56 protein-coding genes and 1 tRNA gene (1 of these 57 only partly in view) are annotated in these 54,537 nt (G+C 68.4%); 23 read left to right on the top strand and 34 right to left on the bottom strand.

Translation table 11 applies throughout. From position 1 onward, the window contains the following. The 3 genes from Q0L89_RS03930 to Q0L89_RS03920 all read left to right on the top strand — a co-directional run. Positions 1-639 carry the 3' portion of an ATP-binding protein gene (locus Q0L89_RS03930; RefSeq protein WP_296762702.1) on the top strand. The gene continues 198 nt to the left of window position 1, outside the view, so the window shows 639 of its 837 coding nt (coding positions 199-837); the start codon falls outside the window, past its left edge; its stop codon occupies positions 637-639. Positions 640-726: 87 nt separating this feature from the next. Next, positions 727-2,502, top strand: coding sequence for an SLC13 family permease (locus tag Q0L89_RS03925; RefSeq protein ID WP_296762700.1), 1,776 nt, complete (start codon positions 727-729; stop codon positions 2,500-2,502). A 189-nt stretch (positions 2,503-2,691) separates the two neighbouring features. Further along, complete coding sequence (locus tag Q0L89_RS03920; RefSeq protein ID WP_296762699.1) at positions 2,692-4,038, top strand: dicarboxylate/amino acid:cation symporter; 1,347 nt, start codon at positions 2,692-2,694, stop codon at positions 4,036-4,038. Between the two features lie 128 nt (positions 4,039-4,166). Here the strand turns inward: Q0L89_RS03920 and Q0L89_RS03915 are convergent, their stop codons facing one another. Genes Q0L89_RS03915 through Q0L89_RS03905 form a run of 3 tightly spaced genes read right to left on the bottom strand, consistent with a single transcriptional unit; the run spans position 4,167 to position 5,541 of the window. Next, positions 4,167-4,670: an Hsp20/alpha crystallin family protein gene (locus tag Q0L89_RS03915; RefSeq protein ID WP_296762697.1), complete on the bottom strand. Its 504-nt coding sequence runs from the start codon at positions 4,668-4,670 to the stop codon at positions 4,167-4,169. 16 nt (positions 4,671-4,686) lie between these two features. Next, entirely contained in the window at positions 4,687-5,094 is a 408-nt protein-coding gene (locus Q0L89_RS03910; RefSeq protein WP_296762695.1) for an Hsp20/alpha crystallin family protein, read from the bottom strand. 24 nt (positions 5,095-5,118) lie between these two features. Beyond that, entirely contained in the window at positions 5,119-5,541 is a 423-nt protein-coding gene (locus Q0L89_RS03905; RefSeq protein WP_296762694.1) for an Hsp20/alpha crystallin family protein, read from the bottom strand. 386 nt (positions 5,542-5,927) lie between these two features. Here Q0L89_RS03905 and Q0L89_RS03900 point away from each other — a divergent pair, with 386 nt between their 5' ends. Then, positions 5,928-6,305 carry a hypothetical protein gene (locus tag Q0L89_RS03900; protein ID WP_296762692.1) on the top strand — a complete coding sequence of 126 codons (378 nt, stop codon included), beginning with the start codon at positions 5,928-5,930 and terminating at the stop codon, positions 6,303-6,305. Positions 6,306-6,332: 27 nt separating this feature from the next. On the opposite strand, the gene modC is transcribed toward Q0L89_RS03900, so the two are convergent. The 4 genes from modC to Q0L89_RS03880 form a co-directional block, all read right to left on the bottom strand. After that, entirely contained in the window at positions 6,333-7,445 is a 1,113-nt protein-coding gene (gene modC, locus Q0L89_RS03895; RefSeq protein ID WP_296762690.1) for a molybdenum ABC transporter ATP-binding protein, read from the bottom strand. Then, a complete protein-coding gene (gene modB, locus Q0L89_RS03890) occupies positions 7,432-8,115 on the bottom strand; it encodes a molybdate ABC transporter permease subunit (RefSeq protein WP_296762689.1) in 684 nt (227 codons plus the stop codon). The genes modC and modB overlap by 14 nt, the downstream gene beginning before the upstream one ends. Further along, entirely contained in the window at positions 8,112-8,912 is an 801-nt protein-coding gene (modA, locus tag Q0L89_RS03885) for a molybdate ABC transporter substrate-binding protein (RefSeq protein ID WP_296762687.1), read from the bottom strand. The genes modB and modA overlap by 4 nt, the downstream gene beginning before the upstream one ends. 102 nt (positions 8,913-9,014) lie before the next feature. Beyond that, positions 9,015-9,518, bottom strand: a complete 504-nt coding sequence (locus Q0L89_RS03880) for an SH3 domain-containing protein (RefSeq protein ID WP_296762685.1) — start codon at positions 9,516-9,518, stop codon at positions 9,015-9,017. A gap of 115 nt (positions 9,519-9,633) precedes the next feature. Here Q0L89_RS03880 and Q0L89_RS03875 point away from each other — a divergent pair, with 115 nt between their 5' ends. From Q0L89_RS03875 to Q0L89_RS03860, 4 genes are all read left to right on the top strand, one after another. Further along, entirely contained in the window at positions 9,634-10,620 is a 987-nt protein-coding gene (locus Q0L89_RS03875) for a D-glycerate dehydrogenase (protein WP_296762684.1), read from the top strand. Between the two features lie 170 nt (positions 10,621-10,790). Further along, positions 10,791-12,587 (top strand): gamma-glutamyltransferase, encoded by a 1,797-nt coding sequence (ggt, locus tag Q0L89_RS03870; RefSeq protein WP_296762683.1) that lies wholly within the window; start codon positions 10,791-10,793, stop codon positions 12,585-12,587. Positions 12,588-12,731: 144 nt separating this feature from the next. Further along, positions 12,732-16,187, top strand: a complete 3,456-nt coding sequence (smc, locus tag Q0L89_RS03865; protein WP_296762682.1) for a chromosome segregation protein SMC — start codon at positions 12,732-12,734, stop codon at positions 16,185-16,187. A gap of 195 nt (positions 16,188-16,382) precedes the next feature. Next, complete coding sequence (locus Q0L89_RS03860; protein WP_296762681.1) at positions 16,383-16,736, top strand: hypothetical protein; 354 nt, start codon at positions 16,383-16,385, stop codon at positions 16,734-16,736. A 9-nt stretch (positions 16,737-16,745) separates the two neighbouring features. On the opposite strand, the gene Q0L89_RS03855 is transcribed toward Q0L89_RS03860, so the two are convergent. The 3 genes from Q0L89_RS03855 to cobD are packed head-to-tail and all read right to left on the bottom strand — an operon-like array spanning position 16,746 to position 19,842. After that, positions 16,746-17,924: a lytic murein transglycosylase gene (locus Q0L89_RS03855; protein ID WP_296762680.1), complete on the bottom strand. Its 1,179-nt coding sequence runs from the start codon at positions 17,922-17,924 to the stop codon at positions 16,746-16,748. A 56-nt stretch (positions 17,925-17,980) separates the two neighbouring features. Further along, the gene (cbiB, locus tag Q0L89_RS03850) at positions 17,981-18,877 is read right to left on the bottom strand and encodes an adenosylcobinamide-phosphate synthase CbiB (protein WP_296762679.1); all 897 of its coding nucleotides are present in this window, start codon (positions 18,875-18,877) and stop codon (positions 17,981-17,983) included. Then, complete coding sequence (gene cobD / locus Q0L89_RS03845; RefSeq protein WP_296762678.1) at positions 18,874-19,842, bottom strand: threonine-phosphate decarboxylase CobD; 969 nt, start codon at positions 19,840-19,842, stop codon at positions 18,874-18,876. Before cobD ends, cbiB begins: the two co-directional genes overlap by 4 nt. Before the next feature lie 162 nt (positions 19,843-20,004). On the opposite strand from cobD, the gene Q0L89_RS03840 reads away from it, so the two are divergent. Further along, entirely contained in the window at positions 20,005-20,400 is a 396-nt protein-coding gene (locus tag Q0L89_RS03840) for a response regulator (RefSeq protein ID WP_296762677.1), read from the top strand. Positions 20,401-20,428: 28 nt separating this feature from the next. On the opposite strand, the gene Q0L89_RS03835 is transcribed toward Q0L89_RS03840, so the two are convergent. Continuing rightward, entirely contained in the window at positions 20,429-21,007 is a 579-nt protein-coding gene (locus Q0L89_RS03835) for a histidine phosphatase family protein (RefSeq protein ID WP_296762676.1), read from the bottom strand. Continuing rightward, positions 21,004-21,552: a bifunctional adenosylcobinamide kinase/adenosylcobinamide-phosphate guanylyltransferase gene (cobU, locus tag Q0L89_RS03830; protein ID WP_296762675.1), complete on the bottom strand. Its 549-nt coding sequence runs from the start codon at positions 21,550-21,552 to the stop codon at positions 21,004-21,006. The genes Q0L89_RS03835 and cobU overlap by 4 nt, the downstream gene beginning before the upstream one ends. Positions 21,553-21,661: 109 nt before the next feature. Here cobU and Q0L89_RS03825 point away from each other — a divergent pair, with 109 nt between their 5' ends. The 5 genes from Q0L89_RS03825 to Q0L89_RS03805 all read left to right on the top strand — a co-directional run bounded on the left by Q0L89_RS03825 (position 21,662) and on the right by Q0L89_RS03805 (position 26,237). After that, on the top strand, positions 21,662-22,540 hold the full coding sequence (locus tag Q0L89_RS03825) for an RNA polymerase factor sigma-32 (protein WP_296762674.1): 879 nt from the start codon (positions 21,662-21,664) through the stop codon (positions 22,538-22,540). 23 nt (positions 22,541-22,563) lie between these two features. Then, positions 22,564-23,337 carry a ChaN family lipoprotein gene (locus Q0L89_RS03820; RefSeq protein WP_296762737.1) on the top strand — a complete coding sequence of 258 codons (774 nt, stop codon included), beginning with the start codon at positions 22,564-22,566 and terminating at the stop codon, positions 23,335-23,337. 120 nt (positions 23,338-23,457) lie between these two features. Then, positions 23,458-24,651 carry a bifunctional phosphopantothenoylcysteine decarboxylase/phosphopantothenate--cysteine ligase CoaBC gene (coaBC, locus tag Q0L89_RS03815; protein ID WP_296762736.1) on the top strand — a complete coding sequence of 398 codons (1,194 nt, stop codon included), beginning with the start codon at positions 23,458-23,460 and terminating at the stop codon, positions 24,649-24,651. A gap of 42 nt (positions 24,652-24,693) precedes the next feature. After that, on the top strand, positions 24,694-25,149 hold the full coding sequence (gene dut, locus Q0L89_RS03810; protein WP_296762673.1) for a dUTP diphosphatase: 456 nt from the start codon (positions 24,694-24,696) through the stop codon (positions 25,147-25,149). Continuing rightward, on the top strand, positions 25,149-26,237 hold the full coding sequence (locus Q0L89_RS03805; protein WP_296762672.1) for a HesA/MoeB/ThiF family protein: 1,089 nt from the start codon (positions 25,149-25,151) through the stop codon (positions 26,235-26,237). The genes dut and Q0L89_RS03805 overlap by 1 nt, the downstream gene beginning before the upstream one ends. A gap of 61 nt (positions 26,238-26,298) precedes the next feature. Here Q0L89_RS03805 and Q0L89_RS03800 read toward each other — a convergent pair whose 3' ends face one another. Next, positions 26,299-26,973, bottom strand: coding sequence for a response regulator transcription factor (locus tag Q0L89_RS03800; protein WP_296762671.1), 675 nt, complete (start codon positions 26,971-26,973; stop codon positions 26,299-26,301). A 166-nt stretch (positions 26,974-27,139) separates the two neighbouring features. Between Q0L89_RS03800 and Q0L89_RS03795 the strand changes: the two genes are divergently transcribed. From Q0L89_RS03795 to Q0L89_RS03785, 3 genes are all read left to right on the top strand, one after another. After that, positions 27,140-27,541 carry a hypothetical protein gene (locus Q0L89_RS03795; RefSeq protein WP_296762670.1) on the top strand — a complete coding sequence of 134 codons (402 nt, stop codon included), beginning with the start codon at positions 27,140-27,142 and terminating at the stop codon, positions 27,539-27,541. Further along, positions 27,538-27,663: a hypothetical protein gene (locus Q0L89_RS03790; RefSeq protein WP_296762669.1), complete on the top strand. Its 126-nt coding sequence runs from the start codon at positions 27,538-27,540 to the stop codon at positions 27,661-27,663. Before Q0L89_RS03795 ends, Q0L89_RS03790 begins: the two co-directional genes overlap by 4 nt. A gap of 74 nt (positions 27,664-27,737) precedes the next feature. Further along, entirely contained in the window at positions 27,738-30,263 is a 2,526-nt protein-coding gene (locus tag Q0L89_RS03785; RefSeq protein WP_296762668.1) for an ATP-binding protein, read from the top strand. A 92-nt stretch (positions 30,264-30,355) separates the two neighbouring features. On the opposite strand, the gene Q0L89_RS03780 is transcribed toward Q0L89_RS03785, so the two are convergent. The 3 genes from Q0L89_RS03780 to Q0L89_RS03770 are packed head-to-tail and all read right to left on the bottom strand — an operon-like array spanning position 30,356 to position 32,772. Further along, positions 30,356-31,246, bottom strand: coding sequence for a U32 family peptidase (locus Q0L89_RS03780; protein ID WP_296762667.1), 891 nt, complete (start codon positions 31,244-31,246; stop codon positions 30,356-30,358). Between the two features lie 4 nt (positions 31,247-31,250). Further along, the gene (locus Q0L89_RS03775) at positions 31,251-32,231 is read right to left on the bottom strand and encodes a peptidase U32 family protein (protein ID WP_296762666.1); all 981 of its coding nucleotides are present in this window, start codon (positions 32,229-32,231) and stop codon (positions 31,251-31,253) included. A gap of 4 nt (positions 32,232-32,235) precedes the next feature. Then, the gene (locus Q0L89_RS03770) at positions 32,236-32,772 is read right to left on the bottom strand and encodes an SCP2 sterol-binding domain-containing protein (protein WP_296762665.1); all 537 of its coding nucleotides are present in this window, start codon (positions 32,770-32,772) and stop codon (positions 32,236-32,238) included. Between the two features lie 146 nt (positions 32,773-32,918). On the opposite strand from Q0L89_RS03770, the gene Q0L89_RS03765 reads away from it, so the two are divergent. From Q0L89_RS03765 to Q0L89_RS03755, 3 genes are all read left to right on the top strand, one after another. Then, a complete protein-coding gene (locus Q0L89_RS03765) occupies positions 32,919-34,412 on the top strand; it encodes a UbiD family decarboxylase (protein WP_296762664.1) in 1,494 nt (497 codons plus the stop codon). Further along, positions 34,409-34,996 carry a UbiX family flavin prenyltransferase gene (locus Q0L89_RS03760; protein ID WP_296762663.1) on the top strand — a complete coding sequence of 196 codons (588 nt, stop codon included), beginning with the start codon at positions 34,409-34,411 and terminating at the stop codon, positions 34,994-34,996. Before Q0L89_RS03765 ends, Q0L89_RS03760 begins: the two co-directional genes overlap by 4 nt. Before the next feature lie 118 nt (positions 34,997-35,114). Next, the gene (locus Q0L89_RS03755) at positions 35,115-36,473 is read left to right on the top strand and encodes a cytochrome P450 (RefSeq protein WP_296762662.1); all 1,359 of its coding nucleotides are present in this window, start codon (positions 35,115-35,117) and stop codon (positions 36,471-36,473) included. Between the two features lie 55 nt (positions 36,474-36,528). Here the strand turns inward: Q0L89_RS03755 and Q0L89_RS03750 are convergent, their stop codons facing one another. From Q0L89_RS03750 to Q0L89_RS03715, 8 genes are read right to left on the bottom strand one after another with little or no spacing between them, the layout of a single operon-like run. Next, positions 36,529-37,455 carry an FAD:protein FMN transferase gene (locus Q0L89_RS03750; RefSeq protein ID WP_296762661.1) on the bottom strand — a complete coding sequence of 309 codons (927 nt, stop codon included), beginning with the start codon at positions 37,453-37,455 and terminating at the stop codon, positions 36,529-36,531. Further along, positions 37,452-38,057: a nitrous oxide reductase accessory protein NosL gene (locus tag Q0L89_RS03745; RefSeq protein ID WP_296762660.1), complete on the bottom strand. Its 606-nt coding sequence runs from the start codon at positions 38,055-38,057 to the stop codon at positions 37,452-37,454. The genes Q0L89_RS03750 and Q0L89_RS03745 overlap by 4 nt, the downstream gene beginning before the upstream one ends. Continuing rightward, positions 38,054-38,875: an ABC transporter permease subunit gene (locus Q0L89_RS03740; RefSeq protein WP_296762659.1), complete on the bottom strand. Its 822-nt coding sequence runs from the start codon at positions 38,873-38,875 to the stop codon at positions 38,054-38,056. The genes Q0L89_RS03745 and Q0L89_RS03740 overlap by 4 nt, the downstream gene beginning before the upstream one ends. After that, positions 38,872-39,768, bottom strand: coding sequence for an ABC transporter ATP-binding protein (locus Q0L89_RS03735; RefSeq protein ID WP_296762658.1), 897 nt, complete (start codon positions 39,766-39,768; stop codon positions 38,872-38,874). Before Q0L89_RS03735 ends, Q0L89_RS03740 begins: the two co-directional genes overlap by 4 nt. Continuing rightward, positions 39,752-41,068, bottom strand: coding sequence for a nitrous oxide reductase family maturation protein NosD (locus tag Q0L89_RS03730; protein ID WP_296762657.1), 1,317 nt, complete (start codon positions 41,066-41,068; stop codon positions 39,752-39,754). The genes Q0L89_RS03735 and Q0L89_RS03730 overlap by 17 nt, the downstream gene beginning before the upstream one ends. Before the next feature lie 3 nt (positions 41,069-41,071). Beyond that, positions 41,072-43,018: a TAT-dependent nitrous-oxide reductase gene (nosZ, locus tag Q0L89_RS03725; protein ID WP_296762656.1), complete on the bottom strand. Its 1,947-nt coding sequence runs from the start codon at positions 43,016-43,018 to the stop codon at positions 41,072-41,074. Beyond that, positions 43,011-45,278, bottom strand: a complete 2,268-nt coding sequence (locus Q0L89_RS03720; RefSeq protein WP_296762655.1) for a NosR/NirI family protein — start codon at positions 45,276-45,278, stop codon at positions 43,011-43,013. The genes nosZ and Q0L89_RS03720 overlap by 8 nt, the downstream gene beginning before the upstream one ends. Positions 45,279-45,281: 3 nt before the next feature. After that, the gene (locus tag Q0L89_RS03715) at positions 45,282-45,647 is read right to left on the bottom strand and encodes a hypothetical protein (protein ID WP_296762654.1); all 366 of its coding nucleotides are present in this window, start codon (positions 45,645-45,647) and stop codon (positions 45,282-45,284) included. 175 nt (positions 45,648-45,822) lie between these two features. Here Q0L89_RS03715 and Q0L89_RS03710 point away from each other — a divergent pair, with 175 nt between their 5' ends. Beyond that, entirely contained in the window at positions 45,823-46,266 is a 444-nt protein-coding gene (locus Q0L89_RS03710; RefSeq protein ID WP_296762653.1) for an Rrf2 family transcriptional regulator, read from the top strand. A gap of 22 nt (positions 46,267-46,288) precedes the next feature. Here Q0L89_RS03710 and Q0L89_RS03705 read toward each other — a convergent pair whose 3' ends face one another. Next, complete coding sequence (locus Q0L89_RS03705) at positions 46,289-46,756, bottom strand: disulfide bond formation protein B (RefSeq protein ID WP_296762652.1); 468 nt, start codon at positions 46,754-46,756, stop codon at positions 46,289-46,291. 2 nt (positions 46,757-46,758) lie between these two features. Further along, positions 46,759-47,337, bottom strand: coding sequence for a YqaA family protein (locus tag Q0L89_RS03700; protein ID WP_296762651.1), 579 nt, complete (start codon positions 47,335-47,337; stop codon positions 46,759-46,761). 143 nt (positions 47,338-47,480) lie between these two features. Here Q0L89_RS03700 and Q0L89_RS03695 point away from each other — a divergent pair. Next, positions 47,481-47,566: transfer RNA gene (locus Q0L89_RS03695), tRNA-Leu, on the top strand. 497 nt (positions 47,567-48,063) lie between these two features. Beyond that, positions 48,064-48,756: a hypothetical protein gene (locus Q0L89_RS03690; RefSeq protein WP_296762649.1), complete on the top strand. Its 693-nt coding sequence runs from the start codon at positions 48,064-48,066 to the stop codon at positions 48,754-48,756. 171 nt (positions 48,757-48,927) lie between these two features. Here Q0L89_RS03690 and Q0L89_RS03685 read toward each other — a convergent pair whose 3' ends face one another. The 8 genes from Q0L89_RS03685 to Q0L89_RS03650 all read right to left on the bottom strand — a co-directional run. Beyond that, a complete protein-coding gene (locus Q0L89_RS03685) occupies positions 48,928-49,635 on the bottom strand; it encodes a hypothetical protein (protein ID WP_296762647.1) in 708 nt (235 codons plus the stop codon). A 22-nt stretch (positions 49,636-49,657) separates the two neighbouring features. Next, positions 49,658-51,046: a hypothetical protein gene (locus tag Q0L89_RS03680; RefSeq protein WP_296762645.1), complete on the bottom strand. Its 1,389-nt coding sequence runs from the start codon at positions 51,044-51,046 to the stop codon at positions 49,658-49,660. Next, a complete protein-coding gene (locus Q0L89_RS03675; RefSeq protein ID WP_296762643.1) occupies positions 51,043-51,198 on the bottom strand; it encodes a hypothetical protein in 156 nt (51 codons plus the stop codon). The genes Q0L89_RS03680 and Q0L89_RS03675 overlap by 4 nt, the downstream gene beginning before the upstream one ends. Then, positions 51,191-51,556, bottom strand: a complete 366-nt coding sequence (locus Q0L89_RS03670) for a hypothetical protein (RefSeq protein ID WP_296762641.1) — start codon at positions 51,554-51,556, stop codon at positions 51,191-51,193. The genes Q0L89_RS03675 and Q0L89_RS03670 overlap by 8 nt, the downstream gene beginning before the upstream one ends. 203 nt (positions 51,557-51,759) lie before the next feature. After that, positions 51,760-53,271, bottom strand: coding sequence for a DUF3631 domain-containing protein (locus Q0L89_RS03665; protein ID WP_296762639.1), 1,512 nt, complete (start codon positions 53,269-53,271; stop codon positions 51,760-51,762). Further along, positions 53,268-53,654, bottom strand: coding sequence for a hypothetical protein (locus Q0L89_RS03660; RefSeq protein WP_296762637.1), 387 nt, complete (start codon positions 53,652-53,654; stop codon positions 53,268-53,270). The genes Q0L89_RS03665 and Q0L89_RS03660 overlap by 4 nt, the downstream gene beginning before the upstream one ends. Further along, positions 53,654-54,199 (bottom strand): DUF3102 domain-containing protein, encoded by a 546-nt coding sequence (locus tag Q0L89_RS03655; RefSeq protein ID WP_296762635.1) that lies wholly within the window; start codon positions 54,197-54,199, stop codon positions 53,654-53,656. Before Q0L89_RS03655 ends, Q0L89_RS03660 begins: the two co-directional genes overlap by 1 nt. Positions 54,200-54,312: 113 nt before the next feature. Further along, positions 54,313-54,537: hypothetical protein (locus tag Q0L89_RS03650; RefSeq protein WP_296762633.1), on the bottom strand; the 225-nt coding region annotated here is incomplete at its 5' end.

Genomic DNA, 54,537 nt, shown 5'->3' with positions numbered 1-54,537 from the left:
AACACCTTGCGTTTCGCGCGCGGCCTGCCGGCCAACAACGCGCTGCTGTGGGGCGCGCGGGGGATGGGCAAGTCGAGCCTGGTCAAGGCGGTGCACGGCGCGGTGCGCGCCGAGGGGCTGCCGCTGAAGCTGGTCGAGCTTCAGCGTGAAGACCTGCCCAGCGTCGGGCGGCTGCTGGCGCTCTTGCGTGACAGCCGCGCGCGGTTCGTGCTGTTCTGCGACGACCTGTCGTTTTCCGGCGACGACCAGCATTACAAGAGCCTCAAGGCGGTGCTGGATGGCGGCATCGAGGGGCGGCCGGAAAACGTGCTGTTCTACGCCACCTCGAACCGCCGCCACCTGATGCCGCGCGACATGATCGAGAACGAACGCTCCAGCGCCATCAACCCGTCCGAGGCGGTCGAGGAAAAGGTCTCGCTGTCGGACCGTTTCGGTCTTTGGCTGGGCTTCCACCCCTGCGGGCAGGATGAATACCTGGCCATGATCCGGGGCTATTGCGCCGCCCACGGCATCGAGATCGACGACGACACACTGCGCGCCGAGGCGATAGAATGGGCCGCCACGCGCGGGGCGCGCTCGGGCCGGGTGGCGTGGCAGTACTTCACCGATCTGGCCGGGCGCCGTGGCGTTGGCATCTGAACCGCTGGCGACGCCGCGCCGGGCTTGCAATGGGCGTTCCGATCTGCGGTACTGCGGTGGGTTGGTCATTTCACCGGGGCGTGCTGCATGAGCCTGGAACAGATCATCGTGCTGATCCTCCTGGGCGTCGTTTTCGTCAGCTTCTTCCGGGAAATTTACCCGCCCGAAGTGACGGCGATGGGCGCCTCGGCGTTTCTTCTGGCCAGCGGCATCATCGAAACGGAGGCGTTTCTCGGGGTCTTCGCCTCGCCCGCGCCGATCACCATCGCGATGATGTTCATCATCTCATCGGCGCTGGAGCGCACCGGGGTTCTGCAGATACTGGGCGAGTTCCTGCGCCGGCGCGCGCGCGGCTCGTACCTGCGCACGATGCTGATGATGATGTTCGGCGCCATGCTGGCCTCGGCCTTCATGAACAACACGCCGGTGGTCATCCTGATGACGCCGGTGATGATCTCGCTGGCCTCGGGCGTCGGGGTGGCGCCGTCCAAGCTTCTGATCCCGCTGTCGTTTTCTGCCATCTTCGGCGGTGCGCTGACGCTGGTGGGTACGTCGACCAACATCCTGATGAGCGGCGTCGCGATCGAGGCCGACCTGGCCCCGATCACCATGTTCGAGATGACGCTGCCGGGGCTGGTCTTTGCCACGGTGGGGATGCTCTACATGGTCTTCGCGGGGCGCTTCCTGTTGCCCGAACGCAGTTCGATGTCCACCCTTCTGGGCCAGGGCGGCAAGCGGCAGTTCATGGCCCGGCTGCTGATTCCGGCGGGGTCAAAATATGTTGGCCAGCCCCTCAGCGACCTGCCTTTCGGGTCCGGCAAGGCGCGGGTCCTCGACGTGATCCGGGGTGAAACGTCGCTCCGCCGGGAGCTGCGCGAACTGGTGCTGCGCGCCGGCGACCGGGTGGTGATCAAGACCAACACCGGCGAGATCCTGGGGCTGAAGGAAAACGGGCAGGTGGAGTTCCGCGACGTTTCGGGCCAGGGGTTCGAGCCGGTGGCCGCCGACCAGACGGTGCTGATGGAGGCCAGCGTCGGCCCCAATTCGCACCTGCGCGGCCGGGCGCTGGGCGATCTGCGGCTCAGGCGCAAGTACGGCATCTACGTGATGGCGGTGCACCGCAACGACCGCAACATTTCCGACCGAATCGACGATGTCAGCCTGCAATTCGCGGACACGTTGTTGCTGGAAGGGCCGGCCGAGGGCATCCGGCGGCTGATGGAGGACGGCGGCGTCATCAACCTGTCGGCGCCCACCGAACGCCCGGTGCGGCGCGAAAAGGCGCCGATCGCCATCGCCACCATCCTGGGCGTGATGGCGCTGGCGGCGCTGGGGATATTGCCGATAGCCGGGCTGGCGGTGATCGGGGCCGTGGTGGTGATGTTGACGCGCTGCGTGGATCCCGAAGAGGCATTCGACGCCATCGACTGGCACATCCTGTTCTTGATTTTCGGAATGCTGGGGCTCAGCATCGGGTTGGACGTGACCGGCACCGCCGCGCTGATCGTCGACACGATGGTGGGCGTCGTCGGCGGGTTGGGGCCGCTGGCGGTGCTGGCGGCGGTCTACATCCTGACCAGCGCGATGACCGAGATGGTCAGCAACAACGCGGTGGCGGTGCTGATCGGGCCGATCGCCGTGGCACTGGCCATCGAGCTGGGCTTTGATCCGCGCCCCTTCCTGATGGCGGTGATGTTCGCGGCAAGCTTCAGCTTCGCCACCCCCATCGGCTACCAGACCAACACCTTCGTCTACAGCGCCGGCGGCTACAAGTTCCGCGATTTCATCAAGGTGGGCCTGCCGCTGAACCTGATCTTCGTCGTGGTGGCGGTGCTGGTGATCCCGCTGTTCTTTCCGTTCTGATCTGACCGTGTCACGATCCGGCGCCATCGCCGACCCAGCGTGTCTTGGCACCTGGCTGGTCAGCCTGCGGCGGCTCTGCGATTGCGCCACCAACGCGACACACCGGTGCGCCATTGACGCCGTCACCCCGACCAGTACCCTTCCCGCGACCGTACCGCACGGGGTTGTCAGGCAGGAGGCACCGCAGACATGACCGAGGATTCCGCGACCCCGCAGATGGACATTGGGCGCCAGCGCTTCAAGCTGCGTGTCTGGATCACCTCGCGGCTATGGGCGCAGGTGATGGCGGGGATGGTTCTGGGGTTCGGGCTGGGGCTGCTGATGGGCGAGGGCGCGGGGCTTGTCGCGCCCGGCACCGCCGATTCCATCGGGATGTGGCTGGCGCTGCCGGGGCGTATATTCCTGGCGCTGATCGCGATGGTGCTGGTGCCGCTGATCTTTTCCTCGATCGTGGGCGGGCTCAACGGAGCCGGCTCGGGGGCGGAACTGCGCGCTGTCGGCCTGCGGCTGGCCGCTTTCATCGTGCTGACCAGCACCGTCGCGGCGGCGATCGGGGTGATGCTGGCGCAATGGTTGCGGCCCGGCGCGGCGTTGGCGGGCAGCGGCCTTGCCCCGCCACCCGTGCCTGCAACGCCCGGCGGCGCCGATGCCGACGCCGCAGCCGCCCCGGCCGCGCCGGCGCGGCTGCCCGATCTCATCGCCGACATCCTGCCGACCAATCCCACCGCCTCGATCGTGCAGGGCGACATGCTGGCGGTGGTGGTTCTGGCGTTGTTGGTGGGGCTTTCGGTGGCGCAGGTAGAGCCGACACGCGCGCAGCCCTTCCTGGCGCTGATGGACGCGCTGCTGTCGATCTCGATGAATATCGTCAAGTGGGCGATGTTCCTTGCCCCGTTCGCGGTGTTCGGGCTGATGGCGCAACTGGTGATGCGGCTGGGGCTGGATACGATAATCGGGGTGTCCGGCTATGTCGGCACCGTGCTTCTGGGCCTGGGGCTGCTGATGCTGCTTTACCTGGCGATCCTGGCCGTGATCGGCCGGATCGGGCCGGTGGAATTCATGCAAAAGGCGGGGGGCAACCTGTTGCTGGCCTTTTCCACGTCGAGTTCCTCGGCAGTGATGCCGGTGACCATCCAGACCGCGCGGCAGCTTTCGGTGCCGTCCAGCATCGCCAACCTGGTGGTGCCGCTGGGCGCGACGATGAACATGGCCGGCACGGCACTTTATCAGGCGGTGGCGATCCTGTTTCTGGCCCAACTGGCGGGGGTGGAACTGAGCTTTACCCAGATCGCGGTGGTCACCGGCACGCTGGTCGTCTCAAGCATCGGCGCGCCGGGCACGCCGGGCGTTTCGATCGCGATCCTGATCAACGTGGCCGGTGGCATGGGCATTCCCGTCGAGGGCATGGTGATCATCCTCGGGGTCGATCGCCTGCTCGATATGTGCCGCACCGCCGTCAACGTCACCGGTGATCTGGTCGCCGCAACGCTGCTGCGCGGCCAGGGGGCCGACGGCCAGCCCGGCCAGGGCGACTGAAAGGGCGTGTCGCGCGCCGGAGGCAGCATAGGGGCGGCACGACCGACCCATCCCGCCATGCCGGATGCCTGGCGGGCGCACCACCATCGCACGATGGCGCGCCCGTTCCCTTCCCGCGCTGGGTGCGCTCAGGAGGGCTTGACCTCGATGTGGCGCACCTTGGCCTGCGCCTCGGGCGTTTGCGGCAGGCGGATCGTCAGCACGCCGCCCTTGAAGTGCGCCTCGGCCTTCTCGCCGTCCACGCCCGGCGGCAGCGGAATGGCCCGGTAGATGGCGCCGTAGCTGCGCTCGGACAGGTAGTAGCCCTTCTTGTCTTCCTGGCGTTCGACCTTCTTTTCGCCCTTCACCGTCAGCATGTCGTCGCTCACCGAGACCTCGATGTCGTCCATCTCCATGCCCGGCAGTTCGACCGAAATCTCGATGGCATCGTCGGTCTGCACCACGTCCGACTTCGCGTCGGACTGGCCCCAGGGCCAGTCGACATCGCCCAGCCCCTTGCCGAACCGGTTCCAGAAGCTTTCGAACGCCTGGTTCATTTCGCGCTGAAGCGTGGCGACGGGGTGGTCGTCGGGCTTGGTGGTTTCGGGCGCGTCATCCTTGTGCGCCCAGGGGATCAGATCCTTGATCTTCATGGTTTCTCTCCTTTTTTCAGCTTGCCTTGACCTTGATCTTCTGCGGTTGCGCCGCCTCGGCGCGCGGCATGTGCAAGGTCAGCACGCCGCTTTTCATTTCCGCCTCGATCTTTTCGCTGTCGAAATCCTCCGACAGGGTGAAGGCGCGCTCGAAGTCGCCCGGCGCGTATTCCGCGTGGACCGGTTGCAGGTTCTCGGGATCGACCGCGCCCGAGCGGCCGCGGATCGTGAGCACGCGGTTTTCCAGCGTCACGTCCACGTCGTCGGCGGCCACGCCCGGCATCTCGATCGCCAGGGTCACGCCGTCGGGCGTCTCGGCAATATCGGTCAGCGGTCGCAACAGCGGGCGGTTGCGGGTGGCCTCGGCCGTCTCGGTGGTCTCGGTCGGGGCCTGTTCGGGCCTTTTGGTGACTTTCTTTGTCATGGGTGTCCTCCTTTTCCGGGGCGCTCAGGCGGCCTTGATTTCGATGCGGCGCGGCTTGTCCGCGTCGGGGCGGCCCACGGCGACGCGCAGCACGCCGTCGGCAAAGCGCGCCTCGACCTTTTCGGGATCGACGCGGAAGGGCAGGCGCACGGCGCGGGTGAACTTGCCGAAAGCGCGTTCGCGGCGGTGCCAGTTGGCGCCCTCGAACAGGTCCGGCGCGTGCCGTTCGCCCGACAGCGTCAGCACGTCGTCCTTGACCGAGATGTCGATATCGCCGGGGTCGACCCCGGGCAGTTCGGCGCTGATTGCCGCCGCCTCGTCGCTTTGCCAGATATTGATCGGGGGAAACGCCTGTCCGTGGCCAGGCCGCCCCCGGTCGAGATCGTCGGTCAGGCGACGCATCAGCGAAAACGGATCGGCACGGTACAGATTGGTTGGATAAAGCATGGTGACCTCCTTTGCGTGACAGCCCGCCACGGGGCACACGAAGGACGGTCGGGCGCCGCTAGCGGCACACCCCTGCTCTGATCATGCGACGGCACCGTTGCAGCCCCGCATCACGGCGACTTCTCCGGTGGCCTGCCAGACCTGGCCAGACCCGTCTTTCGCGAACCCCGTTCGGGCGTTCACAACCGATAAAGGATTGCCGGGCGTTGTTTTCAAGAGCCACGGCGCCGTTTGCGCGCCGCTTGCGACCGTATGGCGCGCTCGGTCTCGGCACGGCTGACAACCATGGGCGAGGGCCGTACACGATTGCGTGCGCGCGCATGGCGCGTGCTCCGTGCGGCGGCTATGATAGCCCCTGTTGCCCGTTCCGCACCGGAGGTGCCCGGATGGACATGCACGATTTCGCACTTGCCCGCGCCGGCCGCGCCGCGGCGTTGGCGCTGGGCCTGTGGCTGAGCGCGTCGGCCGCCCTGGCCGGCGGCGATCGGGTCTGTGTCGAGAACCGCGACGACACCGCGCGTGTCTTCACCGTCGAGGTTGGCACCACGCGGCGTGGCCCGATCCGGCTGGACCCCGGCGCGCAGCTTTGCGCCCTGCGCGCCGCCCCCGGCGCCCGCGCGGTGGTTTCGGCCTATCCCGCGCCCGACGTGCTGGAGGGCTGCTCGCGGCTAGTCAGCGGAACGCAGGGCGACGCGCTGCTGCGCTATGCCGAGTTCGACCGTTGCCTGTGGGCCTCGCACGAACAGCCCGCCAAGGGCGACTGACCCGACGTGCAGCGTGCGACCGCGCGGTCACACGGCAGCGGTGCTGACATCGGCCTGCGCGATGGACACCGATTTGACGATGGCGTGCAGGTCCGTGCCCGGGCGCAGCGCCAGCGCCTCGGCCGAGCGCCGGGTGATCCGCGCCAACAGGTCATCCTCGCCCACCCGAAGCTTGACGATGACGCCCGGCCCGGCGCCCTGGTGAACCCCGGTGACAATGCCGGGCAGGATGTTGAGCGCCGACAGCCCTTCGGGCCGTGCCCGCGACAGGATCACCTCGTGCGCCGGGATGCGCAGCCTGAGCGCCGTGCCGGGTGCCGCCGCAATCTGCGGCAACAACAGACGCCCGCCCGATACCGCCAGTTCGGTCAGCCCGTCGTCGTGGTGGCGCAGCACCCGCGCCGGCATCAGCGCGCCCATCTCGCGCACCCCGACCGCGCTCGCAGTGTCCGGATCGGCAAGCACCTCGGCGACCGGGCCGGCGCGCACCAGCCGCCCGTCTTTCATCATCACGACGTGATCGGCCAGCCGCGCCACCTCTGACAGGTCGTGGCTGACATGGATGATCGGAATGCCCGCGCTGTCGCGCAGCCGTTCGATCAGCGGCAGGATTGCGGCCTTGCGTCCCGCGTCGAGCGCGGCAAGCGGCTCGTCCATCAGCAACAGGCGCGGCGCCCCCATCAGGGCGCGCGCGATGGCCACGCGCTGGCGTTGCCCCCCCGACAGGGTTGTGGTGCGCCGCTCCAGCAGGTCGTGCAATTCCAGCGCCGCGATGATGCCGGCCTCGTCGGGCCGGGCCCCGGCGCGCCGCGCGCGGCGGGCGGCGTAGCGCAGGTTGCCCGCGACGCGGAGATGCGCGAACAGCCGCGCGTCCTGGAACACGTAACCCACGCCGCGCATGTGCGGCGGGGTGGGGCGGCCGGCGCCCTGCCACGTCTCGCCGTCGAAACGCACATCGCCGCGCGCACCACGCTCAAGCCCTGCGATCACGCGCAGAAGCGTGGACTTGCCGCAGCCCGAGGGGCCGAACACCGCCGTCAACCCGCGGGCGGGAAAGTCGTGCGACAGCGCCAGCGCGAAGCCGGGATAATCGAGCGCGATATCCACCGACAGCCCCGCCATTCGCTCAGCCCCCGACATGGATGGGGAAGCGCCGGTTCGCGGCATAGACCGCCAGCAGCACGACGAAGGAAAACACCAGCAGGATCGCCGACAGCGTATGTGCCTGGGCGTAGTTCAGCGTCTCGACATGTTCGTAGATCGCGATCGAGATCACCTGCGTGCGGCCGGGGATGTTGCCGCCCACCATCAGCACCACGCCGAATTCGCCGATGGTGTGGGCAAAGCTCAGCACCGTTGCGGTCAGGTAGGCGCGCAGGGCCAGCGGCGAAGCGACGGTGAAAAATCGGTCCAACGGCCCGGCGCGCAGCAGTGCCGCCGCTTCCAGCGGCGCGCGGCCCACGGACTCGAACCCCGCTTGCAGCGGCTGCACGGCGAAGGGCAGCGAATAAAGCACCGAGGCCACCACCAGCCCCGAGAACGAAAACGTCAGCGTCGTGCCGGTGACATCGCGCCACAGCCCGCCGACCGGGGATTGCGGGCTCAGCACCACCAGCAGGTAGAACCCCAGGACGGTGGGCGGCAGCACCAGCGGCAGCGCGGTAAGCGCCTCGACCACCGGTTTGGCGCGGCTGCGGGTATGGGCCAGCCACCACGCCAGCGGCGTGCCCACGACCAGCAGGATCATCGTTGCCCACCCCGCAAGCCGCAGGCTGAGCCACAGCGGGCCGAGGTCGGGCAGGGCTGTCATCCGTCCTCCCCGGTGCCGTAGCCGAAGCGCGCGATCACCGCGCGGCCCTCCGCGCCTTTCAGGTAGTCGAGAAAGGCGCGCGCCGCGGCGTTGTCGGCGCCGTGGGCCAACAGTACCGCGTCCTGCCGGATCGGGTCGTGATAGGTTGCAGGCACGGCCCATGCGCTGCCCGCCGCATGGTTGCGCGGCGAGGCCACGTAAGACCCCGCCACCAGCCCGAGCGCAGCGTTGCCTGTGGCCACCATCGAGAACGCCTGGCCGATGTTCTGGCCCATCACGATCTTGTCGCGCAGGGGCGTGCGCAGACCCATGTGCTCAAGCGTCTGCCGCGCCGCCAGCCCGTAGGGCGCCAGGTCGGGGTTGGCGATTGCCAGGTGGTCGAAATCGCCCGCCGCAAGGGTGGCCGCGCCGTCCGGGCCGATCATGGCCGCGCCCGGGCTCCATAGCACCAGCCGTCCTTTGGCATAGGTAAAGCGCGATCCGGCCACGGCGTGGCCCTCGGCCTCCAGCCGGCGCGGGCGCGCCTGGTCGGCGGCGAGCAGCGCATCGAAAGGCGCGCCCTTGGTGATCTGGGCATAGAGCTTGCCGGTCGAGCCGGCGGCCAGCGTCACCTCGTGGTTGGTGGCGGCGGCGAAATCCTCGGCGATGACCTCGGCGGCCTCGGCGAAATTGGCCGCGACCGCGATCAGCGCGCTGGCGGCCCGTGCCGGGGCGGGCAGGGCCAGCGCCGCGGCGAGCGCCAGCACGGTGCAAATGCGCACCACGAAGGTGGCGTGTCCGCGTGGGGGCAGGGGCATGGCGCCTCCGATATGTTTGGACAGAAATATCGAGACGACGATTGCGAGGCGCGCTGCAGGAGTCAAGCAATATTGCCGTCTGGACATATCGGCCCGCGCCGCTCAGTCGATGATCTCGGTCGCGCCCACGCCCCAGAACCCAGATTTCGGTGCCCAGCCCGCGTAACCGCCGACCGAAAGTTCGCACCAGTCGGTCATGCAGCTTTCCACATACGCAATCACGCCCAGCTCCAGCCGCGCCATTTCCGTGGCCGCAGGCTTGGGACTGTTCGTCAACGCCAGCATGTCGCGCGTCACGACCACCGTCCGGTTTCCCGACAGCAGGGCATAATGCACCCATCCGCCGGCACCGTCGCGGTCGCGCACGCGGCGCCAGTTGCCATACTCGGCGGTGATCTCGACAGGGATGCCCCGGCGCTTGAAAACCCAGTCGATCCGATGCGTCAGTGACGGCCCGCGGCGCACGTTGGCCTTGGACGCCTTGACCGACGCAAAGCGCGGCAATGGCAAATTGGTGACCGGTCCGCGCTCTTGCGCCGCGGCGCCCGTCGCCAGTGCAAGGGCCAACAGAACCGTCAGCGCAAACCGTTTCCTGCGCGATATCATGGCAATGGCCCGTGTGCGTGTATCGAAAACTACCCGCGGGTTCTTGTGCGCCCGCTTATGGTGCGCCACTGTGACACCGCGGCGGCGATTTGAAAAGCACGAAGGGAGGGCAGTCATGCCAACGGGACGTTTGAGTGTTGTCGTGACGAGACGCTTGCCGGAGGCGGTCGAAACGCGGATGAAAGAGCTGTTCGACGTGAAACTGCGTGACGACGACACCCCCATGACCCGCGCCGAGCTGACCGAGGCGGTGCAGCAGGCCGATGTCCTGGTGCCCACGCTGAGCGACGACATCGGCGCCGGGCTGATCGCGCAGGCGGGCGAGCGACTGAAACTGATCGCCAATTACGGCGCCGGCGTCGATCATATCGACGTGGCGACCGCCCGCCAGCGCGGCATCCTGGTTTCCAACACCCCCGGCGTGCTGACCGACGACACCGCCGACATGACCATGGCGCTGATTCTCGCGGTGACGCGCCGCATCCCCGAGGGCCTGGCGATGATGCAGTCCGACGACTGGCCGGGCTGGTCGCCCACGGCGCTGCTGGGCGGGCGCGTCGGCGGGCGGCGTCTGGGCATCCTTGGCATGGGCCGGATCGGCCAGGCGGTGGCACGCCGCGCCCGCGCCTTCGGCATGCAGATCCACTACCACAACCGCACCCGGCTGCGCGACGAGATCGAGGACGAGCTGGAGGCGACCTACTGGGAAAGTCTCGACCAGATGGTCGCGCGGATGGACGTGGTCTCGGTCAATTGCCCGCACACGCCTTCGACCTTCCACCTGCTCAACGCGCGGCGGCTCAAGCTGATGAAACCCGAGGCGGTGCTGGTCAACACCTCGCGCGGCGAGGTGATCGACGAGAACGCCCTCACCCGGATGCTGCGCGCCGGCGAGATCGCCGGTGCCGGGCTCGATGTTTATGAGCGCGGCCGCAGCATCAACCCGCGCCTGCGCGAACTCAAGAACGTGGTTCTGCTGCCGCACATGGGCTCGGCCACGCGCGAGGGCCGCCTGGAAATGGGCGAGAAGGTGATCATCAACATCAAGACCTATCAGGACGGCCACCGCCCGCCCGACCAGGTGCTGCCGTCGATGTTGTAACAGGGCAGCACGGTCTTCATCTTTCCCCAAGTACTCCGGGGGTGAATTGGCCGCAGGCCAAGAGGGGGCAGCGCCCCCTTTGCCGTCCCCGGCCCGGGCAGCGCACACTTGCCGTATGGCCCCTTGCCCGTGCACAGTGACCCCCGGATGCATTGACCGGGGAGGCCAGGATGACATGTGGTGGATGGATTGGCGCCGTGCTCGCGGCGCTGGTGTCACTGACCGGCATCCCCGTGGCGGCGCAACAGGCCGCGGATGCGCACAGCCCCGAGGCCGGCGGCGCCGGTGCGCTTGCGATATCGCCCGGGGTGGCCGCGGCACTCGATGCCAAGGCCGACGGCCGCCCGGTGGCGGCGCGCGACTGGATGCTGTCGGTCGCCAATCCCCACGCCGCACGCGCCGGGGCGCGGGTGCTGTCCAGCGGTGGCACCGCCGCCGACGCCATGGTCGCGGTACAGGCCATGCTGGGGCTGGTGGAGCCGCAAAGCTCGGGGCTGGGCGGCGGCGCCTTCCTGCTGTGGTACGACGCGCAGAGCGGCACGCTGAGCACGCTCGACGGGCGCGAAACCGCGCCGATGGCGGCCACGCCGCGACTGTTTCTGGGTACCGATGGCACGCCGCTGGGGTTCTTCGAGGCGGTTGTCGGCGGGCTCTCGGTGGGCACGCCCGGCGTTCCGGCGCTGATGCAGGCGGCGCATGACCGCTGGGGCCGTCTGCCCTGGGCGGGGCTTTTCGCGGATGCCGCCGATCTGGCCGAACGGGGCTTCGTCGTCTCGCCGCGCCTTGCCGGGCTGGTGGCCCGCGACACCGACCGCCTGTCGGTGCATCCCGAAACGGCGGCCTATTTCCTGCCCGGCGGCGCGCCTCTTGCGGCGGGCGACAGGTTGCGCAACCCGGCTTATGCGCGGCTGTTGCGCGTGGTCGCGCGGCAGGGCGCGGGCGCCGTCTATTCCGGCCCGGTGGCGGGTGACATCGTTGCCGCGGTGCGCGGCGCCGCGCGGCCGGGGTTGTTGAGCCGCCGCGACCTGGAAATCTACAAGGTGAAGCAGCGCGCGCCGGTCTGCGCGCCCTATCGCGGGCATCGCGTGTGCGGCATGGGGCCGCCGTCTTCGGGCGGGCTGACCGTGGCGCAGACCTTGCGCCTGCTGGAGGGGTACGACCTGGCCGCGATGGGGCCGCGCAGCCCCCGCGCCTGGCGACTGATCGGCGATGCCAGCCGCCTGGCCTTTGCCGACCGGGGCCTTTACATGGCCGACAGCGATTTCGTACCGGTCCCGGTCAAGGGGCTGCTGGCGCCCGATTACATAGCGCGCCGGGCGCGTTTGCTGACGGGGGAGGTGGCGCTGGCAGAGGTGGCCCCGGGCCGACCTGCCTTCGACCATGCGGGTCGTCGCGGGCCGGGCGAGACGCTGACGCAGCCGGCGACCTCGCATATCTCGATCGTCGACAGCTACGGCAACGCCCTTTCGATGACGTCGAGCATCGAGAATGCCTTTGGCAGCCGGGTGATGGTGCGGGGGATGTTGCTCAATAACCAGCTTACCGATTTCTCGTTCCGCAGCCACCGCGACGGGCGGCCGATCGCTAACGCGGTGGCGCCGGGCAAGCGGCCGCGCTCGTCGATGGCGCCCACCATCGTGCTGCGCGACGGCGCGCCGGTGCTGGTGCTGGGCAGCCCCGGCGGCAGCCGTATCATCGGCTACGTGGCGCAGGCGCTGATTGCCCATCTCGACTGGGGCATGAACGTGCAGCAAGCCGCCGCGATGGGCCATCTCGTCAACCGCTTCGGCGCATTCGATGTCGAACGCGGCACCGGGGCCGAGGCGCTGTCCGGCGCGCTGACCGATCTGGGCTACGAGGTGGCCCGGCGGGCGATGACCTCGGGGCTGCACATGGTGGCAATCACCCCCGAGGGCCTGCGTGGCGGCGCCGACCCGCGCCGCGAGGGCGTGGCCCTGGGCGAGTGAGCACGGCGAATACGGGCAATATGTTGTGGATAACCCGCTGCCGATACCCATATGAGGGGGCGATCGGTTGACAGGAGCATGGTCGCGGCGTCACCCTGTCGCTCAGGGCGGAATCGACCGCCGACCATGGCAGGGACGTGGATATTGCAGTTTTCGAAACTCAGGCTGACCGGCTTCAAAAGCTTCGTCGACCCGACCGACCTGCTGATCCGCGACGGGTTGACGGGCGTGGTGGGGCCCAATGGCTGCGGCAAGTCCAACCTGCTGGAGGCATTGCGCTGGGTGATGGGCGAAAACCGCCCCACCGCCATGCGCGGCGGTGGCATGGAGGACGTGATATTCGCCGGCGCCGCCAGCCGCCCGGCGCGCAACTTCGCCGAGGTCAGCCTGCACCTCGACAATTCCGACCGGATGGCGCCGGCGGGGTTCAACGATTCCGACACGCTCGAAATCACCCGCCGGATCACCCGCGACGTGGGATCGGCCTACAAGGTGGGCGGCAAGGACGTGCGTGCGCGCGACGTGCAGATGCTGTTCGCCGACGCCTCGACCGGCGCGCATTCGCCGGCGCTGGTCCGGCAGGGGCAGATCGCCGAGCTGATCAACGCCAAGCCCAAGTCGCGCCGCCGGGTTCTGGAAGAGGCCGCCGGCATCTCGGGCCTCTATCAGCGCCGCCACGAGGCGGAACTGAAGCTCAACAGCACCGAGGCCAATCTCGCCCGCGTCGACGACGTGGTCGAACAACTGGCCGGCCAGCTTGCGCAACTCGAACGCCAGGCCCGGCAGGCGGCGCGCTACCGCGCCATCGGCGAAGAGTTGCGCCGCGCCGAGGGCATGCTGCTCTACCGCCGCTGGCAGGAGGCCGAGACCGCGCGTGCCGAGGCCGCCGAGGCCCTGCGCCAGCGCAGCCTTGCAGCCGGCGAGGCCGAACGCGCCGCCCGCGCCGCCGCCCGCGCCCGGACCGAGGCGGAGGAGGCGCTACCGCCCCTGCGCGAGGAAGATGCCGTCGCCGCGGCGATCGTCCAGCGCCTGCAGGTGCAGCGCGACACGCTGACCGACCAGGAAACCCGCGCCCGCGAGGCGATCCGGACGCTGGAGGCGCGGGTCGAGCAACTGGGCCACGACATCGCCCGCGAGAATGCGCTCAACCACGATGCAGGCGACAGCGTCGAGCAGTTGGAATGGGAGGCGCGCGAGCTTGAAAAGGCCGGTGAGGGCCACGACGACCGGCTGGCCGCGGCCGCCGAGGCGGCAGCCGAGGCCGCCCGCCTGCTGGAGACGCGAGAGGCCGAACTGTCGCAACTGACCGAGGACGTCGCCCGCCTGGCGGCGCGCCACCAGTCCGCCACCCGCCTGCTGGAAGACAGCCGCAAGACCCTGGCCCGCAGCGAGGCCGAGGCCGAAAAGGCCCGCGCCGCGATGGAGGACGCGCGCGGTACCCTTGCGGCGTCCGAGCAGGCCCGCCAGGCCGCCGAGGCCGAGCAGGCGGCGGCCCAGGCCGATGCGCAGGCCGCCGACGCCGCCCTGACCGAGGCCGAGACCGCCCGCGCCGAGACCCAGGCGCGCGAGGCCGACGTGCGCGCCGAACGGTCCGCGGCTGAGGGCGAGTTGAACGCGCTGGGCGCCGAGGCGGCGGCACTGTCGAAGCTGCTGGAACGCGACACCGCCGAGGGCGGGCAGGTGGTGGACCGGTTGCAGGTCGAACAGGGGTTCGAAAAGGCGCTGGGCGCGGCGCTGGCCGACGATCTGCGCGCCCCCGAGGTGGCCGAGGACGGCCCGTCGGGGTGGACGGTGCTGCCGCCTTATGATGCGCCCGCGCCGCTGCCCGCCGGGGTAACGGCGCTCAGCAACCATGTCTCGGTGCCCGATGTTCTGGCCCGGCGCATGGGCCAGATCGGGCTGGTTGACCCCGACGAGGGCACGCGCCTGCAATCGCTGTTGCAGCCCGGTCAGCGGCTGGTCAGCGTCGAGGGCGACCTGTGGCGTTGGGACGGCTACCGCGCCTGGGCCGAGGACGGGCCGAGCGCCGCGGCGCTCAGGCTGGAACAGCTCAACCGGCTGGAGGATCTCAAGCAGCAGGTCGCCCGCGCCACCGCCCGCGCCGATGCGGCCCGGCAGGCGCATGACACGCTGAGCGCGGAACTCGACGAACGGGCGCGCGCCGACAAGGCCGCCCGCGAGGCCCGCCGCGCGGCCGATGCGCGCCTGGCGGATGCGGCGCGCGCGCTCAGCCGCGCCGAGGCCGACGCCGACCTGGCCGAATCGCGGCTCGAAAGCCTGGGGCTGGCGGTGACGCGCCACGATGACGAGGCGATGGCCGCGCGCGCGCAGGTCGAAGAGACCGCGGCGGCGCTTGCGGGGCTCGATGATCTCGACGCCATGCGCGCCCGCGTCGAGGACCAGCGCACCACCGTCGAGGCGGCGCGCATAACCATGATGACGCGCCGTTCGCAGCACGAGGAGCTCAAGCGCGAAGGCGACGCGCGCCGTGCACGGGCGCAACAGTTGACCAAGGAGATCAGCGGCTGGCGTCACCGGCTGGAAACCGCCGCGACGCGCGGCGCTGAGTTGGCCGAGCGCAAGGCCCGCGCCGAGGCCGAACTGGCCGAAGCCGGCGCCGCCCCCGACCGCATCGCCGTCGAGCGCGCCGAGCTGGAGGCCGCGATCAGCAAGGCCGAGGCGCGCAGCAGCGCCGCCGCCGATGCGCTGGCCGGGGGCGAAGCCGCGCTGCGCACCGCCGAAGCCACCGAGCGCGACGCAGAACGCGCCGCCAGCGCCGCGCGCGAGGCCCGCGCCGGCGCCGAGGCCCGCGCCGAAGCTGCCGAGGCGGGCCTCGCGCAGGCTGCCGAACGCATCTCCGAGGCCCAGGGCGCGACGCCGCAGACACTGCTTGAAAGCCTCGGGAGCGTCCCCGCCGACATGCCGGACGCCGAGGCGATCGAGGCCGACGTCGCCCGTCTGCACCGGCAGCGCGATGCGCTCGGTTCGGTCAACCTGCGCGCCGAGGAGGACGCCCGCGAGGTCCAGCAAGAGCACGACGCGCTGGCAACCGAAAAGGCTGACCTGCAAGAGGCGGTCAAGGCGCTGCGCAGCGGCATCGCCGGCCTCAACCGCGAGGGGCGCGAGCGCCTGCTGACCGCGTTCGAGCAGGTCAACAGCAACTTCGCGCTGCTGTTCGCGCACCTCTTCGGCGGTGGCGAGGCCAAGCTGGTGCTGGTCGAAAGCGACGACCCGCTGGAGGCGGGGCTGGAGATCATGTGCCAGCCGCCGGGCAAGAAGCTGTCGACGCTGTCGCTGCTGTCGGGCGGCGAGCAGACGCTGACCGCGCTGGCGCTGATCTTCGCGGTGTTCCTGGCCAACCCGGCGCCGATCTGCGTGCTCGACGAGGTCGATGCGCCGCTCGACGACGCCAACGTGACGCGGTTCTGCGACATGCTCGACGAGATGTGCCGCCGCACCGAGACGCGGTTCCTGATCATCACCCACCACGCGGTGACGATGGCGCGCATGGACCGGTTGTTCGGGGTGACGATGGCCGAACACGGGGTCAGCCAACTGGTGTCGGTGGACCTGGGCAAGGCCGAGGCGATGGTCGCCTGAGGCAGGCCGGGACGGGGCGCTGTCGACGGGCAGGCCCGGCGCCCCTTCATCTTTCTCCAAGTACTCCGGGGGTGAATTGGCGCAGCGCCAAGAGGGGGCAGCGCCCCCTGCCTGCCCGGCGGACGCGGCCATCGGTCACCGGATCGTGACGCGCCCGCGCTGTGTCAAAATGGCGAGGCATTGAAGGAGGCGACGATGCGCAAGATCACGATGGCCGCGATGGTCCTGGCCCTGCTGCCGGCGATGGCCGCCGGCTGGGAAACCCGCGACGGCGACGTGCCCTTGTCCAAGGCGGCGCTGCGCGACGCGCTGGTGGGGCAGGTTCTGACCTTTTGTGATGACGGCAAGTCGCGGTTCTACGACGACGGGCGCTACAGCTATACCTACGGGCAGGGCGGCATTGCATACGGGCATTATTCGCTCAACGGTGACGGCACCGCCTGTATCGGTTTCGTTGGCGGTTCCAGTCGCTGCGACCTATATGTGCGCAATGGCGACCGGCTGGTTCTTGTCACCGAGGACGGTGATCGCTTTCCCGTGCGGCCCTGAGCGGGCGCGTCACAACCTGTTCAGCAACGCTGGCGTGGGCCATGCGTCGGCGGGCAGGCCAAGGCGCGCCTGTTCGGCCCGTACCGCGGCGCGGGTGCCGGCACCCAGGATGCCGTCCACCCCGCCCACATCGTGCCCGCGCGCCGCCAGCTTGCGCTGCAACTGTTTCATCTGGTCCCGTCCCAGACCCGGATCGGGGTTGCCGGGGTCGAACACCGGCGCGCCCTCAAGACGGGTGGCGAAATAGGCGGCGGTCAGCACGTAGGTAAAGCTCTGGTTCCACTCGAACAGCACGTTGAAGTTGGGATAGCCGAGGAAGGCCGGCCCCTTGTGCCCCTGCGGCAGGATCAGGCTGGCGCGCAGGTCGGGCGCCAGCAGGCGGCCGGAACGCGGACGCACGCCCATCTGTTGCCAGCGCGCGGCGCGCACCGTGGTGTCGATGCCGCTTTGCGACCAGTCCATGCTCGCGGGCACCGTGACCTCTTGCAGCCACGGTTCGCCGCCGCGCCAGCCCAGGCTGCGCAGCATCTGCGCCCCCGACATCAGCGCGTCGGGTGCCGAGGTCTTGAGCGTCACATGCCCGTCGCCGTCGCCGTCCACGCCGTTTTCGATGATGTCCGAGGGCAGCATCTGCACCTGGCCGATCTCGCCGGCCCAGGCGCCGGTGACGCGATCGGGGTCGAAGTCGCCGCGCGCGAACAGCTCCAGCGCGGCAAATATCTGCGGCCGGAACAGGTGCGGGCGCCGGCAATCATGTGCCAGCGTGACCAGCGCATCGCGGGTGTTGGTGTCGCCCTGGAAGCCGCCATAATCGGTCTCGAATGCCCAGAATGCCAGCAGGATGCCGCGTGGCACCCCGAAACGTGCCTCGATCCGGTCGAACAGGCGTTGCATTTGCTGCGCCTTGGCGCGGCCGCGCTGCATCCGGTTGGCCGAGATCAGGCTGCGCGCGAACTCGGTGAACGGCTTTTGGAAAAAGCCTTGCGCACGGTCGGCGCGCAAAACGCTCTGATCCTGTCGGACGGTGGCGAAGAACCGGTTGACGGTAGCGCGGCTGAAACCGCGTGCCTGCGCCTCCTGCTTGAGGTCGTCGACGAAGGCGGCGAAACCGCCGCCGCACGGGGTGCGGGCCAGCGCCGGCGCGGCGGCAAGGCTGAAGACGATGGCGAGCGTGGAGAATATGCGCATGGGGTCCAATGTTCTTTGGCTGTTGCAATCCGGGGCAGGATAGCAGGCTTGACCGTTCAGAAAAGGGCGATCAGCAGCGCAAGCACCAGCGCCGCGCCCCAGGCGCGCCACAGCGCGGCGGCGGCATCCTCGACGTCGCGTGCCATCAGCGGCTTGCGCCCGTCCGCGTTGACCCAAGGGTAGGGCCGCGTGGCGCCGCCATAGCTGCGCGGCCCGGCCAGCGCCACGCCCAGTGCGCGCGCCATCGCGGCCTCGGGCCAGCCGGCATTGGGCGAGCGGTGGCGCCCGGCATCGGCGACGATGGCGCGCCAGTCGCGCCACCCGCCGTGGGCAAGCGCGATCTGCACCGCCGTCAGTCGCGCCGGGATCAGGTTGAGCATGTCGTCCAGCCGCGCCGCCGCCCAGCCGAAACGTGCGTGGCGCGGCGTGCGGTATCCGATCATGCTGTCGGCGGTGTTCACCACCTTGTAGACCAACAGCCCCGGCAGCCCCGCCACCGCGAACCAGAAGGCGGGCGCGATGACGCCGTCGCTGAGGTTTTCGGCCGCCGATTCGATGGCGGCGCGGGCAACCGCGTCGCGGTCCATTCCGGCGGTGTCGCGGCTGACGATCATCGCCACCGCGGCGCGGCCCTGCGCCACCCCATGGCGCAGGCCGCGGGCAACGGCGCCGACATGATCGACCAGCGACCGCTGCGCCAGCAGGATCGCGGCGACCAGCACCTCGGCCACTGGCCCCGCCGCCGCCAGCACGGCGCCGGCCGCCGCGGCGCCCGCGCACAGCGCGGCGATCACCGCAACCCCGCGTGCCCGCCGCGCTTGGCCGGTATTGAACCGCGTGTCGCACCAGCCCACGGCGCGGCCCATCAGAACCGCCGGGTGCGGCAGGCGCGCCCACAGCCAGCGCGGCTCGCCCATGGCTGCATCCAGCAGCAGCGCCAGCACCAGCGTCACAGCGCCGCCTCCAGGTGCGGCCACTGGTCCGGGGCCGGCAGGCCCAGCCGCAGCCAGTGGCGCGAATAGGGGAAGGTACGGCTCCAGATTCGGGCGCGGGCCAGGCGCGCCTGCCAGGCCGGTGCATCCTCGACGTGGTAGAGACGAAACAGCGGCGTGCCGCCCACCACCTGCGCCCCTGCGGATTCCAGCAGCGCATCCAGCCGCGCGGCGTCGGTGGCCAGGCGCAAGCGCGTGGCCCCGGCCCAGGCAGTATCGCGCAGCGCCGCACGCCCCACATGCAGCGCCGGCCCCGATACCGGCCACGGGCCCAGCATTTCCGCAAGCCGGTCGACCAGGTCCGGGTCGCCGATGGCAAAGCCCAGCCGGACCCCCGCCAGGCCCCAGAACTTGCCAAAGCTCTTCAGCACGATGCGTCCCGGTCGCGCGGCGTGCCCGATCAGCGACCGGCCTGGCGCCACGTCGCAGAAGCTTTCGTCGATGATGCACAAAGGCGCGGTGAGCGCATCTGCGCCGGCCCAGGCCCCGCTGGGGTTGTTGGGGTGCACCGTCACCTGCGCATCGGCGCGATCGGCCGCGTCGCCTGCCACCTGCCAGCCCTGCGCGGCGAAGGCGGCGGCGTGCTCGTTATAGGTGGGGCGGGGGATATGCACCGTTGCGGCGCGGCGCAGCGCCGGGATGCGCGCGATCAGCGCCGAGGCCCCCGGCGCCGCCAGAACCGCGGCGCCCGCGGGCACCGCCCAGTGGGCGCGCGCGGCCTCGACCAGTGCGGCTTGCGCGTCGGCGTCGGGCAGGGCTGTCCACGCCTCGGCGGGCAGGTCGCTCACCGGGTAGGGCACCGGGTTGATGCCGGTGGACAGGTCCAGCCAGTCGCCGCGCGCGCCACCGAAATGGCGCACGGCCGCGTCGAGACCGCCGCCATGGTCGCGCGGCGTGCGCGGGTGGATGTCCTGCCGGTCGCTCATGCCCGGCGGAGTTGCGCAAAACGCGCGCCGATGCAAGCATGCTCGCGCGGTCATTAACATTGATTCAGGATATGTTAACCTTTTGTTAGGGATTTGGGGTCAAACCCCTTTGGGGGGGATCCGCGCGGCGCGAGACGGTCGCGCGTCCACGGAGGGTGTATTTTGAAAGTGCTTATTGTTGAATCCGAAACCGACCTTGGCCGCCTGTGGCAACGTCACCTCGAACGACAGGGCGCGCGGGTCACGCTGGTCGGCGACCAGGACAGTGCCATCGAGGTGTTGCGCGCCGAAGAGATCAACGTGATCATCCTGGATCTGGTCATCGCCGAGGGCAGTCCGCTGGCCATCGCCGACTACGCAAGCTATCGCCGCCCCGAGGCGCGCGTGATCTTCGTAACCAATACCACGTTCTTTTCCGATGGCTCGATCTTTCAGCACAGCGCCAATGCCTGCGCCTTCCTGCGCAGCGGCACACCGCCCGAGGACCTGGCGGCGATGGTCGAACATTTCGGCCAACCGCGCCCGGGGGGTGATCGCCCGGCTGGCGGAGAGACCTGAGCGCGCGCCAGCGGCGCCGCGCCGGCACTCAGGGCAGGCGGTTGATCGCCCCGGCTTCCCAGGCATCATCGGGGCCGCGCCGCAGTTCGGTCAGCGACAGGTTGTCGATGCGATGCGCGAAGGCCTCGTAGGCGCTCAGCCGCAGCGCCTGCTGCACCTGCGTCAGGATGACGCCGAAATGTGCCACCGCGACGATGTCACGGCCGGGGTGAGCGTTCTGGGCACGCGCCACGGCGCGGTCCACTCGGGCGCACAGCTCATGCCAGCTTTCGCCGCCCGGCGGGCGGGTGTCGCCGGGGTTGTCCCAGAACGCGAACAGCCGCGCCTGGTCGGGGACGGCATCGAAGCGTTGCAATTCCCAGTCGCCGAAATGCATCTCGCGCAGGTCCGGGTCGGGGGGCAGGCGGTCGCGCGCCCCGGCGATGGCGTCGGCGGTTTCGCGCGCGCGACGCAGGTCCGACGAGACCACCACCGCCGCGGGTGGCAGTGCGGCATCCAGCGCGCGCAGTCGCGCGGTGTCGGACAGATCGGCCGGCAGATCCGACCAGCCCACCATGCCGCCGCGCGCGTGGGTCGGCCCGTGCCGGACCCAGAACACCCGGCTCACGCTGCCCCTCCGGATCCGATGTCATCGGGCAGCGCCCCCTTGAGCGCCAGCGGCAGCCCGGCCATGATCGCCACGACCCGTGCGGCATGCGCCGCGATCTGCTGGTTGAGCCGCCCCTGCGCATCGCGAAAGCGGCGCGCCAGCGCGTTGTCTGGCACCACCGACAGGCCCAGTTCGTTCGACACCACCACCACTCGCGCGGGGCACGCGGCAAGCGCCGCCAACAGCTCCGCCTGCGCATCCGCGATGTCGCCCCCCGCAGCCATTCGATTGCTCAGCCACATTGTCGCGCAATCGAGCAGAACCGCCCGCCCCGCGGGCATGTCGCGCAGCGCCCCGGCCACGTCCAGCGGTGCCTCGATCACCTCCCAGCCGGGGCCGCGCGCCGCCTTGTGTGCGGCGATCCTGTCGGCCATCTCGCTATCCAGCGCCTGCGCCGTGGCGATATAAGTCATTGGCAGATAGAAGCTTTTCACCATCGCCTCGGCCCAGGCCGTCTTGCCCGACGACGCCCCGCCAAGCACCAGCGTCAAATCTGCCATCATCTCAGACACACCTTATTGTGATCCATCCACGCTATGCGCGCGTAGCACTCTGCGCAACAATATCAAAGAGGTGCATGGGCAACGCACCTTGCAACCCCGGGGGTTAGAAATGGCACTCGACGGACCGAACGATACCACCATGTCGCGCCGCGCCATGAAGGCAGAGCTGCTCGACGCGGAAACCGAGTTGAGGCTGGCTTATGCTTGGCGTGACGAGCGCGACGAAGAGGCGCTGCACCGGCTGATCAACGCCTACATGCGATTGGCGATCTCGATGGCGTCCAAGTTCCGGCGCTACGGCGCGCCGATGAACGACCTCATACAGGAGGCCGGACTGGGCCTGATGAAGGCCGCCGACAAGTTCGACCCCGACCGCGGCGTGCGCTTTTCCACCTACGCGGTGTGGTGGATCAAGGCCAGCATCCAGGATTACGTGATGCGCAACTGGTCGATGGTGCGCACCGGCAGCACCAGCAGCCAGAAAAGCCTGTTCTTCAACCTGCGCCGGGTTCAGGCGCGGCTGGAACGCGAGGCGATGGCGCGCGGCGAGGAACTGGACCGCCACCAGATGCGGCAGGCGATCTCGTCCGAGGTGGGCGTGCCGCTGCGCGACGTGGAAATGATGGAAGGGCGGCTTTCGGGCTCGGATTTCAGCCTCAATGTCACCCAATCGGTCGAGGACGAGGGCCGCGAATGGATCGACACGATCGAGGACGAGGGCACGCAGGCCGCCGAAATCGTGGAGAACACGCATGACACCGCGGCGTTGCGCAAATGGCTGGTCGAGGCGATGGCGGCGCTCAACGAGCGCGAGCGGTTCATCGTGCGCGAGCGCAAGCTGCGCGATGCGCCGCGGACACTGGAAAGCCTGGGCGCGGAACTCAGGCTCAGCAAGGAGCGGGTGCGCCAGTTGGAGGCCGCGGCCTTCGCCAAGATGCGCAAGACGCTTGAAAGCCAGTCGCGCGAGGTGCATGAGTTCCTCGCATGAGGATACTTGCATATATCGTCACGATGCTGGCCGCCGCCCCGGTGTGGGCGGCACTGCCCGAGGCCGTGTTAGAGCGAATGCGCGCCGCGCAGGTCGTGGTGCTGGGCGAGGTGCACGACAACCCCGCCCACCACGCCGCGCAGGCCGCGGCGGTCGAGGCGCTGCAACCCGCCGCGCTGGTGTTCGAGATGCTCACCGCCGAGCAGGCGGCGCAGGTGACACCGGACAACCGCGCCGACGCGGCGGCGCTGGCCGGGGCGCTGGACTGGGTCGATAGCGGCTGGCCCGATTTTGCCATGTACCACCCGGTTTTCACCGCCGCGCCGGGCGCGCGCGTCTATGGCGCCGCGGTGCCCCGTGATACGGCGCGGGCGGCGATGCAAGAGGGCGTTGCCGCGCATTTCGGCGCCGGGGCAGGTGCCTTTGGCCTGCGCGACCCGCTGCCGCAGGCCCAGCAGGAGGCGCGCGAGGCGATGCAGATGGCGGCGCATTGCGACGCGCTACCCGAGGCGATGCTGCCCGGCATGGTGGCGCTGCAACGGTTGCGCGACGCGCAACTGGCCCGCACGGCGCTGCGCGCGCTGGATGAGGCGGGCGCGCCGGTGGTGGTGATTACCGGCAACGGCCACGCGCGGCGCGACTGGGGCGTGCCGGCCGTGCTGGAAACGGCGCGGCCGGAGGTGTCGGTGTTCGCGCTGGGCCAGGGCGAGGCGGGCATGACGCCCGAGGGCAGCTTTGATGCGGTGAGTTTCGCCGCCCCGGCGGAACGCCCGGACCCCTGCGAGGCGTTCGAGTAGCGGGCGCACGGGGCACGCGGTGGTTCCCGGCGGTCATCGACGACCGGAACGCCATGAGAGGTTCACAATCGGCGCGGCGGGTTCTAGTGTCGGGGCATCATGTCTGGGGGACGGGCGGCCATGCTGGCGGGCAAGCGGATATTACTGGTCATCGGCGGCGGCATCGCGGCCTACAAGACGCTGGAACTGATCCGGCTGTTGCGCGGGCAGGGGGCGCATGTCAGCCCGGTGCTGACCCGCGCAGGCGCGCAGTTCGTGACGCCACTGTCGGTGTCGGCGCTGGCCGGCGAGGCGGTGCACGAAGACCTGTTCGACCTGACCGCCGAGGCCGAGATGGGCCACATCCGGTTGTCGCGCAGCGCCGACCTGGTGGTGGTGGCGCCGGCCACGGCGGACCTGATGGCGAAAATGGCGCAGGGGCTGGCGGGCGACCTGGCGACGACGCTGTTGCTGGCCACAGACACGCCGGTGCTGATCGCGCCGGCGATGAACGTGCGGATGTGGCAGCACCCGGCGACACAGCGCAATTGCTCGTGGCTGGCCGGGGACGGCGTCGCGATGGTCGGCCCCGACGCGGGCGACATGGCCTGCGGAGAACATGGCCCCGGCCGCATGGCCGAGCCTGCCGCGATCGTCGAGGCGATCGCGGCGCGGCTGGCGGCGGGGCCGCTGGCCGGCAAGCGGGTGCTGGTCACCTCGGGGCCCACGCATGAACCCATCGACCCGGTGCGCTATATCGCCAACCGCTCGTCCGGGGCGCAGGGCACGGCCATCGCGCGGGCGCTGGCGGGGTTGGGTGCGCAAGTGGTGTTCGTCACCGGCCCCGCCGACATGCCGCCGCCCGAGGGCGTCGAGGTGGTGCGCGTCGAGACCGCCGCGCAGATGTTGGCCGCGGTCGAGGCGGCGCTGCCCGCCGATGCGGCGGTGTTCGCAGCCGCGGTGGCCGACTGGCGTGTCGCCGCGCAAAGCGAGACCAAGATAAAGAAGCAGGCCGGCGCGCTGCCGGTGCTGGAATTCGCGGAAAACCCCGACATCCTGGCGCACGTCGCGCAGATGGGCGAAGGGCGCCCGCCGCTGGTGGTAGGCTTTGCTGCCGAGACCGGCGACGTGATCGCCAACGCCACCGCCAAGCGCACCCGCAAGGGGTGCGACTGGATCGTGGCCAATGACGTAAGCCCCGACACCGGCATCATGGGCGGCGCGGAGAACGTCGTGACGCTGATCACCGAGGCCGGCGCCGAGGACTGGCCGCGCATGTCCAAGGCCGATGTGGCGGCGCGCCTGGCCGCGCGTATCGCGCAGGCGCTGGCGTAAGGGCATGAGTATTTTCGGAAAGATGAAGATCGGGAGGAGGGCGTGCTGACCGTCGCGTTTCAATGGGAAGAAGGCGCGGACCGTGCGCTCGGTTTGCCAAGCTATGCGACGGCGGGCGCCGCGGGCGCGGACCTGCGCGCCAATTTCCCCGACCGCCGCGGCGTGACGCTGGCGCCGGGGGCGCGGGCGCTGGTGCCCACGGGGCTGCGGCTGGCGGTGCCGGAGGGCTACGAGGTGCAGCTCAGGCCGCGCTCGGGGCTGGCGCTCAGGCACGGGATCACGTTGCCCAACAGCCCCGGCACCATCGACAGCGATTATCGCGGCCCGCTGGGGGTGATCGTGATGAACGCGGGCGATGCGCCGTTCGAGATAGGGCACGGCGCGCGGATCGCGCAGATGGTGGTCGCACCGGTGGTGCGGGCGCGGTTCGTGCTGTCCGATACGCTGGCCGACACCGCGCGCGGCGAGGGCGGCTTCGGCTCGACGGGGCAGGCGTGATGCTGCCGGTTCTGGTGATGGCAGCGGCGCTATGGGGCATCGGGGCGGCGATGGGCGCGCCGCGCCGCCAACGCTGGATCATGATCGCCGCGCTGTGGGCCGCGGTCGTGGCGGTGCAACTGCTGCTGCCCGCGGGGCACCCGGTGCGCGCGGCCACGGGCGCAAGCCCGGCACCGTGGTTGCTGCTGGGCGGGTTCGCGGCCTTGGTGCTGGCCTACGCGGCGGGGCTGCAGCGCCTGCGCGAGAGGGCCGCGGCGCGTGCGGCGCCCGCGGCTGGCCCCGCCGGGGCCGTGGGTGAGCGCGCCGGATCCGGGGGTAACAGCTTTTCCCCGGCCGAGCTGGAACGCTATGCACGCCACATCGTCCTGCGCGAGATCGGCGGCACCGGGCAGAAGCGGCTGAAACGGGCGCGCGTGCTGGTGATCGGCGCTGGCGGATTGGGCGCGCCGGTGCTGACCTACCTGGCGGCGGCGGGGGTGGGCACGATCGGGGTGATCGACGACGACGTGGTCGAGAACTCCAACCTGCAGCGCCAGGTGATCCACCCCGAGGCGGCGGTCGGCACGCCCAAGGTGGCCTCGGCGCAGGCGGCGATCATGGCGCAGAACCCGTATGTTTCGGTACGTCCCTACGAGCGCCGCCTGACCGCGGAAATTGCCGCGGATCTGTTCGGTGACTACGACCTGGTGATCGACGGCAGCGACAATTTCGATACCCGCTACCTGGCCAATGCCACCGCGGTGATGAAGGGCAAGCCGTTGATTTCAGGCGCATTGTCACAATGGGAAGGGCAGGTGAGCCTGTTCGATCCGGCCCGCGGCGGCCCGTGCTACGAGTGTATTTTCCCCGAACGCCCGGCGCCGGGGCTGGCGCCGTCATGTGCCGAGGCGGGCGTGCTGGCGCCGCTGCCCGGCGTGGTCGGCGCGATGATGGCGGTCGAGGCGGTGAAGGTTCTGACCGGCGCGGGCGCCCCGTTGCGCGGGCGGATGCTGATCTACGACGCGCTTTATGCCGAGACGCGCGGCATCGCGCTGGCCCCGCGCGCCGACTGCCCGGTTTGCGGCGGGCGCGGAACGGCGGCCGGGTAGGGGCCGGCCGGCGAGTGCCGCATGCGATCACGCGCCCTGTCATCCCGGCGCGCCGGTGCCGTCAGACCAGCCACAGATCGCGCGCGATCATCGCCGCGTGGGTGCGGTTGCGCGCCCCCAGCTTGCGGCTGAGCGTCTTGACGTGCAGCTTGACCGTGACCTCCTGCACGTCGAGGTCGCGGGCGATTTCCTTGTTCGACCTGGCCGCGCAGAGCCCTTCGAGCACCTCGCGTTCGCGCGGGGTCAGGCGGTCGTGAGGTGGCAGCGGGTCGGCGTGGAGGATCGCCGCCGGCGCATAGGTGCCGCCACCCAGAATCTCGGCCACGGCAGCCAGAAGCGCCATCGGCGCCATGGTCTTGGGCAGGAAACCCGCGGCGCCGCATTCCATGGCGCGGCGCCCGACGCCATCGGGCGCGGTGCCTGAAATCAGCGCCACCGCCCCGTCGGGATTCAGCGCGCGCACGCGATCCATCCCATCGGGCAGCGACATTCCCGGCATGGTGAAATCCAGCAGCACCAGGTCGAACGGGCCGTCTTGCCCGATCACGGCGAGCGCCTCTTCCAGCCCGCCAGCCTGGGTCACGGCGATGCCGCCGGCATCCGACAGGTAGGCGGCGAGCGTTTCGCGTACCAGCCCGTGGTCGTCCGCGATCAGCACCTTCGGCGCCTCGGTCGGATCGGGGTCATGTTGCGTTTGCGCGGTCGGCACCTGTCCGGGCTCCATGATTTCTTGCATTGCTCCATTGCAATCGGCTCCGGCACAGTAGAGCCGGGTCGCTCGATTGACCAGAGCCGCGGCCTCGCCGCAGCGTGCGATCCTGTACGAAAGGGTAGGGGGCTGGACGCGGTTGCGCGACTTCCCGCATAGTCAAGTATCAGATGGCGCGTGCAAGGGGGGCGCGATGCGATCCTTGATTGCAAGGAGCTGGTCGGCGGCCCGGGCCGCGACCCTGATTCTGTGCCTTGTGCTGCCCGCCAGCGTGATGTCGGCGGGATCGGACGACCCCGCGCCGGTGACGCTGGAGGTACAACTTGCCGGCGGCGCCCGCGGCTCGCGGCAGTTGACCGTCGATCTGTCCGGTACGGCGGACTTGCCGCGCAGCGCGTTTCGTACATCGACGATCTGGACCGCCGGGCGCGCGCGGTTCGCGGGCGTGCGGCTGCACGACCTGCTGGCGCACCTTGGGGTGGACAGCGGGCGCGTGACGCTGCGGGCCGCGAACGGCTACACGGCCGAGATTCCGGTCGCCGAGGTGCGCCCGAAGGTGCCCTGCTGGCGTTCGAGCGCGACGGCGCGCGGATGACGCTGCGCGACAAGGGGCCGGTCTGGCTGCTCTATCCCTTCGACAGCGCACCGCGCTTTCGCACCGAGTTGCACTATGCGCGTAGCGTCTGGCAACTGGATCGGATAGAAATCGCGCGATAGCGCCGCCTGCGGGCGGCGCCGCGCGGGCGATGCCCACTGGTAAGACGCGACGGGGAAGCGCGGCAATGGCCTCGATGCCGAAACGGATTGCGCACGCGATTGCGGCGCGCTGGAAATTCCTGCTGATCGGGCTGGCGGTGGCGGCGCTGCTGGTTGCGGCGGGGCAGTTGCTGTTGCGGGTCGAAACCCGCCTCGATGTGCTGGAGACGTCGCAAAGCGACAGCCCGCAATGGACGATCACGCAACTGGAGGTCGAGTTTCTCGACTTTCAGCGCCAGATCGACAAGGCACGGGCCGGCGACGCCAGCGCCCTGGAGGCGCTGCGCCGGCGATTCGACATCTTCTACAGTCGCGTTCGCACTATGATGCAAAGCCCCCTCTATGTCGATCTGGTGCTTGCCGAGACGCCCCGTTTTGCCGAGATCGCCGCGACGGTGGAGGCGATGACCGCGCTCGTCGATGCCCCCGACGCGCGGCTGCGCGCCGCGTTACCCGAGATGGCCGCGCAGGCGGCGGCGTGGCGCCCGATCCTGCGACGGGCCTCGGTCAACGGTAATGCCGAGGCGGCGCGCCGCGCCCAGGCCGCGCGGGAGGAGATGCGCGGCCTGCTGGCCAACCTGGCGCTGGTGCTGGTGCTGCTGCTGGCGCTGCTGGCGGTGCTGGCGGCGTTGTTCTGGCGCCAGTCACGCATCAACCTCGATCGTGCGCAGGCCAATCGCCGGATCGGCGCGCGGCTGGCCACCGTCATCGCCACCTCGCCCGACGCCATCGTCGTGACCGATGCGGCCGGCAAGGTGACGCAGATGAACGACGCCGCGGAACACATGTTCGGGCTGATGCAGCAGGCGGCAACGGGCCGGCCGCTGGACGATTTCGTGCGCCCCGACGGCGGTGACCCGGATGCGCCTCTGCTGCCCGCGCCCGGAGCGCCGGAGGCGCGGCGGCACCGGCAGGCCCGCGCGCGCCACGCCGACGGCCACGACGTCGCGGTGGAGATATCGGTCGGCACCCCGCCGCCCGGCGGCGGCGAGGCGATCCGCGCCTGTTTCCTGCGCGACATCACGCAGCGGATCGCGACCGAGGACGCGCTGCGCGAGGCGCGCGACCGCGCCGAAGCAGCCGATCGCGCCAAGGCACGGTTCCTGGCGGTGATGAGCCATGAGATGCGCACCCCGCTCAACGGTCTGCTGGGCGGGGTGGAGCTGTTGCGGGGCACGCCGCTCGATGCCGCGCAAGCGGGATATGCCGACATCCTCGAAAGCTCGGCGCGGGTGCTTCTGGGCCATGTCGACGATGTGCTCGACATCGCCCGGATCGAGGCCGGCCATGTTGCCCTGACGCCGGGCGACATCGATCTCGACGCGTTGCTGGACGAGGTGATGCGTGACATGACGCCCGCCGCACGGGAGGCGGGCAATCGCCTGCGGCTGATGCGCCGCCCCGATCCGCTGGGCACCATCCATGCCGACGCTCACAGGGTGCGGCAGATCCTGACCAACCTGATCGGCAACGCGATCAAGTTCACCCGCGATGGCCGGATCACCCTCGAGGCGAATCTCGCCGGCCACGGCGCCGGGCGCGAGGTGGTGTTCGATGTTTCCGATACCGGTGCGGGCATCGCGGAGGGCGACCTTGGGCGCATCTTCGACGATTTCGTGCGTATCGAAACGCCGGGGTTCGAACATGCCGAGGGCACCGGGCTGGGGCTGGGCATCGTGCGGCGGCTGGCGCAGGCGATGAACGCCCGCGTCGAGGCCGAAAGCATCATCGGCGAGGGCAGCCTGTTCCGCCTCCGTTTGCCGCTACCCGCATCCCCGGCACCCGTCGCCACCGCCGCCTGTGCGCCGGCGCCCGACCCGTGCGCCGCGTGCCGCCCGCTCGACGTGCTGATCGTCGAGGACAACCACGTCAACCGCTTCGTCCTGCGCCGCCAGATCGAGGCCGAGGGGCACCGGGTGCAAGAGGCCGAGGACGGCCGTGCCGGCGTCGCCGCCGCGATGGCGAACCGTTTCGACGCGATCCTCATGGACCTCAGCATGCCGGGAATGGACGGGCTGCAGGCAACTTGTGCGATCCGCGCGTCCGCGGGGCCGTGTCGAGACGCGCGCATCGTGGTGGTGACCGCGCATGTGATCGAAACCGACGATGCGGCCTGCCATGCCGCCGGAGTGGATGCGGTCATCACCAAGCCGGTGCAGCGCGCCGGTCTCCTGCGCGGCCTGCACGGCACGACCGGGTCGTCGCGGGCCGCACCGCAAGACGCACCAGCGCCGGTTCTTGACGCGGCGGTGATCGAGAGTTTGCGCGCGATCCTGTCGGCCAACCGGGTGCAAGAGTTGCTTGCACGGTTCCGCGACGAGGGCGATGCGCTGTTGCGTGATCGGCAGGCGCTGGCGGGGCTGGATGCGGCGCGGGCATCCGACCTGGCACATCGGTTGGCCGGCGCAGCGGCGACATTGGGCGCGCCGGCGCTGCACCAGTGCCTTGAACACGCGGTGGCGTGCCTGGGCGCGCGTGGCGACGCGGATGTCGCCGGGGCGCTTGAAGACGCACGGCGACTCTGGCCCGAAACGCTTGGCGCGCTGGACAGGGCAGGGTGACTTGATCGGCTGCGGCCTTGCGTTCACCGCAAGGCCGGCCAGCGGGGCGCCGCGTCGGCGCCGGCTCACGTCGCGATCCCCAAAGTGCGGTCCTACCCCGCCTGCGACCACGCCACGCCGCTCATGCCGGTCAGGAAACCGTCGCAATAGGCGCCGCCGGGGGCGTCGGGCAGGTTGCGCGCTGACAGCTCTGCCGCGCTCATTCGCCCGTCCGCAAGCGCGCGGAAGTCGCGGCACACCGCCGTGAACCCCGCCGACTGCGGCGACAGCCGCAGCGCCGAAACGCCTGCGTTGCGCAAGGGGCCAAGCTGGTGCGCGGCATTGGCGCAGGCCGCCGACAGCGTCTGCACCCCGTTCACGGCCAGGAATGGCTGCCCGTCGAGCGTTTCGACCTCGCGCCCGTCGGGATCGGTGTCGCAGACGAACTGGCAGTTGTCCTTGGCCCGGTCGTGCAGCCGGGCGTGATAGCACCGCCCCGAGATCGCCAGCGGAAGCCGCCCCCACCCCCAGACCTCGACCGGGGCGGGGCAGGCAGCGGTGATCGCCGTGACCGAGGTCAACGGCAACTCCGGCGGCAGGCAGATGCGCCCCGCGCCCCGCGTCGCCAGCCACGCCGCCGTGCCCTCGTTGTAGCAATTGACCAGCGGGCCTACGCCGAACGCCGCGCCTTCGGGCAGATGCGCCAGCGCGGTCAGGTCATTGACCTCGATCTCCAGCCCCGTTTCGAACAGCTCGGCCATCAGCTTGCGCTCGCGCTTCAGCGTGACCAGCGCCAGCGAGGTCAGCGCCACGCGCTTGCCGGCGGCTTGCAGCCGCTCCACGGCGCCGGGGATATCGGCTTGGTAGAACGGCAGGCGCTTGGAGCACACCAGCTCGCCCAGAACGACGCGATCCACCGGCGCCTCGTCGGCCAGCTCGGCGTAGAAGTCGCGCCAGGTTTCGGCGCCCCAGAAAAACTGGTTGGGGCCCACGGTCAGGTCCATCCGCTTACCTCCAGGTCTTGGCATAGGCGCCGGTGGTGGCGCTTTGCCCCTCGGTCAGCGCCGCCAGCGTGCCCGGCGGGATCGGCCGGCCTGCCGCCAGCGCATCGGTGGCGGCGCGAAAGGCGCGCACCACCTTTGCGACATAGGCACGCGAGCGTTGCCGCCCCTCAATCTTGAGCGCGCTCACCCCGGCCTTGGCCAGTTGCGGGATAAGCTGCGAGGCATCCAGGCTGGTGGGATCCTCGAACACGTACCCGGTGCGCGCGTTGGAGGTGAAACAGCCCTTGCACAGCGTCGGGTAGGGGGCCGGCTCGCCCCTGGCCGAACGGTGGATGGTAAAGCCCCCCAGCCGCGCCGACAGGGTGCCGTCTGCATCCTCGTCATAGGCGACATGGCTGGCGGGCGAACACACCCCGTTCATGTTGGGCGATTGCCCGGTGGCGTAGGACGACAGCGAACAGCGCCCCTCGGCCATCACGCACAGCCCGCCGAAGACGAACACCTCGGTTTCCACGTCGATCTCGCGGTTGATCGCGGTGATTTCCTGCACGCTCAGAACCCGAGGCAGCACCACGCGTTTGACCCCGAACGCCTCGGCGTGGAAATTGATCGCGTCGGGGTTGGCGGCGGCGGCCTGCACCGACAGATGGCGGCGCAGGTCCGGGTGGTGCTCGGCCGTGTGCGCCAGCAGCCCGGTATCGGCCAGGATCACCGCGTCGGCGCCGGCGGCCGCGGCATCGGCGACGGCGGCGTGCCACGGGCCGGGGTCGCCGGCGCGCGGGAACGTGTTGATCGCCACCAGCACCTTTGCGCACTGCGCATGGGCGTGGGCGATGGCTGCTTCCATTTCCGCGCGCGAGAAATTCAGCCCGGGAAAGTTGCGCGCGTTGGTGTCGTCGGCATAGCCGCAGTAAACGGTGTGCGCGCCCGCCGCGACGGCTGCGCGCAGCGCCGCGGGGGTGCCGGCAGGGCAGACCAGTTCCATCGCCTCACACCTCCCTTGTGCGGCGCAACGGCAGGCGCGTCACCCGCTCGGCCAGCCCGATCAGTGGTGCCAGCCGCCCGCGCATCGGCCCGGCCAGCCCCGCCACCTCGGCACCAAGGTCCAGCTCGGCGTCGTCGATGGCGTTGCGCAGCGCCAGCGCCGCGCCGGTGTCGCCCTCGATCACCAGGTCGCGCGAGAAGAACAGCGCATCGCCGTCCCAGGTGCCGTGCACCAACCCTAGAAGCGCCGCCAGCGGCCCGGCGATGCGCGTGTCGGCTTCGGCGGGTGGGCGGCGGTGCACGGTGATCCGCGCCCGGCTGGGGTGCGGGTGCAACAGCAACACCAGCGGCAGATCGGTGGGGTCGATGGCAAAGCGACAGGCGCCATACACTCCCAACCGCTCGATCAGGCCGGGATTGGCGGCGATCACCCGCCGTGCCAGCAGGCTGAGCGGCGCGGCCAGCGGGAATAGCGGCAAGACCCGCAGCCCCGCCGCCAGCGGGCGCGGGGCAAGCGGGAACGACACAGCGGAATCGGGCAAGGCGAACTCCTGTCAAGCGAGGGTGTCTCGAGCGAGACACCGCAGACAGCCTAGCGCCGACGGGGCGACGAAGATTTGACATATGTCAATACTGCCCTGCCGCAGCGGTGCTAGGCATGGCGAAAGCGAGTTTTCGGAGACTGCGCATGACCGGCCAGCCGCGCCGCCATAGCCTGCGGGCGTTCCTGTCCGATCTCGCGGCGCGTGACGATCTGGCGACCGTGGTCGAGCCGGTTTCCGTCGTTCACCAGATGACCGCGGTGGCCGACAGGGTGCTGCGGACGGGTGGCCCGGTGCTGCGCTTCGAGGCGCCCGTTCTGGCGGATGGCAGCCGCGCGCGCGTGCCGGTGGTTGCCAACCTTTTCGGCACCCGTGCGAGGGTGGCCGCCGGGTTGGGCTGCGGCGAGGATGGCGTGCCTGATCTGGGCGCCTTCCTGGCCGCATTGCGTGCGCCGGCGCCGGTCACCGGCATGCGCGATGCGCTGGCGCGCTGGCCGATGCTGCGCGCGGCGCTCGATGCGCGCCCCCATGTCGGCAAGCGCGCCCCGGTGCATGATCAGGTGGATGAGACGCCCGATCTGACCCGCCTGCCGGTGCAGACCTGCTGGCCCGGCGATGCCGGCCCGCTGATCACTTGGCCGGTGGTGCTGACCCGCGCCCATGACAGCGCCGCCGAGGCCCTGCACACCTACAACGCCGGCATCTACCGTGCCCAGGTGCTGGACGGTGGCCGGCTGATCCTGCGCTGGCTGGCGCACCGGGGCGGGGCCGCGCACCACCGCACATGGGCGCGGGCGGGGGCGCCGATGCCGGTGGCCATCGCGCTGGGCGCCGACCCGGCATTGCTGCTGGCCGCGGCGCTGCCATTGCCCGAGGGCGTGTCCGAGATCGGCTTTTCCGGCGTGCTGCGCGGCGCGCGGGCCGAGATGGTGCCGGCACGCACGGTGCCGCTGATGGTGCCGGCGCGCGCCGAGATGGTGATCGAAGGGTGGGTTCACCCCGGCGAAACCGCGCCCGAGGGCCCGTTCGGCGACCATACGGGGTACTACAACGCGGCCGAACCGTTCCCGGTGATGCGCGTCTCGGCGCTGACCCACCGGCGCGACCCGCTATACCTGTCCACCCATACCGGCCGGCCGCCGGACGAGCCCTCGGTCATCGGCGAGGTGTTCAACGACCTGGCGCTGCCGGTGATCCGCGCGCAAATCCCCGAGGTCGTCGATCTCTGGTTGCCGCCGGCGGCGTGTTCCTACCGTATCGCGGTGGTCAGCATCGCCAAGCGTTACCCCGGGCAGGCGCGGCGGGTGATGATGGCGCTGTGGGGGATGCTGGCACAGTTCAGCTATACCAAGATGATCGTGGTCGTCGACGACGACATCGACCCGCGCGACTGGAACGACGTGGCCTGGGCGATGGCCACCCGCATGGACCCGGGCCGCGACGTGACGGTGCTGGAGGGCACGCCGATGGATTACCTCGATTTTGCCTCCCCCCGGGCGGGGCTGGCCGGCAAGATGGGCATCGACGCCACCACCAAGATCGGGTCCGAGACGACGCGCGAGTGGGGCCGCGTCATGGCCATGAGCCCCGAGGCCGAAACCTTTGCCGCCGATCTGGTGGCGCGCGCGGGGCTGGCATGAGCGCGCGCGTGGTGCTGGGGGTGTCGGGCGCCTCGGGCGCGGCGCTGGCTTTGGCGGCGGCGCGCCACCTGGCGGCCAGGGGCGTGGGGATCGACCTGGTGATCAGCCGTGCCGCCCGCCGCACGCTGGCTACCGAGTGCGGCGCGCACGCCGAGGCGGCGCTGCGCGGTCTGGCCACGCGCAGCTACCCGGTATCCGACATCGGCGCCGCCATCGCGTCGGGTTCGGTTCCGGTGGCGGGGATGATCGTGGCGCCCTGTTCGATGCGCACCCTCGCGGCGGTGGCGCACGGCCTCGACGACAACCTGCTGACCCGTGCCGCCGGCGTGTCCCTCAAGCAGCGCCGCCCGCTGGTGCTGTTGGCGCGCGAGGCGCCGCTGACGCTGGCGCATCTGCGCAACATGACGGCGGTGACGGAAATGGGCGCGATCGTGATGCCACCGGTGCCGGCGTGGTACATGGGCGCGGACGGCATGGATGCCGTGACCGACCAGATCGCCGCGCGCGCGGTCGATCTGCTGGGGCTGCCGGGCGCGCCCTGCGCGGCAGGGTGGCAGGGCGCGGGCGACCCGGCCGCGCCATGAGCGCCCCCGCCGCGTGCTTGACCCGGCCCGGCGCGGGCGGGCAGGGTTGGCGCGTGCCGCCGCCGCGCCGATCAGGATGACCCCGATGCCAGCCGACACCCCGCCGCCACCACGGCCCATGCCCCCGAAACCGGCCGCGCGGCCGGGCAAGGTGTCATTGTGGCGCTATGCGCGGCTGTTTCGCCGCGACATCCTGTCGGCCCAGCCGGCGCGGTTGTATCGCGCCTGGATGGCCGAGTTCCGCACGCCGTTCTTCCGCTCTTACCTGTGCAACGATCCCGATCTGGTTGACCTGGTGCTGCGCCGCCGGCCCGCCGATTTTCCCAAGTCGCGGCGCATCCGCGAGGGGCTGACGCCGCTGCTGGGCAACTCGGTGTTCATCACCAACGGCGCGACATGGGCGCGCCAGCGCCGCATCATCGACCCGGCGTTCGAGGGCGGGCGCCTGCGCGACACCTTTCCGGCGATGTGGGACGCGGGCCAGGCGATGGTGGCGCGCCTCGCGCCGCTGGCCGATGGCCGCCCGGTCGAGATCGAGGCGCAGACCAGCCACGCCGCCGCCGACGTGATCTTTCGCACGTTGTTTTCCATCCCGATCGAGCACGAGCTGGCGGCCGACGTGTTCTCGGCCTTCCGTGCCCACCAGAAGGCGCAGCCGCTGCTCAATATCGGCGCGCTGCTGCCGTTGCCCGGCTGGGTGCCACGACTGCATTCACGCCGCACGCGCGCCACCGCGCGCACCATCCGCGCCGCCATCACGCGGCTGACGGTGGACCGGGCGGCGGCGCTCGACGCCGGCATCGCGCCCGACGACCTGGCGACCAAGATCATGACCACCCCCGACCCCGAGACAGGCCAGACTTTCGACACCGACGAGATGGTCGACCAGGTGGCGATCTTCTTTCTTGCCGGGCACGAGACCTCGGCCTCGGCATTGGCATGGGCGCTTTACCTGCTGGCGCTTTATCCCGACTGGCAGGACCGGCTGGCAAACGAGGCCAGCGCCGCGTTCGAGCCCGACAAGATCTATTTCTCGGCCCTGTCGAAGCTGCCGCAGGCGCGCGCGGTATTTCGCGAAACCATGCGCCTTTACCCGCCGGTGCCGATGTTCGTGCGCGAGGCCGCGTGCCCGGAGCGTTTCCGCGATCGCGCCGTGCCGCCGGGCGCGCAGATCATCATCAGCCCCTGGCACCTGCACCGCCACGCCCGCCTGTGGGAGCGCCCCGACGATTTCGACCCCGACCGTTTCGCCACCGAGAACGGCAAGGCGTGCCTGCGCGACGCCTATATTCCGTTCTCGGCCGGCGCGCGGGTCTGCCCCGGTGCGGGGTTTGCCATGGCCGAGGGGCCGCTGCTGCTGGCGATGATGGCGCGCGCCTTCCGCATCGAGCGGGTCGCCGGCGCCGAGCCGGTGCCGCAAGCGCAGTTGACGGTGCGCGCCCGCGACGGCATCCACCTGCGGCTGTCGCCGCGCTGAGTTTCCTGCGCTGTCAGACGCGGACGCCCGTGCGCCAGGGATCACCGGGCGGCGATCAGGCCGGCACCGCCGCCTCGATCCGGGCGCCGCGGAATCCCCCGACCAATGCAGCCAGGCGCGCGCGGTCCGGCATCATCGCCCCGGCGGTGGCCAGCGCGTCGGCCGGCGCTGCCCGCGGCGCGCTGACCGAGACCAGCCGCCAGCGCGCCGGCACCGGCCGCCCGGTGCGCGGGTGCAGGATATGACCGACCTCGCCGCCGGCGTCGAACACCGTACCCAGCGGGGCGGAGGTGGCAAGGCCCCGGTCGCTGAGGCTCAGCTTTGGCCCGCCGTCGATCTGCACCGACCAGCCTGGGCGCCCCGCGGGGGCGCCGATGGTGCGGATCTCGCCGGTATAGACCAGCGCCCGTGTCGCCCCGGCGCGTTCCAGCAGCACCGCCACCCGGTCGGCGACATAGCCCTGCGCGACCCCGTTGAGCGTCAGCGCCATGCCCGTGCGCAGGCGGACTTCACGGCTGTCATAGTGCACGCCCTTCCAGCCGACGCGCGCCAGCACTGCCGTGATCTGATCCGCGGTCGGCGCCTGCCCGGCGTTGTGGGCCTCGGCGTAAAGCGCCCAGAGGGGTTGCACGCTGGGGTCGAACAGCCCGCCGCTCGCGCGGTGCACCCGGGCGCAGAGCGACAGGCAGTCCAGCAATTCGAAGGGCGGGGCGGCCAGCCCCCCGTCGCGGTTGAGCCGCGACAGCGCCGAATCGGCGCGATAGAGGCTGAAGATGTCTTCCAGCCGGTCGATCTCGGCCCGCGCCCGCGCCAGCAATTCATCGCCGCGCGGGTGGTAAAGCGTGATCCGCGCGCCCGCGCCGATGGCGGTGCCGCGCCAGTCGTGCCGCTCAACACCTGTATCCGCCTGCACCGCCGCGGGGCAGGCCAGCGCGGCGGCCGCGAGGTTCAGAAACTGGCGGCGGGCGAAGGGGCGGGTCATTCCTTCTCGCGCGAGAGCGCCCGCAGCCGCTCGGCGTAGCCGGCGTTGTCGTCCTTTGCGGAGGTGCCGTTTTGCGCCGGGGTCGTGGCGTCGCCCTCCGCCACCGGGGCCAGCACCACGGCGTCGGGGATATCGGCCAGACGCACCACGCGGCCGCCATGGCGCGCGGCGAAGGCGGTGGCGTCGGCACGGTCCGAGAACGGCACCAGTTCGGGCGCGCCCATGCCGCCCACCCGCTGCGAGCCGATCACGTAATGCGCCTGCGCCGCGATCATCCAGTTCTCGCGCCCGGGGTTTTCCCAACTGGGCGCATGGCTCATGTCGCTGACATAGGTGGCGGTGATGGCATGGCTTTGCTCGGGCATCCGGCGGTAGGCGATGGCGTCGCGCACTTGCGCGAAGAACAACGGCGATCCCGGCAATCCGTCGAGATGCACCTGCGCCTTGGGGCCGGGGTGCTCCAGCATGTTCATCTGGCAGAAATGCCCGACCGCGTCGGCGCTCATCTTCACCGGCTCGGGCGGCGCGGCGGCCTCTTCGCGGCACCCGGCCAGGGCCAGCAGCGCGGCGGCGGCCAGGGCGAATGCTGTCTGTGTGCTCATGGCGTCACCCTGCGGAAGGCGGCGACGGCCAGTGCCAGCGCCAGTAGCGGCCAGGCCAGCACCGAGGTCAGCGCCTGCCAGGCAGGGATGGCGTTGGCGGCGCCGCCGATGCCTGCGGCGGCGGCCGTCGCCTCGGACGCGGCCAGATTGAACAGCCGGAACGCATCGGCGGGGTTGGCCAGCAGCAGCCACGGGAACACCTGCGTGGTGAACCAGCCGCCGCCATCGGCCACCACCGCCGCCAGCAGCCCGAGGTCGTAGAGCACGATCATCACCAGCCACAGCGCGATCGCCAGCCCCGCGGCCCCGGCGGGCCGGCGCGCCAGTGCCGACAGCGCGTAGCCCAGGCACAGGAACGCCGCCCCCAGCAGCGCCGAGGACCACATCAGCCGCCATAGCGCCGGCAGCCCCTGCACCGCCGCGGGCTCGACCGCGATGGCGGCCGCGGCAGCGATGGCGTAGCCCACCAACACGGCCAGCCCCAGCACCCCGAGATGGGCCAGAAGCTTGCCTGCCAGAACCTCGCTACGGGTGACCGGATAGGTCAGCAGTAGCGGCAGGGTGCCGCGTTCGACCTCGCCGGCGACGCCGTCGAAGGACATCAGCAGCGCCACCAGCGGTACCAGGTAGACCGCGAGCGACGTCAGGCTGGCCACCGTTACCGACAGCCGATCGGCGCCGAGTGCGCCGGTGGGCGCCGATCCGGCCGCCGACAGGACGACGGAGAACAGCGCCATCATCGCGATGGCGATCGCGACCCAGCGGTTGCGCAGCGCGATGCGGAACTCGACCGCCGCGGTGGCGAGGATGCGTGTCATTGACCGTCTCTCCGGCTGAAATGGCTGTAGATGTCTTCAAGGCTGGGCGGTTGCACGTCGATATCGGCCACCATGTCACCCAGTCCCGCGATCCGTGCCAGAATGCCCAGCTTGTCGCGCTGTGCGCACGACAGCGCCACGCCGGTGCCGTTCATCCGTGCCCCCGGCAGCGCCGCGGCCAGTTGCTCGCGATGGCCGTCGCGGGCGGTGACGTGCAGGTGGACGGGCAGGTCCGCCTGGCGGCGCAGGTCGGCCAGCGCGCCATCGGTGACGACGCAGCCCGCCGAAAGGATCACCAGCCGGTCGGTGCGCGCCTCGACCTCGGTCAGCGCGTGGCTCGACAGCAGGATCGACGCACCCTCGGCCGCCAGCCCGTCGAGCAGCGCGTAGAAGTCGCGCCGCGATACCGGGTCGAGCCCGCTTGTGGGCTCATCCAGCACCAGCAGCCCCGGGGCGCCGATCAGCGCTTGCGCCAGCCCGACGCGCTGACGCATGCCCTTGGAATAGGTGCCGATGCGTCGCCGCGCCGCGTCGGCCAGCCCGACACGCGCCAGAAGGTCGGTCGCGCCGGCGGCGGGCAGACCGCGCAGGCGCAGGTAATAGGCGATCTGCTCCTGCCCGGTCAGTGCCGGGTGGAAGGCCACGTTCTCGGGCAGGTAGGCCACTGACCGTCGCGCCGCGGTCGAGCCCGGCACCGCGCCCATCACCGATACCTTGCCGGCGTCGTGAGGGACAAGGCCCAGCACGATCTTCATCAGGGTCGACTTGCCTGCCCCGTTATGGCCCAGCAGCGCCACCCGCTCGCCCGGCGCCACGGCGAGCGAGACATCGCTCAGCGCGTGCACGTCGCCAAAGGTCTTGGTCAGGTCGGCGATTTCAAGGTTGTACGTCATCTGCCTGTCCATTGCGCCATTTGCCGGCGCGCTTGGCCGCCATCGCGGCAATCTCGGGGGGGACCGTGATCTCGACCGGCCGGGTCAGCGGATGGCTGTCCACCACACCGCCGGGCAGGGTGGCCGGAAAGCTGGCCTGCGACCAGCGGATCAGTTGCACCGCCGGCGCGCCCAGAAGCAGCGCCGCGGCCGGTTGCGACCACAGGATGTGATCCATCAGGTCGTTGGGGCGAAACGGGCTGTCGGCAAGCCCGTCGCCGTCGAGGTCGAAGGCTGGATGGTCGGACCAGTAGTTGCCGCGGCCCTCCAGGCTCCATTCCACGTCGGTGGTGCCGACGTATTTGACCTGCGTGCGGTTGCCGATGAAGGCGTTGCCGGTCAGCGCGTTGCGCTCGGACCCGGCGGTGAAATGGATGCCGACGTCGCAGCCCTCGAACCGGTTGCGCGCAATCAGGTTGCGGTGCGCGTTGTAGATGAAGGTGCATTTCTCGGCCCCGCCGCGGACCAGGTTGCCGTGCAGGTCCACGTCGTTGGCATAGTTGAGCATGATGCCATGGTCGCGGTCGCCCAAAGACATGTTGCCGCTCGCCTTGATGCCGGTCGAGAACATCAGCGCATAGCCAAGGTGGTTGCCGATCGAAATGTTGTCGGACACCTCGGAATCGTTGGCATACATGTAATGGACGGCAAAGCGCAGGTCGCGAAACAGGTTGCCGCGAAACACGTTGGCGCGCGAGGTGTTCACGAAGATGCCGTCGCGCCCGTAGCGGATATCGTTGCCGATCACCTGCGCGCCCGGCGCGTTCCAGACATAGACACCGTTGCCGCGCGCGTTCATGCGGTGGCCGCGGCGCCCGACGATGGTGTTGGCGCGCACGATGCTGTCATTCGCGCCGTGGATGTCGACGCCGTAGAGGTTGCCGAGGATGCGGTTGTCCTCGATCACCGCGCGGCGGGCGGTCCTGGTCAGTTGCACACCGGAATCGATGGTCTGGTGATCGCTGCCCGAACCGGTGATTTCCAGTCCGCGCACGGTAATGTCGGGGCCGGTCACGGTGATGACCGATCCGTCGCCGCCGCCGTCGATCAGGGCGGCGCCGCCACCATCAAGGGTGATGGGGTCCGACAGGGTGACCGGGCCGCGGTAGCGGCCCGGCGCCAGGATCAGCACATCGCCGGGGTCGGCCCCGGCGATGGCGTCTTGCAACGCGCCGTCCCGCGCCTGCACGGGCCGGTCCGCCGCCCACACCGATGGCGCGGCGACGAGACACAGCAGGGCAAGCACAAGGAGGCGCGGCATCGGTCAGGAAGCCTTCGGCTTGACCAGCATGCGACCACGCATTTCCATGTGCAGTGCGTGGCAGAACCACTGGCAGTAGTACCAGTAGACCCCCGGCTTGGCGGCCGTGAAGGTGACCGAGGATGTCGCCTGCGGCCCGACCTCCATCGCCACGCCATGGTTGTTGAGCGTGAAGCCGTGGGTCAGGTCGTCGACATCGTCGAGGTTGGTGACGATCACCGTCACCTCGTCGCCCTGGGTCACCTCGAACTTCTCGAGCGAGAACATCGGCGCCTGGCTCGACATGTAGACCCGCACCTTGTTGCCGTCGCGGATCACGGTGTCCATGTAGTCGTCGATGTCCACGCCATCGGCTTCGGCCTGCTTGCGTGTCTCGGCCCACATCGGGTCGTTGCGGTCCCAGACGCTGACCGGGTTGACGATGTCGCGGCGCACGATGATCACGTCATGCGGCTCGGCGAAGGTCGGGCCGTCATGCACCACCGGCATGTCGTCTTGCGTGATGTCGAGGATCTGTTCGTTCTCGGGCTTGAGCGGGCCGACGTTGATGAACCGATCCTTCGAGAACTTGTTGAGCGACACCAGCCACTTGCCGTCTGCCTCCTTGGTTTCGCCCATGCTGGTGTGGTTGTGGCCCGGCTGGTAGTGAACATCCGTCTTGGTCAGGATCGGATCCACGTCCTCGCCGGCGTAGGCGCGAACCGCCTTGGCGATGTCCCATTTCACGATCTGGCTGTCGATGAACAGCGTGGTGTAGGCAAAGCCCTTGCCGTCGAACGCGGTGTGAAGCGGGCCGAGGCCCAATTCCGGTTCGGCCACGATGCACGAGCGCGGGTCGGCATCGTCCTCGAACAGCGCGTCGAGCTTGCGCACGTCGATGACCGAGCAGGTCGGCGACAGCTTGCCGTTGACGACCACGTGCACCCCGTCAGGCGCGGTGTTGATGCCGTGCGGGCTGTTGGGGATCGGGATGTAGCGGGTGTATTTCTTGTTTTTCTCCTTGCGCCCGTCGATGACCGGCACGCCGCTCAGCATCTGCACGTCGCCGTTGGCGACACCCTTCTCGATTTCCTTGAGGTTGAACACCACGACGTGGTCCATTTCGCTCGCCGTCATCTCGGCCAGGTTCATGCCCATTTCCGAGTTGTAGGAGGTCGAGAAGGCGTATTTGCCCTGGTAGTCGGCATCGGTGTTGTCGAGGTTGCCCGACACCATCACCTGCCAGGCGACGTCCATCGAGTCGCCGTCGAGCGCGGTGAAGAAGTTGACGTACTTCTCGGGCTCGTCCAGCACCTTGCCGTCGTTGACCATCGGGGTTTCGTCCTCGCCGTTGGCAAAGACATAGCCGGTGCGCGGGAACTTTTGCGGACGCAGGCCATGGATCGCCTTGGCGTTGGGGATCTCGGTGATCTTGTCGCATTTCATCACGTCGCAGCGCACCCGCGCCACGCGCGTGTTGGCCTTGTCGTTCATGAACAGGTAGCGCCCGTCATAGGTGCCATCGGTGAACGACATGTGCGGGTGGTGCAAATCGCCGTTATCGTGAACCCGCTTGCCGTTGGCAGCCAGGAACGCCTTGGTCTCCGGCAGCATTCCCTCTTCGAAAATGCGCAGGCTTTCGTTGGTCTGGCCCCAGCCGGTGGCCGAGCAGCGGTTGAATACCGGCACGCGCATCAGTTCGCGCATCGACGGGAAGCCGAGAATGCGCAGCTCGCCGGTCTGGCCCGAGGACCAGAAGCCGTAATAGTCGTCCAGCTCGCCGGGCGCGATGTTCAGCGCGCCCTCGGCGGCCGTGGCGGTGCCGGTGCCGGCCGCTGTGGCCACGCCCGCGGCGCCGCCCAGCAGGGCCAGCCGCGCGCCGGTTGCGCCGCCCAGCAGGGCCGCGCCGCCGGCCGTCGCGCCCAGTAGGCCGCGGCGGCTGATTCCTTTCTTCGGTGTGTTCTCAGACATTGGATTCCTCCTTAAGGTTGGGGTGGTTACCGATTACCCGGTCAACGGCCGCCGCACCCCGCGAGGCGGCCTGACGTCGCTTGAGCGTCTTGATGACGACCGGGCATTTCGTTTCCGACTGGTAGAGCACCTGGCAGTGCAGGCAGTTCAGGCACTCGTTCGGGTTGATCTCGCCGGTGGGGTGGATCGCTTGGACGAAACACTCGTTGGCGCAGGTCTGGCAGGGGTTGCCGCATTCCTTGTAGCGTTTCAGCCAGTCGAACATGCGCAGCCGCGCCGGGATCGCCAGCGCCGCGCCCAACGGGCACAGGTAGCGGCAAAAGAACCGCTCGACGAACAGCCCCGCGATCAGCAGCGCCGCCGCGTAGGCCACGAAGGGCCATGCGCGGATGAACTTGAGCACGATCGCGGTCTTGAACGGCTCGACTTCGGCCAGGGCCTCGGCCTGCTCGATCGAGGCGAGCGAGACACCGAAAAGGCCGAGGAAGATCATGTATTTCAGCGGCCAGAGCCGCTCGTGCAGGCCCCAGGGCAGGGTCCATTGCGGAATGCCCAGCTTGCGCCCGATCTGGTTGAGGAGTTCCTGCAACGCGCCGAACGGGCACAGCCAGCCGCAATAGGCCCCACGGCCCCAGAATATCAGTGCCGCGGCAACCGAGAACCACAAGATGAAGGTCAGCGGGTCGAGCAGGAACGCCTGCCAGCTGAAATCGCTGGTCAGCGCGCCGAACAGCGCCATCAGGTTGACGACCGAAAGCTGCGCGTTGGCATACCAGCCAAGGAAGACCAGCGTCACGGTCAGGAACGACATCCGGAACCAGTAGGTCACGCGCTCGGACCGGGTCAGGAACCCCTGGAAGAAGAACGCCGCCGTCAGCACCACCAGCATTGCGCTCAGCCCGATGACTTCGGGCGTCTTGTCGCGCCAGATGCGTTGCCACAGCGCGCTTTGCGCGGCGTGCTCTTCCTGTTCGGCCCTGGCCTGTGCGCTGCCGTCGGCGGCTGCGCCCTGCCGGGCGGCGCGCGGCACTTCGCTCAGGTACTTGCGCGGCAGGCTGTAGCCCAGCTCGAAGGTGGTGAAGACCCTCTCGATCGCCGCCACGTCGCGCTGCACCAGCAATTGCAGGCGGAACGGCTTTGCCGGGTCGAACCCGGAATCGGCGGGGATCTTGAACAGGTCGGTTTCGCCGAATTCCGGCGCGCCTTCGGCGGCGATGCCGCCTAGGCGGCGATGCATCCGGTCGCGGAACCGAACCGACATATCGTCCTGGATCAGCACGATGCGGTCGAAGATGCCGCCGCGCACATAGCCCGACCCCTTGAAGGAATATATCCCCCGGCCGGCGATCATGATCGCGTGATCGCCATCGTCCAGCCATGCGCGCAGGTTGGCGTTTTCCGCCTCGCCCAGCAGCGCGCGCCCAACCGGCGGTGCCGATACCAGCGCCACCTGCATCTCGATGAACCGGGTCTCGGGGGGCTTTTCGATCGGGCGTTCGGCGGCGCGCGGGTCGTCCACCGCCTCGAACGCGGCGTTGACCTGCCCGACATCCAGCGACAGGCGTCGCAGCGTGCCGTCGCCCGCCAGCGTCTGCCAGTCGGTCGCGGCCTTGGCCTGCGGGTCGATTTCGTAGCGCGGACCGGTGGGCGCGCGCGGTGGCTCCAACCCGCCCAGTCCCAGGGCCCGCGCCACCTTGAGCCCCGAACGCACGATGGAATCGTCGATCACCATGATCGTGACGGTGGCCCCGGCGATGATGTTCAGGTCATGGCTGGTGCCGCCCGATTCGGCCTCGGTCACCAGGTCGAGCCCGACGTAATCGGCCACCATCGCCTTGATCTTGCTGTCGGGAATACCGATCAGCACGATTGGTTCGGAGTGCTTGACCAGTTGCACCCCCATCACGCGCGCGTCGTTGTCCACCGCGACCATGGTGTGGATCGGCTTGCCCGAATAACCGGTGGTGCCGACGAAATCCGAGGTGACGAACGCCCAGCCGATGCGCGCGCCGTCCTTCAGCACCGGGGCGACGGGATGATCCGCATGCAGCGCGCCGTAGCCGTCCGCGCCGGACACCAGATCGGACGCCGGAACCTCGGACAGGAACCGCTCCAGCACTGGTTCGGCAGTCTGTGCGTGTACCGCGCCGCTGCCCGCGGCGACCAGCAGCCCGAAAGCAAAGACGAGACAGGCAAGCGTAGTGGCGATCGGATGGCGGTGAGTCGGTTGGTCGTCGGTACGGCGGCGGTCGTGGATCATGTGTCAGGTAGCCTTTGGAGGAGCCCGCGCCAGCCGCGAAACGGTGGGGCGGGGGCGGTGTTGTGAAACGGGACAGGGGGCCGATGTCACGCGGCCAGCGCGCAGCGGCAGCCCGGCCTGCGCCATGCCGGGCGCAAGCCCCGGTGCCGCCATGTGGCAAGCGGGGCAAAGATCGCAGTCATGTGTCGGGGCAGGTGCGCCGGGCAGGTTGATCACCTCTGCCCCCTGCGCACCGCAAATGACGATCTGCGTGCCGCCCGACTCGGCGGCGGCCATCGCGACACGCGCCATCGCCCCGCCCACACCCGCGGAAACCAGGCTGAGCGTGACGACGATGAAAAGGAAAGTGTGCAGCGGCAATCGTGTCATTCCGTCGGTCTTAGGCCCTCACACTGCCCCCCGCCTTGATTTAGGTCAATCCAAATATCCCTTTTGGGCGGCGAGCGATTTTTGCCGCGCAGGGCCCGATTGTCCTGGGGCTGGACTCCCGCGACCGAAGGGCGAATAAGCGGAAGATGCATAGGCAACGGAGAGAGACGGCGACGTGCGGTTGACCATCGACGATGCGGCCGAGACCTTCAATATTTCGCGTGCCCACCTGAAAAAAGTCGTGCTTCACCTGTCGCAGGCGGGGTTTCTCACCGGCACGCGGGGGCGCAGCGGGGGGCTGACGCTGGCGCGGCCCCCGGCCGACATCAATATCGGTGCCGTGATTCGCTCCACCGAGCCCGATTTCGGCCTGTTCGAATGCTACCTGGCCGGCAATGCCTGCCATGTCACGCGCGGCTGCCGGCTGGCCAGCGTCGGCAACCGCGCCCTGGCCGCGTTCATGGCGGTGTTCGACGCATGTACGCTGGAGGATGCGTTGCTCGATGGCGACCTGCTGGGCGGCGCCGCGCCTGATGACACACAGCAGCCCTTGCGGGGTCCGCGCCTGCCGCCGGTCGGTGCGGCCCAAGGCGGAAGGGGCGGGCCGCGGTCGGAGTGAGAGCGACAGCCCCGCGCCCGCCTCATCCCGCGCGCCGCGCCGCCGCCAGCCAGACCGCCACCAGCGTGAAGGCGGCCAGCGCGTTCCAACTGGCCATCGACAGGCCCAGCATTTCCCACGCGACCTCGTCGCAGCGCACCAGCGGCGCCGCCATGATCTGGTCAAAGAGCGCATCCGCCGATTGTTCGCCGATGGGGGCCGAGGTGCAGCTGTCCGGCCCTCGCCACCAGCCGCGCTCGATGCCGGTGTGATAGACGCCGATCCCCCCGGTCGTGGCCGCCGCCGCCGCGCCCGCCAGCGCCAGGGCGCCTGTCCACGGCAGGCCAAGCAGCGCCAGCGCGCCGATCACCACCGCCGCGGCATGGGGCCAGCGCTGCCACAGGCACAGCTTGCACGGCGCCATGTCGCCCAGATGTTGGAAGGCGAAGGCCCCCAGCAGCAATGCCGCTGACCCGGCCGCCGCCAGCGCGATCAGGTGTTTGCGCGTCACGCTCACAGATACCTCACAAGGACAAACCCGCCGATCAGTGCCACGACAAACAGCGTGAAGACAAGCCCCAGCCGCCGTTCGACGAAATCGCGGATCGGGATGCCGAATTTCCACAGCAGCGCCGCCACGACGAAAAAGCGTACACCGCGCGCCACCACGGCGGTGGCGACGAATGTGCCAAGGGACATCCCCGTCCAGCCCGACATGATGGTGATCACCTTGAACGGGAACGGCGTGACCCCGGCGGCCAGCACCACCCAGAACCCCATGTCGTTGAAGCGGGTGTTGAATTCGGCCATCGCGTCCTGCTTGCCCATGGCCGTCAGGATCGGCTGGCCGATCTGCTCGAATGCCAGCGCGCCGATGGCATAGCCCAGCAGCCCGCCGACAACCGATGCCACCAGAGCCACGCCGGCAATCAGCCAGGCCCGGCTGGGCCGTGCCAGGATCATCGGGATCATCAGCACGTCCGGCGGGATCGGGAAGACCGACGCCTCGATGAAGCTGATCGCCGCCAGCACCCAAAGCGCCCACGGACGGTTGGCCTGCCTGAGGGTCCAGTCATAGAGGGCGCGGATCATCCGAAGGGCCTTTCAAAGCACGTTGCCGGGGTCATTTCGCACCTCTAGCGCCCCGGCAACGCGGGGCAAAGCGAAAACGCGACCTGGGTAACACGGCAATTTGAACTGGACGACACCGGCCCGGGGCGATAGATCGGGGCCGGGCCCAAGTGGCGGAATGGTAGACGCAGGGGATTCAAAATCCCCCGCCTTCACGGGCGTGTGGGTTCGAATCCCACCTTGGGCACCACAATAAAATCAAAGACTTAGAAGAAATTTCAGAGCGGCGCGACTCGATGCTGAAATGAGCATGTAAGCATTTTGTAAGCAGGTTTGGCGGGTAAGTTGGCGACAAAAAGCCGGGCGAAGCGCGCTCGTCCTTAGGCTCTGGACCTATGCGCGGTCCATCAGCGGTTCCAATGCCGGGCATTTCCGCCTTGCTGGGAACCGGCTGTGGAGTTCGGATTTTCTTCCGGGCACCGTGAGAGAGACAACAACAGTTCACATCCGGTATCAGGCCTGCGCAAAAGTCCAGGCATAAGGGTCAGATCACGCGGTCCGGCTGGCCTGCCCTCTGTCTCGGGCACAAAAGGCAAAAAAGCTTGCACTGCAACTCTCTGCTTGGGTAGCGTCAAAACTATGCAGACGCTTGACACTCTTGTCCCGTTTATTGGTATTGTCGCTTTGCTCTGGGCGTTCGTGGCTCTGATTTCTGCGATATTTCCCGGCAATCGAAGGCGTAGACTCGTGAGCTCTGGCATCGCTTTCGTCGTTTTTGTTGTCGCCATAGTGTCCAGTCCATCAATCGAAAATGCCGCAGAAAAAGAGGAATTGATAGAAGTAGATGTTTCTTCAAAAAAGGAATTAACAGAACTTCAGGCAGAGCAGGAAGCCGACGAGATCGCGAACGCTTTGACGTCATATGTAGAACAAGTGACGCAACACAGTCAGTTTGTTAATGACATGTCGGTAAAGGATTTTACCGAAAGCATCGACGAGATAATAATTGCGGTGCAGCTCTTCAGCGACTGGGCTGAAATTGTCGATGAAGGTCGGGAATTTGACCTTACTGCAGAGCAGGAACGTATGCGACAGAATTTGAAGACTGGACTGGCTAGAAAACAAGCGCAGGTAATGCCCGCACTTCGCGATGCCTACGGACCTTTGCTGCGCCAACAGCTATGGGAGCACGATGGATATGCTCGCACAATTGATTCCGGCTTTCGCCGTATTGAAATTGTAAATCCAATGTTTGCGACTAATCGAAATATTTTGGCTTTCCACGAAAAAGCACGTGAAACACTTTTGCAGCTACGCTTTACCCGAGTTGACTACAAATGGTTCCGCCAAGCCAGTGAATACTCTTATTTCTCACTTGAGCCACCTGCTGATAATAGCGTCGGATTCTGGCAAGGAGGTCGCTTTCACCCCGTCGAGTAGTAATCGTAAATAACCTACACATACAAAGCGCCAGCACCGCGCACCACAAACGATGATCCGGGCTATCGGTCACCGCGACCGCGCCTTGGCGTCCTCGATAGCGTCCAGCACGACCGGCAAGGTGGCATGTTCACGCGCCTGATTGGACATGCCCCGGCAATTGTGGATCGGTCACTCCTGCATCGCGGATGTAAAAGACTCGTTGGCCTGCTCTGCCGCCTGCTGCGCGCGAATGAATGCCTCGACCGCCCTTTCGTCCTGCGAATCCGTCGCCACCTTCTCGGCAGATCGAGCCACCGCCTGCAACGCGCCGTCAGCTTCCAAAAGCTGGTTCATTTCCGCAATCACCTCGGGTGCAACGGATTGCTCATAGACCCCACGCATCTCCTTTACAAAGTTTGGATCAATGCCCGTGACCAGAGGCGAGGCGTTGAACAGCGCGCCCAGCGCCTCCGTGTCTTTCGCCTTCACCGCCTCGCGCAGAATGTCACGGCGGTCTTTCGCGTCGAATGAACGCACCGCCGCGCGGAATTCCGAGTGCCGCATGATCCCTTCAAGGTTCTCAGGCGGGCGCAAGCCCGTGCGCTCCATCAGCTTTTCGCTCAAACGCTCGTTATGCGCGTTCAGGATTTCATTGGCCCGCTGCCGGGTGGCCTTCACCGCCTTGGCGAGCCTCACGCCCGCGTCATGCGTCTTTTTCATGTGCAGCGCGTCATTGTCTGCCGGGTTGCGGTTCAACGCCACCGCCTCCAGAGATTGCACGGCGCTGTGAAGCCGCCCGATCTCTCCGATAACCCGTGTCGGGCCATCCTGTCCGCGCCCTTCAATCCGGGCAAGTTCGCGCTCCATGATCTTCTTGATCGGTGCCGAATATTTCATGTTCTGTCCTTTCTCGATCCGCTCAAAGTCTGAGTTCAGTTTGTGAAGTCGTGTGGTTCGGTTTCTTGACTGACGCCACCAGCCCCGCCACCGCGTTGGCGAGGTCGTCGTGCCCGCCCGGCGGGTGGTCGATCATGTCCCGCCCGCTGCGTCCGGTCCGGCGCTCCAATGCCTGCAATTGGCGGGATAGCTTTTGGTCGGGCGGCAACTCGACGCAGCCCGAGTTCATCGCCGCGAGCATTTCCAGATAAAGCCCGTTCCGGTCCAACTCGCTCACCTCGTAGACGACCCCGTGCTTCTGGAATTCATCGCGCGGCCACCGCCCTGCATATCTGTCACCCACGACACGCTTGATCCCGTAGGTGCGCAGGAATTCCGAGTATTCTTTAGCAATCTCGGCAGGCGAGCCATGCAACCCCCGCACCGCGTCGATTATCACCGCGTCCCCGTCCCGGTGCCCAACGGCAACGGTGAATTCATCCTGTCCACCGCCTGCCGGATCGGTGAACGCCCGGTAAGACGTGCCCCGCGCAAATGGCAGTTCCTTGGGCTTGGGCCGGGTGGCCTGCTCGATCAGGTCAGGGTCAATGAGGCTCGCAATATCGCTGCGAAACTGCGCCAGGTATTCCGCACATGCCCGCGCCGCATCATCCTTCATCGCATCGTCAATGACACGCTGCGGCAAGGTTGGGTTCATCGTCATGGAAGCGGCCTGCGCCACCAGAACCGGGCTGTCGTGCCCAAAATGCCGCCGGTATTGATTCCAAAGAACGCCACGTCGCGCATAGGGCGATGACAAGGCCACCAGCTTGCCCCCGAGTGTCGCCAGGGCAGGGCGCAGCGCCGCGATGATCTCTACATCGGGATTGGCCCCCTCGACGTGCCAGAAGGCGATTTCGTCAAGGATCGCAGCCGACAAGGTGTAGCCGCGCACCGCCCGGTGCGATGCCGTGTGAACCTCGATAGCGGCCCTGTTTCTGAATTCGATAGCCTCTGAATTCTCGCGCAGCACCATGCGGCGCAGCATCGGGTTTTCATTCACCAGCCCCGAGATATACCGCATCACCGCCCGCGCCTGTCGCCTGTCGCTGGCAATGACCATGCAGGTTGCCACCTCGCCCGGTGCCAGCTTGTCTCGATGATCGGTGAAGCACGCCTCATAGATCGCCAGAAGCCCCGCCACATGGCTCTTGCCACCTCTGCGCCCCACCGCAAGCCAAAGTTCGTGAGCGGCCTCCTGTGGCGTCTCTGCGCGCCCTGTGATCGCCTTGAACGTCCCGGCCTCAGTCTCGGCCAAGGGCAGGCCATAGAAGCCGCCCAGAAGCGCGCGCCACGCGGCGAAACTGTCACCGCCAAACGTGCCGCCGAATAGCTGCCGATCCGTCATGGCGTCTAGGATGGTCGCGCTCATTGCGGCCACCTGATTTCTGCGATGATATCCTGCATCACTCCAAGCGCCTGCGAGATGGTCAGGGGCACGCGCGCCACCTCGACGCCATCGCGCCACACATGCAGCACCGGGCCGGGCCGGATGGTGACAAGCATCTTGCACCCGCTATCCATCGGCGCGCGTCCTACCTGCGATGTAGCTTTGCAGATCGGTGACATCTTTCTGCCGACGCTCCAAGCCCAGCTTAACGAGGATGCCTTGAAGGCTATTGACGGCTTGAGTCCATTTGCCTGCGTCGAATTCCTCGGGCGTGTCGTTTGCGAGGGCTTGCTCCTGAAGGTGTAGCCAATGCTCCAGCCACAAGGCGCGCTCCACGAGGCTGCGCTGCGCATAGGACAGGCGATCAGCACCGCCCAGATCGTCAGTGAATTCTTGCCATCGGACGCGCAGATCAGCCGCGATTAAGGTCCGCCCGTCCAGCCGGTCTAGATATCCGGCTTGAAACTTGTCTGGCAGTGGCGATTTAGCCATATTCAGAGGCTTTCTGCTTACTATTTGCTTACTAATTATGCTTATACCTTATCAAGTACATGGTATAAAACATAATATTTGCAAATAAAAAGGGATATTAAATCCCCTTCAATATGCCTTGCCGGGTAGCAGGGGAAGAAAAAGCGTTATGTTCATAAGGACATATCGTCTGCGGTCATCTCATTTTCCTTTCGTGGTGGTGGTCATTTCCAGTTGTCGGGGTCGTGCGGATCGTCCTGCGCCGCGTAACCGTCTGCCCCGGCCCCCATAGGTGTAACCTCGTAACCTTCCTTTATTTTCAATGCGTTATTCGAATTTTCAGGCGTAACCTCTCGCCCAGGGTTACGCTTTGAAAGCGCTCTAACCTCTTGATTTTGTTTCAAGGTTACGGGGTTACGCTTTTGAGTAGCATAGCGGGCGGCGGCGGCCTCAACTTCACTGCGCTGATAGACGCGGGCCGATGATCCGTGCAGCTTCAGGACGCGCGCCTTGACGCCAAACGGTTTCATCTGCATCGCCACCGACTGCGCCGATAAGGACCTGCCGTGACGCCAGTCTGCCCAAGGGCGTTCCTCCATCACGATCAGGTCGCTGACGATTTCCGAGGTGGCGATGCGATCCGCCCGGCTCGCGGCGAAGATATCCGCGATATCCCTCAGCATCATAATCCCGGCAGGCTCGGCGTCCTCATCCTCGGCCTGCGCGCTGGCGACATATGCGGTCGCGATGCGATCCAGCCACGGCCCGCCCAGTGCCGTGGCGATGCGCCAGAGCGGCGTGAAATTGTCCTGCATCCGGTCGTCACCACAAGCGGGCGGCTCTGTCTCCATGGCCCCTATCGTCACCGCGTGGTCATCGGCCCAGCGCGCAATCTGACGGCGGATGCGCAGTAGCTGCGCGTGCAGGTCCAAGGGTAGCCGCTCGACGGATTCCTCGGGCAGTTTGCGGCGCAGGCTGATGATGATGCTGCGGCTCATGAGTGTGTCGCGCTGTGCGCCGATCCCGGCAATTGCCATAGGACACCACGTCGAGAACGCGGTTGGCAGGTGTTCCCCGTTCACCTCCTGCACGCGGATCACTCGGGCGGTGCGGCGGGTGTGACCGGAATTGAGAACCCCGGCCAGTTCGACATTTTCACGCATCCAGGTGTCGGCCTCGTCGAGTAGCAATGTCGGCTTCCAAGCCTCTATTGCCCGGAAGATTGCCGCCGCGCTGGCGTTCGAGACAATGAAGCCGCGATGCGCCATCGCGTCGATCACCTCCAAGAGCGTTGACTTGCCGCAAGCCTTCGTCGGTGACGTGACCAGCAGGCGCGGCCACAAGCGCCACGTCTCCATGAGATACGATCCGATGATCCAGATCGCGGCGCAGTCAGCATCACCCGTTGCGCCGAATACGACATGGGCGCGCAGCCGGTCGCGGATTTCTTCGGCCAGTGAGGCGCCGTCCACCGGATCGGGCCAAGGTTCGATTGTTTCGATTGCCTCGGGCGCATCGTCGCTGTCGTCGTCACCAGCGCCGCGCGGGCAGGCCTTGCTCACCTCGGTATCCAGCACGGATGCGCGCCAGCCAAGCCGCTGCGCGACGGCCTTGCGCTCGCCCTCGTAGGCGGCGGCGTCCAACCCGGCCAGCCGCTTGACTTCAGCCTGCGCGTCGGCGGCGGTTACATCCTCGATCTGCGGGATATCGCCCCAGTCGTCTTGCCCATCCATCATGCAGCCCTCCTTTGGACATGCTTCAGGAAGGCGGCGCGCTCACCATCGGTGAGGCTGCGCCACAACTCCTTGAACACCCGCTTTCGCGCGGGCAGGGAAAGGTGCGCGCCCGGCAGACGCTCCAGCCCGGCCAAGGTGTAGGCGACCAGCTCATGCGGCGGTGCCGCGACGGCCCAGAATTGTGCGTCCGCGTAGAGCGTGCCGAACACGTCAGCCTGCGGCCCGCCGGTTTCTGAAGCCTCCAGCCAGCCCGCGCAGATAGCGTCGGCATGTTGTGGTCGGCAGTGCTCAAGCGCGAAGATCGCGGCGCTTGCCCATTCTAGGCGAAGCTCGGAGTCGGTGTCGGCATGGCTGGCCTGTGGGTTTCGGATTTCGCAACTCATTACACGCCCTCCACCAGCTCGAGAGGATCGTAAAAACCTGCCCCCTCGACGCGGGCCAGTACGCGGCCCCGATCATCCCGCAAAACGCGGTCAGGGTTGCAGTTGCAAAGCCGCTCGCGCGTGTCCTCGGCAATGCGGGTCTCAATTTCTTCGCGCAACTGCGTTGGCGTCAGATCGCGCATGCGACGGCCCTCAATTAAGGTCTCGGCCACGTCCTGCGCTGGCCACTTGTGCAGCCCTTCGCCACGGTGCCAGGCAATGAAGCGATCGGCCCCGGCAATGCCTCCCAAATCCGCCACCGTGGCGGTTTTCAGGCCAGAGCGATGCATCTTCATGTATCGCTGCGCTGAACGCTCAGGGATGCCGGTTTCGGCCAGCCACTCGCCCCATTGACCGTGTTTGCAAAGGGCTTTGGCCTCTGCCAGCGCCGCGCCTGCGGCAAGCGCGCGCTCGGCGGCCTGCGTGGTGTGCCTCGCGCTGTCCACGTGTGCCTGCCGTGCCTCATCGGCCAGCATCGGCAATCTGTTGTTACCTTGAAGGTTCATTGCTCGTGCCTTTCGGTTTGCCCGAGACGCGCGGCGGTGCTATGTTATCACCTATTGAAGCTGTCCCGCTCCAAGATGATCAGAGGCCCGCGCCGTGCCCCGGTGCGGGTTCTTTATGCTGCGGGCTGGATGTTGTTCTCGATGTAGTCCAGCAGATCAGCGACACGGTAACGGACGCTGCGCCCGAGTTTGACGTAAGGGCACCTCGATTTTTGACCGTTTTCTTGGCCGGACAATGCCACGTGTGGCGTGAAGCGGGAGGGCGGTTGTCGACTGGTGGTCTGCTGTGCCCAAAGGGTCGTGTGACTGGAGCTTTCATGCTCGGTGTTTTTGGGCTT

It is taken from the genome of Sediminimonas sp. (assembly GCF_024637375.1).
In the GTDB taxonomy this organism is placed as follows: Bacteria; Pseudomonadota; Alphaproteobacteria; order Rhodobacterales; family Rhodobacteraceae; genus Sediminimonas.
The sequence above is the reverse complement of the archived record's forward strand: the minus strand, read 5'-3'. Positions and strand labels throughout refer to the sequence as shown.

What these genes read in the sequence shown, in the direction of transcription:
- Q0L89_RS03750 (WP_296762661.1), bottom strand. Translation starts at nt 37,455, where the DNA reads ATGACCCGCCCCTTCGCCCGCCGCCAGTTTCTGAACCTCGCGGCCGCC.
- Q0L89_RS03875 (WP_296762684.1), top strand. Translation starts at nt 9,634, where the DNA reads ATGCCAACGGGACGTTTGAGTGTTGTCGTGACGAGACGCTTGCCGGAG.
- Q0L89_RS03670 (WP_296762641.1), bottom strand. Translation starts at nt 51,556, where the DNA reads ATGGCTAAATCGCCACTGCCAGACAAGTTTCAAGCCGGATATCTAGAC.
- Q0L89_RS03680 (WP_296762645.1), bottom strand. Translation starts at nt 51,046, where the DNA reads ATGAGCGCGACCATCCTAGACGCCATGACGGATCGGCAGCTATTCGGC.
- Q0L89_RS03910 (WP_296762695.1), bottom strand. Translation starts at nt 5,094, where the DNA reads ATGACAAAGAAAGTCACCAAAAGGCCCGAACAGGCCCCGACCGAGACC.
- Q0L89_RS03685 (WP_296762647.1), bottom strand. Translation starts at nt 49,635, where the DNA reads ATGAAATATTCGGCACCGATCAAGAAGATCATGGAGCGCGAACTTGCC.
- modA (WP_296762687.1), bottom strand. Translation starts at nt 8,912, where the DNA reads ATGCCCCTGCCCCCACGCGGACACGCCACCTTCGTGGTGCGCATTTGC.
- Q0L89_RS03760 (WP_296762663.1), top strand. Translation starts at nt 34,409, where the DNA reads ATGAGCGCGCGCGTGGTGCTGGGGGTGTCGGGCGCCTCGGGCGCGGCG.
- Q0L89_RS03915 (WP_296762697.1), bottom strand. Translation starts at nt 4,670, where the DNA reads ATGAAGATCAAGGATCTGATCCCCTGGGCGCACAAGGATGACGCGCCC.
- Q0L89_RS03740 (WP_296762659.1), bottom strand. Translation starts at nt 38,875, where the DNA reads ATGACACGCATCCTCGCCACCGCGGCGGTCGAGTTCCGCATCGCGCTG.
- ggt (WP_296762683.1), top strand. Translation starts at nt 10,791, where the DNA reads ATGACATGTGGTGGATGGATTGGCGCCGTGCTCGCGGCGCTGGTGTCA.
- Q0L89_RS03745 (WP_296762660.1), bottom strand. Translation starts at nt 38,057, where the DNA reads ATGAGCACACAGACAGCATTCGCCCTGGCCGCCGCCGCGCTGCTGGCC.
- modB (WP_296762689.1), bottom strand. Translation starts at nt 8,115, where the DNA reads ATGACAGCCCTGCCCGACCTCGGCCCGCTGTGGCTCAGCCTGCGGCTT.
- Q0L89_RS03780 (WP_296762667.1), bottom strand. Translation starts at nt 31,246, where the DNA reads ATGGACCTGACCGTGGGCCCCAACCAGTTTTTCTGGGGCGCCGAAACC.
- Q0L89_RS03820 (WP_296762737.1), top strand. Translation starts at nt 22,564, where the DNA reads ATGCTGGCCGCCGCCCCGGTGTGGGCGGCACTGCCCGAGGCCGTGTTA.
- Q0L89_RS03755 (WP_296762662.1), top strand. Translation starts at nt 35,115, where the DNA reads ATGCCCCCGAAACCGGCCGCGCGGCCGGGCAAGGTGTCATTGTGGCGC.
- Q0L89_RS03730 (WP_296762657.1), bottom strand. Translation starts at nt 41,068, where the DNA reads ATGCCGCGCCTCCTTGTGCTTGCCCTGCTGTGTCTCGTCGCCGCGCCA.
- Q0L89_RS03665 (WP_296762639.1), bottom strand. Translation starts at nt 53,271, where the DNA reads ATGATGGATGGGCAAGACGACTGGGGCGATATCCCGCAGATCGAGGAT.
- nosZ (WP_296762656.1), bottom strand. Translation starts at nt 43,018, where the DNA reads ATGTCTGAGAACACACCGAAGAAAGGAATCAGCCGCCGCGGCCTACTG.
- Q0L89_RS03800 (WP_296762671.1), bottom strand. Translation starts at nt 26,973, where the DNA reads ATGCAAGAAATCATGGAGCCCGGACAGGTGCCGACCGCGCAAACGCAA.
- modC (WP_296762690.1), bottom strand. Translation starts at nt 7,445, where the DNA reads ATGTCGGGGGCTGAGCGAATGGCGGGGCTGTCGGTGGATATCGCGCTC.
- Q0L89_RS03880 (WP_296762685.1), bottom strand. Translation starts at nt 9,518, where the DNA reads ATGATATCGCGCAGGAAACGGTTTGCGCTGACGGTTCTGTTGGCCCTT.
- Q0L89_RS03860 (WP_296762681.1), top strand. Translation starts at nt 16,383, where the DNA reads ATGCGCAAGATCACGATGGCCGCGATGGTCCTGGCCCTGCTGCCGGCG.
- Q0L89_RS03855 (WP_296762680.1), bottom strand. Translation starts at nt 17,924, where the DNA reads ATGCGCATATTCTCCACGCTCGCCATCGTCTTCAGCCTTGCCGCCGCG.
- Q0L89_RS03900 (WP_296762692.1), top strand. Translation starts at nt 5,928, where the DNA reads ATGGACATGCACGATTTCGCACTTGCCCGCGCCGGCCGCGCCGCGGCG.
- Q0L89_RS03715 (WP_296762654.1), bottom strand. Translation starts at nt 45,647, where the DNA reads ATGACACGATTGCCGCTGCACACTTTCCTTTTCATCGTCGTCACGCTC.
- Q0L89_RS03925 (WP_296762700.1), top strand. Translation starts at nt 727, where the DNA reads ATGAGCCTGGAACAGATCATCGTGCTGATCCTCCTGGGCGTCGTTTTC.
- Q0L89_RS03735 (WP_296762658.1), bottom strand. Translation starts at nt 39,768, where the DNA reads ATGACGTACAACCTTGAAATCGCCGACCTGACCAAGACCTTTGGCGAC.
- Q0L89_RS03795 (WP_296762670.1), top strand. Translation starts at nt 27,140, where the DNA reads ATGCGATCCTTGATTGCAAGGAGCTGGTCGGCGGCCCGGGCCGCGACC.
- Q0L89_RS03720 (WP_296762655.1), bottom strand. Translation starts at nt 45,278, where the DNA reads ATGATCCACGACCGCCGCCGTACCGACGACCAACCGACTCACCGCCAT.
- Q0L89_RS03790 (WP_296762669.1), top strand. Translation starts at nt 27,538, where the DNA reads ATGACGCTGCGCGACAAGGGGCCGGTCTGGCTGCTCTATCCCTTCGAC.
- Q0L89_RS03920 (WP_296762699.1), top strand. Translation starts at nt 2,692, where the DNA reads ATGACCGAGGATTCCGCGACCCCGCAGATGGACATTGGGCGCCAGCGC.
- Q0L89_RS03655 (WP_296762635.1), bottom strand. Translation starts at nt 54,199, where the DNA reads ATGAACCTTCAAGGTAACAACAGATTGCCGATGCTGGCCGATGAGGCA.
- Q0L89_RS03675 (WP_296762643.1), bottom strand. Translation starts at nt 51,198, where the DNA reads ATGGATAGCGGGTGCAAGATGCTTGTCACCATCCGGCCCGGCCCGGTG.
- Q0L89_RS03905 (WP_296762694.1), bottom strand. Translation starts at nt 5,541, where the DNA reads ATGCTTTATCCAACCAATCTGTACCGTGCCGATCCGTTTTCGCTGATG.
- Q0L89_RS03700 (WP_296762651.1), bottom strand. Translation starts at nt 47,337, where the DNA reads ATGATCCGCGCCCTCTATGACTGGACCCTCAGGCAGGCCAACCGTCCG.
- Q0L89_RS03660 (WP_296762637.1), bottom strand. Translation starts at nt 53,654, where the DNA reads ATGAGTTGCGAAATCCGAAACCCACAGGCCAGCCATGCCGACACCGAC.
- cobD (WP_296762678.1), bottom strand. Translation starts at nt 19,842, where the DNA reads ATGAGCGACCGGCAGGACATCCACCCGCGCACGCCGCGCGACCATGGC.
- Q0L89_RS03805 (WP_296762672.1), top strand. Translation starts at nt 25,149, where the DNA reads ATGCTGCCGGTTCTGGTGATGGCAGCGGCGCTATGGGGCATCGGGGCG.
- Q0L89_RS03825 (WP_296762674.1), top strand. Translation starts at nt 21,662, where the DNA reads ATGGCACTCGACGGACCGAACGATACCACCATGTCGCGCCGCGCCATG.
- cobU (WP_296762675.1), bottom strand. Translation starts at nt 21,552, where the DNA reads ATGATGGCAGATTTGACGCTGGTGCTTGGCGGGGCGTCGTCGGGCAAG.
- Q0L89_RS03765 (WP_296762664.1), top strand. Translation starts at nt 32,919, where the DNA reads ATGACCGGCCAGCCGCGCCGCCATAGCCTGCGGGCGTTCCTGTCCGAT.
- Q0L89_RS03775 (WP_296762666.1), bottom strand. Translation starts at nt 32,231, where the DNA reads ATGGAACTGGTCTGCCCTGCCGGCACCCCCGCGGCGCTGCGCGCAGCC.
- coaBC (WP_296762736.1), top strand. Translation starts at nt 23,458, where the DNA reads ATGCTGGCGGGCAAGCGGATATTACTGGTCATCGGCGGCGGCATCGCG.
- Q0L89_RS03785 (WP_296762668.1), top strand. Translation starts at nt 27,738, where the DNA reads ATGCCGAAACGGATTGCGCACGCGATTGCGGCGCGCTGGAAATTCCTG.